The organism is Rhodococcus sp. NPDC079359 (genome assembly GCF_040702585.1).
Taxonomy (GTDB): domain Bacteria; phylum Actinomycetota; class Actinomycetes; order Mycobacteriales; family Mycobacteriaceae; genus Rhodococcoides.
Genome location: NZ_JBFBLH010000001.1, coordinates 230687 through 288357, shown reverse-complemented (window position 1 = coordinate 288357; position 57671 = coordinate 230687). Strand labels below are relative to the sequence as shown.

General features: G+C 65.5%; 56 protein-coding genes and 1 riboswitch (2 of these 57 running past the window's edge). Of the genes, 21 read left to right on the top strand and 35 right to left on the bottom strand.

Annotated elements, in window-relative coordinates:
• Positions 1-233: the 3' portion of a metal-dependent transcriptional regulator gene (locus AB0362_RS01395; RefSeq protein WP_094642412.1), read on the top strand. It extends 502 nt beyond the left edge of the window; the window shows 233 of its 735 coding nt (coding positions 503-735); its start codon lies off the left edge, out of view; its stop codon occupies positions 231-233.
• Between the two features lie 34 nt (positions 234-267).
• Here AB0362_RS01395 and truB read toward each other — a convergent pair whose 3' ends face one another.
• The 3 genes from truB to AB0362_RS01380 are packed head-to-tail and all read right to left on the bottom strand — an operon-like array spanning position 268 to position 2821.
• Entirely contained in the window at positions 268-1200 is a 933-nt protein-coding gene (truB, locus tag AB0362_RS01390) for a tRNA pseudouridine(55) synthase TruB (protein ID WP_366234673.1), read from the bottom strand.
• A gap of 35 nt (positions 1201-1235) precedes the next feature.
• Positions 1236-1901 (bottom strand): 4'-phosphopantetheinyl transferase, encoded by a 666-nt coding sequence (locus AB0362_RS01385; RefSeq protein WP_366234672.1) that lies wholly within the window; start codon positions 1899-1901, stop codon positions 1236-1238.
• On the bottom strand, positions 1898-2821 hold the full coding sequence (locus tag AB0362_RS01380; RefSeq protein ID WP_149405960.1) for a metallophosphoesterase: 924 nt from the start codon (positions 2819-2821) through the stop codon (positions 1898-1900). Before AB0362_RS01380 ends, AB0362_RS01385 begins: the two co-directional genes overlap by 4 nt.
• Before the next feature lie 248 nt (positions 2822-3069).
• On the opposite strand from AB0362_RS01380, the gene AB0362_RS01375 reads away from it, so the two are divergent.
• The 4 genes from AB0362_RS01375 to AB0362_RS01360 all read left to right on the top strand — a co-directional run bounded on the left by AB0362_RS01375 (position 3070) and on the right by AB0362_RS01360 (position 6170).
• Positions 3070-3462 carry a TOBE domain-containing protein gene (locus tag AB0362_RS01375; protein ID WP_188078650.1) on the top strand — a complete coding sequence of 131 codons (393 nt, stop codon included), beginning with the start codon at positions 3070-3072 and terminating at the stop codon, positions 3460-3462.
• 64 nt (positions 3463-3526) lie between these two features.
• Positions 3527-4270 (top strand): molybdate ABC transporter substrate-binding protein, encoded by a 744-nt coding sequence (gene modA, locus AB0362_RS01370; protein WP_366234964.1) that lies wholly within the window; start codon positions 3527-3529, stop codon positions 4268-4270.
• Positions 4271-4272: 2 nt separating this feature from the next.
• Positions 4273-5079, top strand: coding sequence for an ABC transporter permease (locus tag AB0362_RS01365; protein ID WP_366234963.1), 807 nt, complete (start codon positions 4273-4275; stop codon positions 5077-5079).
• Positions 5076-6170, top strand: a complete 1095-nt coding sequence (locus AB0362_RS01360; RefSeq protein WP_149405964.1) for an ATP-binding cassette domain-containing protein — start codon at positions 5076-5078, stop codon at positions 6168-6170. The genes AB0362_RS01365 and AB0362_RS01360 overlap by 4 nt, the downstream gene beginning before the upstream one ends.
• Positions 6171-6173: 3 nt before the next feature.
• Here the strand turns inward: AB0362_RS01360 and AB0362_RS01355 are convergent, their stop codons facing one another.
• The 8 genes from AB0362_RS01355 to rimP all read right to left on the bottom strand — a co-directional run bounded on the left by AB0362_RS01355 (position 6174) and on the right by rimP (position 14581).
• Entirely contained in the window at positions 6174-7502 is a 1329-nt protein-coding gene (locus AB0362_RS01355) for an MATE family efflux transporter (RefSeq protein ID WP_366234671.1), read from the bottom strand.
• Positions 7499-8497 (bottom strand): bifunctional oligoribonuclease/PAP phosphatase NrnA, encoded by a 999-nt coding sequence (locus AB0362_RS01350; protein WP_366234670.1) that lies wholly within the window; start codon positions 8495-8497, stop codon positions 7499-7501. The genes AB0362_RS01355 and AB0362_RS01350 overlap by 4 nt, the downstream gene beginning before the upstream one ends.
• Before the next feature lies 1 nt (position 8498).
• Positions 8499-9032, bottom strand: coding sequence for a 30S ribosome-binding factor RbfA (gene rbfA, locus AB0362_RS01345; RefSeq protein ID WP_366234962.1), 534 nt, complete (start codon positions 9030-9032; stop codon positions 8499-8501).
• Positions 9033-9135: 103 nt separating this feature from the next.
• On the bottom strand, positions 9136-9426 hold the full coding sequence (locus AB0362_RS01340; RefSeq protein WP_068050194.1) for a DUF503 domain-containing protein: 291 nt from the start codon (positions 9424-9426) through the stop codon (positions 9136-9138).
• 154 nt (positions 9427-9580) lie between these two features.
• On the bottom strand, positions 9581-12475 hold the full coding sequence (infB, locus tag AB0362_RS01335) for a translation initiation factor IF-2 (protein WP_317784201.1): 2895 nt from the start codon (positions 12473-12475) through the stop codon (positions 9581-9583).
• A 97-nt stretch (positions 12476-12572) separates the two neighbouring features.
• Positions 12573-12905, bottom strand: coding sequence for a YlxR family protein (locus AB0362_RS01330; RefSeq protein WP_317784200.1), 333 nt, complete (start codon positions 12903-12905; stop codon positions 12573-12575).
• 96 nt (positions 12906-13001) lie between these two features.
• Complete coding sequence (gene nusA, locus AB0362_RS01325; protein ID WP_068050201.1) at positions 13002-14009, bottom strand: transcription termination factor NusA; 1008 nt, start codon at positions 14007-14009, stop codon at positions 13002-13004.
• Complete coding sequence (rimP, locus tag AB0362_RS01320; RefSeq protein ID WP_300521678.1) at positions 14006-14581, bottom strand: ribosome maturation factor RimP; 576 nt, start codon at positions 14579-14581, stop codon at positions 14006-14008. Before rimP ends, nusA begins: the two co-directional genes overlap by 4 nt.
• A 168-nt stretch (positions 14582-14749) precedes the next feature.
• Here rimP and AB0362_RS01315 point away from each other — a divergent pair, with 168 nt between their 5' ends.
• Together AB0362_RS01315 and AB0362_RS01310 are read left to right on the top strand one after the other, a co-directional pair.
• On the top strand, positions 14750-15253 hold the full coding sequence (locus AB0362_RS01315) for a hypothetical protein (RefSeq protein ID WP_149405968.1): 504 nt from the start codon (positions 14750-14752) through the stop codon (positions 15251-15253).
• Positions 15250-15690: a ferritin-like domain-containing protein gene (locus AB0362_RS01310; RefSeq protein ID WP_317784198.1), complete on the top strand. Its 441-nt coding sequence runs from the start codon at positions 15250-15252 to the stop codon at positions 15688-15690. The genes AB0362_RS01315 and AB0362_RS01310 overlap by 4 nt, the downstream gene beginning before the upstream one ends.
• On the opposite strand, the gene AB0362_RS01305 is transcribed toward AB0362_RS01310, so the two are convergent.
• The gene (locus AB0362_RS01305; protein ID WP_317784197.1) at positions 15653-17107 is read right to left on the bottom strand and encodes a DHA2 family efflux MFS transporter permease subunit; all 1455 of its coding nucleotides are present in this window, start codon (positions 17105-17107) and stop codon (positions 15653-15655) included. The two genes, AB0362_RS01310 and AB0362_RS01305, sit on opposite strands and share 38 nt — an antisense overlap.
• An 82-nt stretch (positions 17108-17189) precedes the next feature.
• Between AB0362_RS01305 and AB0362_RS01300 the strand changes: the two genes are divergently transcribed.
• Positions 17190-17798: a TetR/AcrR family transcriptional regulator gene (locus AB0362_RS01300; RefSeq protein WP_262498350.1), complete on the top strand. Its 609-nt coding sequence runs from the start codon at positions 17190-17192 to the stop codon at positions 17796-17798.
• A 9-nt stretch (positions 17799-17807) separates the two neighbouring features.
• Here the strand turns inward: AB0362_RS01300 and AB0362_RS01295 are convergent, their stop codons facing one another.
• On the bottom strand, positions 17808-19532 hold the full coding sequence (locus tag AB0362_RS01295) for an acyl-CoA dehydrogenase family protein (RefSeq protein ID WP_317784196.1): 1725 nt from the start codon (positions 19530-19532) through the stop codon (positions 17808-17810).
• A 75-nt stretch (positions 19533-19607) separates the two neighbouring features.
• Positions 19608-21359 carry a proline--tRNA ligase gene (locus tag AB0362_RS01290; RefSeq protein WP_317532396.1) on the bottom strand — a complete coding sequence of 584 codons (1752 nt, stop codon included), beginning with the start codon at positions 21357-21359 and terminating at the stop codon, positions 19608-19610.
• A gap of 69 nt (positions 21360-21428) precedes the next feature.
• Between AB0362_RS01290 and yaaA the strand changes: the two genes are divergently transcribed.
• Genes yaaA through mgtE form a run of 3 tightly spaced genes read left to right on the top strand, consistent with a single transcriptional unit; the run spans position 21429 to position 24769 of the window.
• Positions 21429-22172 carry a peroxide stress protein YaaA gene (gene yaaA / locus AB0362_RS01285; protein WP_317784195.1) on the top strand — a complete coding sequence of 248 codons (744 nt, stop codon included), beginning with the start codon at positions 21429-21431 and terminating at the stop codon, positions 22170-22172.
• Complete coding sequence (locus tag AB0362_RS01280; RefSeq protein ID WP_269593645.1) at positions 22169-23380, top strand: DUF2786 domain-containing protein; 1212 nt, start codon at positions 22169-22171, stop codon at positions 23378-23380. The genes yaaA and AB0362_RS01280 overlap by 4 nt, the downstream gene beginning before the upstream one ends.
• Before the next feature lie 42 nt (positions 23381-23422).
• Positions 23423-24769: a magnesium transporter gene (gene mgtE, locus AB0362_RS01275; RefSeq protein ID WP_269593644.1), complete on the top strand. Its 1347-nt coding sequence runs from the start codon at positions 23423-23425 to the stop codon at positions 24767-24769.
• On the opposite strand, the gene AB0362_RS01270 is transcribed toward mgtE, so the two are convergent.
• The 11 genes from AB0362_RS01270 to mqo all read right to left on the bottom strand — a co-directional run bounded on the left by AB0362_RS01270 (position 24770) and on the right by mqo (position 38618).
• Entirely contained in the window at positions 24770-26257 is a 1488-nt protein-coding gene (locus AB0362_RS01270; protein ID WP_283347160.1) for an MFS transporter, read from the bottom strand.
• 7 nt (positions 26258-26264) lie between these two features.
• Complete coding sequence (gene cobA / locus AB0362_RS01265) at positions 26265-27545, bottom strand: uroporphyrinogen-III C-methyltransferase (protein WP_317784194.1); 1281 nt, start codon at positions 27543-27545, stop codon at positions 26265-26267.
• Positions 27512-29194, bottom strand: a complete 1683-nt coding sequence (locus tag AB0362_RS01260) for an ATP-binding cassette domain-containing protein (protein ID WP_317784193.1) — start codon at positions 29192-29194, stop codon at positions 27512-27514. Before AB0362_RS01260 ends, cobA begins: the two co-directional genes overlap by 34 nt.
• Positions 29195-29246: 52 nt before the next feature.
• Complete coding sequence (locus tag AB0362_RS01255; protein ID WP_283346989.1) at positions 29247-30914, bottom strand: alkaline phosphatase D family protein; 1668 nt, start codon at positions 30912-30914, stop codon at positions 29247-29249.
• A 57-nt stretch (positions 30915-30971) separates the two neighbouring features.
• The gene (locus AB0362_RS01250; RefSeq protein ID WP_149405978.1) at positions 30972-31988 is read right to left on the bottom strand and encodes a zinc-binding alcohol dehydrogenase family protein; all 1017 of its coding nucleotides are present in this window, start codon (positions 31986-31988) and stop codon (positions 30972-30974) included.
• Positions 31989-31990: 2 nt separating this feature from the next.
• Positions 31991-32377 (bottom strand): cobalamin biosynthesis protein, encoded by a 387-nt coding sequence (locus AB0362_RS01245; protein WP_317809395.1) that lies wholly within the window; start codon positions 32375-32377, stop codon positions 31991-31993.
• A 13-nt stretch (positions 32378-32390) separates the two neighbouring features.
• Complete coding sequence (locus AB0362_RS01240; RefSeq protein WP_317809393.1) at positions 32391-33785, bottom strand: cobyrinate a,c-diamide synthase; 1395 nt, start codon at positions 33783-33785, stop codon at positions 32391-32393.
• Positions 33779-34399, bottom strand: coding sequence for a cob(I)yrinic acid a,c-diamide adenosyltransferase (cobO, locus tag AB0362_RS01235; protein ID WP_149405980.1), 621 nt, complete (start codon positions 34397-34399; stop codon positions 33779-33781). The genes AB0362_RS01240 and cobO overlap by 7 nt, the downstream gene beginning before the upstream one ends.
• A gap of 11 nt (positions 34400-34410) precedes the next feature.
• The gene (locus AB0362_RS01230) at positions 34411-36366 is read right to left on the bottom strand and encodes a magnesium chelatase subunit D family protein (protein ID WP_317809391.1); all 1956 of its coding nucleotides are present in this window, start codon (positions 36364-36366) and stop codon (positions 34411-34413) included.
• 40 nt (positions 36367-36406) lie between these two features.
• Positions 36407-36558, bottom strand: a riboswitch (cobalamin riboswitch).
• A 51-nt stretch (positions 36559-36609) separates the two neighbouring features.
• Complete coding sequence (locus AB0362_RS01225; RefSeq protein ID WP_068050238.1) at positions 36610-37086, bottom strand: GNAT family N-acetyltransferase; 477 nt, start codon at positions 37084-37086, stop codon at positions 36610-36612.
• Positions 37087-37097: 11 nt separating this feature from the next.
• On the bottom strand, positions 37098-38618 hold the full coding sequence (mqo, locus tag AB0362_RS01220) for a malate dehydrogenase (quinone) (protein WP_283346993.1): 1521 nt from the start codon (positions 38616-38618) through the stop codon (positions 37098-37100).
• Between the two features lie 192 nt (positions 38619-38810).
• Between mqo and AB0362_RS01215 the strand changes: the two genes are divergently transcribed.
• Both AB0362_RS01215 and mtr read left to right on the top strand, forming a co-directional pair.
• Positions 38811-39851 (top strand): alpha/beta hydrolase, encoded by a 1041-nt coding sequence (locus AB0362_RS01215; protein ID WP_317809388.1) that lies wholly within the window; start codon positions 38811-38813, stop codon positions 39849-39851.
• The gene (gene mtr / locus AB0362_RS01210) at positions 39848-41233 is read left to right on the top strand and encodes a mycothione reductase (RefSeq protein WP_317809387.1); all 1386 of its coding nucleotides are present in this window, start codon (positions 39848-39850) and stop codon (positions 41231-41233) included. Before AB0362_RS01215 ends, mtr begins: the two co-directional genes overlap by 4 nt.
• Before the next feature lie 6 nt (positions 41234-41239).
• Here the strand turns inward: mtr and AB0362_RS01205 are convergent, their stop codons facing one another.
• Positions 41240-41806, bottom strand: coding sequence for an alpha/beta hydrolase (locus tag AB0362_RS01205; protein ID WP_317809386.1), 567 nt, complete (start codon positions 41804-41806; stop codon positions 41240-41242).
• A gap of 106 nt (positions 41807-41912) precedes the next feature.
• Between AB0362_RS01205 and AB0362_RS01200 the strand changes: the two genes are divergently transcribed.
• The 3 genes from AB0362_RS01200 to AB0362_RS01190 are packed head-to-tail and all read left to right on the top strand — an operon-like array spanning position 41913 to position 43881.
• Entirely contained in the window at positions 41913-42275 is a 363-nt protein-coding gene (locus AB0362_RS01200; RefSeq protein ID WP_317809476.1) for a GntR family transcriptional regulator, read from the top strand.
• Positions 42272-43189, top strand: coding sequence for an ABC transporter ATP-binding protein (locus tag AB0362_RS01195; RefSeq protein ID WP_317784189.1), 918 nt, complete (start codon positions 42272-42274; stop codon positions 43187-43189). Before AB0362_RS01200 ends, AB0362_RS01195 begins: the two co-directional genes overlap by 4 nt.
• Positions 43186-43881, top strand: coding sequence for an ABC transporter permease (locus AB0362_RS01190; protein WP_317809384.1), 696 nt, complete (start codon positions 43186-43188; stop codon positions 43879-43881). The genes AB0362_RS01195 and AB0362_RS01190 overlap by 4 nt, the downstream gene beginning before the upstream one ends.
• On the opposite strand, the gene AB0362_RS01185 is transcribed toward AB0362_RS01190, so the two are convergent.
• Positions 43865-45394 carry a cobyric acid synthase gene (locus AB0362_RS01185; protein ID WP_317809475.1) on the bottom strand — a complete coding sequence of 510 codons (1530 nt, stop codon included), beginning with the start codon at positions 45392-45394 and terminating at the stop codon, positions 43865-43867. The two genes, AB0362_RS01190 and AB0362_RS01185, sit on opposite strands and share 17 nt — an antisense overlap.
• A gap of 20 nt (positions 45395-45414) precedes the next feature.
• Positions 45415-46290, bottom strand: a complete 876-nt coding sequence (map, locus tag AB0362_RS01180; RefSeq protein WP_149405988.1) for a type I methionyl aminopeptidase — start codon at positions 46288-46290, stop codon at positions 45415-45417.
• A gap of 139 nt (positions 46291-46429) precedes the next feature.
• Here map and AB0362_RS01175 point away from each other — a divergent pair, with 139 nt between their 5' ends.
• A complete protein-coding gene (locus AB0362_RS01175; protein WP_317784185.1) occupies positions 46430-47302 on the top strand; it encodes a helix-turn-helix transcriptional regulator in 873 nt (290 codons plus the stop codon).
• A 21-nt stretch (positions 47303-47323) separates the two neighbouring features.
• Here AB0362_RS01175 and AB0362_RS01170 read toward each other — a convergent pair whose 3' ends face one another.
• The 5 genes from AB0362_RS01170 to dxr form a co-directional block, all read right to left on the bottom strand.
• Entirely contained in the window at positions 47324-49138 is a 1815-nt protein-coding gene (locus AB0362_RS01170; RefSeq protein WP_188078638.1) for a penicillin-binding transpeptidase domain-containing protein, read from the bottom strand.
• A gap of 82 nt (positions 49139-49220) precedes the next feature.
• Complete coding sequence (locus AB0362_RS01165; protein WP_068050264.1) at positions 49221-50057, bottom strand: GNAT family N-acetyltransferase; 837 nt, start codon at positions 50055-50057, stop codon at positions 49221-49223.
• 121 nt (positions 50058-50178) lie between these two features.
• Positions 50179-51318 (bottom strand): flavodoxin-dependent (E)-4-hydroxy-3-methylbut-2-enyl-diphosphate synthase, encoded by a 1140-nt coding sequence (gene ispG / locus AB0362_RS01160; protein WP_269593732.1) that lies wholly within the window; start codon positions 51316-51318, stop codon positions 50179-50181.
• A 61-nt stretch (positions 51319-51379) separates the two neighbouring features.
• Positions 51380-52591, bottom strand: a complete 1212-nt coding sequence (locus AB0362_RS01155; RefSeq protein WP_317547188.1) for a M50 family metallopeptidase — start codon at positions 52589-52591, stop codon at positions 51380-51382.
• Positions 52592-52597: 6 nt separating this feature from the next.
• Positions 52598-53791, bottom strand: coding sequence for a 1-deoxy-D-xylulose-5-phosphate reductoisomerase (gene dxr / locus AB0362_RS01150; protein ID WP_317809383.1), 1194 nt, complete (start codon positions 53789-53791; stop codon positions 52598-52600).
• A 69-nt stretch (positions 53792-53860) separates the two neighbouring features.
• Between dxr and AB0362_RS01145 the strand changes: the two genes are divergently transcribed.
• A complete protein-coding gene (locus tag AB0362_RS01145) occupies positions 53861-54382 on the top strand; it encodes a DUF1990 domain-containing protein (protein WP_317809381.1) in 522 nt (173 codons plus the stop codon).
• A gap of 1 nt (position 54383) precedes the next feature.
• On the opposite strand, the gene puuE is transcribed toward AB0362_RS01145, so the two are convergent.
• A complete protein-coding gene (puuE, locus tag AB0362_RS01140) occupies positions 54384-55283 on the bottom strand; it encodes an allantoinase PuuE (protein WP_317809474.1) in 900 nt (299 codons plus the stop codon).
• A gap of 217 nt (positions 55284-55500) precedes the next feature.
• Between puuE and AB0362_RS01135 the strand changes: the two genes are divergently transcribed.
• Positions 55501-55770, top strand: a complete 270-nt coding sequence (locus tag AB0362_RS01135) for a DUF2631 domain-containing protein (protein ID WP_149405992.1) — start codon at positions 55501-55503, stop codon at positions 55768-55770.
• An 8-nt stretch (positions 55771-55778) separates the two neighbouring features.
• Here the strand turns inward: AB0362_RS01135 and rlmN are convergent, their stop codons facing one another.
• The gene (rlmN, locus tag AB0362_RS01130) at positions 55779-56930 is read right to left on the bottom strand and encodes a 23S rRNA (adenine(2503)-C(2))-methyltransferase RlmN (RefSeq protein ID WP_094642194.1); all 1152 of its coding nucleotides are present in this window, start codon (positions 56928-56930) and stop codon (positions 55779-55781) included.
• A 159-nt stretch (positions 56931-57089) separates the two neighbouring features.
• Here rlmN and AB0362_RS01125 point away from each other — a divergent pair, with 159 nt between their 5' ends.
• Together AB0362_RS01125 and AB0362_RS01120 are read left to right on the top strand one after the other, a co-directional pair.
• Complete coding sequence (locus AB0362_RS01125; protein ID WP_149405994.1) at positions 57090-57509, top strand: lipopolysaccharide assembly protein LapA domain-containing protein; 420 nt, start codon at positions 57090-57092, stop codon at positions 57507-57509.
• A 90-nt stretch (positions 57510-57599) separates the two neighbouring features.
• On the top strand, positions 57600-57671 hold the 5' portion of the coding sequence (locus AB0362_RS01120) for a CoA ester lyase (RefSeq protein WP_176460479.1). It continues 783 nt past the right edge of the window; the window shows 72 of its 855 coding nt (coding positions 1-72); it begins with the start codon at positions 57600-57602; the stop codon falls past the right edge of the window.

Sequence of the window (57671 nt, the reverse complement as noted above, 5' to 3'; positions counted from 1 at the left end):
GCGACTACCTCGACGGACAGTCCGGCCGAGTCGCCAGAATTTCCGACTCCGACCCGGCGATGCTCCGCTACTTCGACTCCGTCGGCATCACGCTGGACCTGCCGATCACGGTGGTCGAACGACGCGACTACGCCGGCACCGTCGCCATCGAGCTGGCCCGCACCGACGCCACTGATTCCATCGATCTCGGCCACCGCGCCGCAGAGGCGATCTGGATGGTTCCGGCGACCTGATCGCCGGGTCGGTGCCGCATCCGTGCCGAGTGTTTCAGTGCCCGCGCAAGGTCGCAGGCCGCACGACCATGACCGAACTGGCGCGCTTGCCCTTCTCCTGGAGCAGAGCGATGGTGTGACCGGTGGGATCGACCGCCGCGTACACCCCGTCGATTCCGATCGGATCCAGCCACCGTCCCTGGCTCAACGATTCCGCCTCACTCGCGTCGATCTGCCGGTGCGGGAACGCCGTTCGGGCCGCCTGATCGATGTCCAGGCTCACGGCCGGGTCCTCTGCCAGATCTTCGAGTGTCCGCGCATGATCGAGGGTGAAGGGTCCGACGCGGGTGCGGCGCAGCACGGTCAGATGGCCGCCGACGCCGAGCGCCGCGCCGAGGTCCCGCGCCAGGGCCCGAACGTACGTCCCCGAGGTGCAGTCCACCTCCACATCGAGGTCGACGAACGCGGATTCGTTCTCCACCACATCGCGCCTGGCCGTCACGTCGAATCGGGTGACGCTGACCTTGCGGGCGGCGAGTGTGAACTCCTCACCTGCGCGAGACAATTTGTGGGCACGTTGCCCGTCGACCTTGATGGCGCTGACACTGGCAGGAACCTGCTCGATGTCCCCGGTCAGGGCGGCAATCGCGGTCGAGATCTCGGTGTCGGAGACATGCGCGGCCGAAACATCGGCCAGGACGTCGCCCTCGGCGTCGTCGGTCGTCGTGCTCCGGCCCAGCCGGATGGTGGCGGTGTACGACTTCGTGGTCAGCGAGAGCAGTCCCAGCATCTTGGTCGCACGCTCCACGCCGAGCACGAGCACGCCGGTCGCCATGGGATCCAAGGTCCCCGCATGGCCGACTTTTCTGGTGCGCAACAGTTTTCGGCACGACGCCACCACATCGTGGCTCGTCACTCCCGGCCCCTTGTCGACCACCAGCAGGCCGGCACCGACGAGACCGGACGAAATCTTTTCGCGAGCACTCACGAGTGAGCATTGTGCCAGGCCCGCGGAGCAGGTCGTCACATCACCGAGATCGCGGTCATCACCAGACCGCCCGCAACCATCCATCGACCGTCGAAGGCCCGCAGCGGCGGCCCGGACATCGTGTCTCCTGGCACCAGCAGCTCGGAACGGAACGTTCCCGAAATGTCGTCACCGGAGCCGGTGCGCTCGAAGGTGATGTGTGCGTCCTCGAAGCCGAGCCAGCGTCCGGTCAACGGCTCCCAGGCCTTGTACGTCGCTTCCTTGGCGCAGAACAACACTCGATCCCAGTGCACGTCCTCGCGGCCCGCGGTCGCGAGCCACTCCCGTTCGGCCTCGAGACTCACCGCCTCGAGCACTCCATCGGGCAGGGGTCCGTGCGGCTCGGCGTCGATTCCCACCGAACGCACCTGCATCGAGTGGGCCAACACCGCACCGCGATACCCGTCGCAGTGCGTCAACGATCCGACCACACCCTTCGGCCATTGCGGAGCACCGGACTTGCCGCGCATGATCGGCGCAGGCTCGACACCCAGCTTCTCCATCGCCACCCGCGCACAGTGTCGAGCCGAGGTGAACTCACGCTTGCGCTTGTCCACCGCCTTGGCCACCAGCGGGGCCTCGAGCGGATGCGGCGTCAAACCCGGTGGGTCCGCGAACAATTCGGCCGAGACGACGCCGTTGGGAAGTATCGATTCGATCACTTGCCTGCCCTCATCTTCTCTACCTCTGCCTCCATCTCGGGCGTCACCGTGAAGTGCCCGCCCCACTTGTTCAACGCGCCCGGCGGATACTCGGGGACCGGAAGAATCTGTCGCAGAACGTTCTTCGGTAGGCCGCGCCGCTGCCATTCGCGCGGATAGCCCACCGACACCTCCTCGAAGCGAACGCCGTCGTAATAGGTGGTCCGCGGAATGTGCAGGTGCCCGTACACCGAGCAGATCGCGTTGTACCGCGTGTGCCAATCCGCCGTCAGTGTGGACCCACACCACAGCGCGAACTCCGGGTAGAACAGCACCTCGGTCGGCTGCCGAACCATCGGGAAATGATTGATCAACACCGTCGGAACGGAGGTGTCGAGCGCATCGAGACGCTCCCGGGTGGCGTCGATCCGCGCATGGCACCAGGCATCGCGCGTCGCGTACGGCTGCGAGGACAGCAGGAATTCGTCGGTGGCGACGACGTTCTTCTCACGTGCGATCGCCAGTCCGTGTTCCTTGTCTCTCGCTCCCTGCGGCAGGAACGTGTAGTCGTAGAGCAGGAACATCGGCACGATCGTCGCCGGGCCACCCTCACCCTCCCACCGCAGATAAGGGTCCTCCGGGGTGACGACGTCGATCTCGCGGCACAGGTTGACCAGGTACTCGTATCGAGCCGCCCCGTGGATCTGGACGGGATCTTTCACCGTCGTCCACAGCTCGTGGTTTCCGGGAACCCAGATGACTTTCGCGAAACGGCTACGGAGCAGTTCGAGCGCCCACTTGATGTCGTCGGTCTTCTCCGACACGTCACCGGCGACGATCAGCCAGTCCTCGGGCGATTCGGGAAAGATGTCCTCGGTCACGGGCCGGTTGCCCCGATGTCCGACGTGAATGTCGCTCACTGCCCACAGCTTCGCTGCCACTGAAAATTCCTTCCGATGCGCTCGGCCGCCGGCGTCGAATCGCCAGAACCGTCCGAGAACGTACCAACGCCCAATACTCCCCGCAGATTCCGCGGCGTTTCCGGGCGGGGTGAGGCGGCAACTCGGTCGACGGTGGGGCGGGAGTACGCGCGGAAAACGAAATCGAGGCCATTCAACCGCAGATTCGGGTATATGGTGCCTTTCATGACTTGTTTGCGGATGTCTGCTGTGGTGGCATCACGATGACGGTGCCCCCGATCCGCGTCCGAGACGCCGCGGCGCTACTCGGTGTCAGTGACGACACCGTCCGCAGATGGATCGACAGCGGAGCGCTCCCCTCGCTCGAGGACGAGAACGGACGCAAGGTCATCGCCGGCCGGGACCTGGCCGACTACGCGCGCGAACATGCTGTCCCTCCGCCGGAGATCGCGTCGGGCGGAAGCTCTGCACGCAACCGACTCGTGGGGTTGGTCACCGAGGTCGTCTCGGATGCGGTGATGAGCGAGGTGAGCATGCAGTGCGGGCCGTTCACGATCGTGTCCCTGATGAGCACCCGCTCGGTTCGCGAACTGGGGCTGGAGCCCGGCAAGGTCACCGTCGCTGTGGTCAAGGCCACGACCGTCATCGTCGAGACACCGTAGGACACAGGAGATGTTCGTGAAGACACTGCGACCGGTATCCGCGCTCGTCATCGCAGCCACCCTCGTGCTCGTCGGGTGCAGCTCGAAGTCCGATTCGACCGCGCCCGATGGACCCTCGGACGGTAGCGCGGTCCGAGGCGAGATCACGGTCTTCGCCGCAGCATCGCTTCGTGCGACGTTCACCGAGCTCGGTGATCGATTCGAGGCCGAACACCCCGGCACCTCGGTGGAGTTCAGCTTCGCGGGCTCATCCGATCTGGCCGCGCAGCTGATCTCCGGCGCCCCTGCCGACGTCTTCGCCTCCGCGGATACGAAGAACATGACCGAGACGGTCGACGAGGGCCTGGTTGCGGATGACCCCGTCGACTTCGCGTCCAACACGCTGACCATCGTGACCGCCCCCGGAAACCCGGACGGCATCGCATCGTTCGCCGATCTGGCAAACCCCGACGTTCTCACGGTGATCTGCGCGCCCCAGGTGCCGTGCGGCGCGGCGACGGCCTCGGTCGAGGCCGCTACCGGCACGCAGATCCCGGCCGTGAGCGAGGAATCCTCGGTCACCGACGTGTTGGGCAAGGTGACCTCGGGGCAGGCCGATGCCGGACTGGTCTACGTGACCGACGCTGCCGGGGCAGGAGAGGCCGTGACCGCGGTGCCCTTCGAGGAGTCGAGCGAGGCCGTCAACACCTACCCGATCGCGACACTGAGCGGGTCCGACAACCAGGGCACCGCCCGCGCTTTCACCGAGTTCGTCACCGGACCCGTCGGGCAGGACGTACTCGGTCGAGCCGGCTTCGCAGCTCCGTGACCGTGCGAGTCGCACACGACGGGCGGTCGACCGTCGGTGTGCCGGTGTGGATTTTCGTTCCGGCAGCCATCGGTGCACTCCTCGTGGTGGCACCGCTGGCCGCGATATTCACCCGAATCGACTGGTCCAATTTTCTCGGACTCATCACCTCCGAATCCGCTGTCGCGGCGTTGATCCTGAGCCTGAAGACGGCGACGGCCAGCACCGCAGTGTGCGTGGTTCTGGGCGTGCCGATGGCAATCGTGCTCTCGCGCAGCTCGATTCGCGGGCTCTCGATCCTTCGCTCTCTCGTCGTACTGCCCTTGGTTCTGCCCCCGGTGGTCGGGGGCATCGCGCTGCTCTACACCTTCGGGCGACAAGGCCTGTTGGGCGAGCACCTGGACGCCTTGGGGATTCGAATAGCGTTCACCACCTCGGCCGTGGTGCTGGCACAAGTGTTCGTGTCGCTGCCTTTCCTGGTCGTCAGCGTCGAGGGCGCACTGCGCACGGCCGGCGACCGGTACGACGTGGTGGCCGCGACTCTGGGGGCCACCCCCACGACCGTTCTACGGCGCGTCACCGTTCCGCTGATACTTCCCGGACTGATATCGGGAACCGTCCTCGCCTTCGCGCGCGCGCTCGGAGAATTCGGAGCGACCTTGACCTTCGCCGGATCCCTCGAAGGCGTGACCAGGACACTGCCGCTGGAAATCTATCTGCAACGCGAGAGCGACCCCGATGCCGCGGTGGCGCTGTCGCTGGTGCTGATTCTCGTGGCGGCACTCGTCGTCGTGACCGCACGCGGCACTCGGTCGTCGGGAACGCTGTGAACTCACTGCACCTGCGGGCCACACTCGGCGTCCGCGGCATCGATCTCGAACTGGACGTCCCCGAGGGTGAGACGGTAGCCATCCTCGGACCGAACGGGGCAGGCAAATCGACACTGCTGCAGCTCGTCTCCGGTGTGGTGGCACCCGACGAAGGAATCGTCCGACTCGGCGAGGACGTGCTGACCGATACCGTCTCGAACACCGTCGTGCCGATTCACGCCCGAGGCGTCGCGACCCTCTCTCAGGAAGCTCTGCTGTTTCCTCACATGGACGCTCGCACGAACGTGGCCTTCGCACCGCGTAGCGCCGGCGCGAACCGCGTCGCCGCGCGTGCCGTCGCCGATACCTGGCTCGACGCGGTCGGAGCCTCCCACCTGGCCGATCGCCGCCCCGGCCAGCTGTCCGGCGGTCAGGCTCAACGAATAGCCATCGCACGCGCTCTTGCGGCCGACCCACGCCTGCTGCTGCTCGACGAACCCCTCGCGGCGCTGGATGTGGACACGGCACCGAGCATTCGACGAGTACTGCGCACGGTGCTGCGCGCGAGCGGTCGCACGGCCTTGATCGTCACCCACGATCTGCTCGACGTTGTCGCGCTCGCCGATTCCGTCGCGGTCGTCGACGGCGGACGCGTCGTCGAGCGCGGCTCGGTCACCGAGGTCCTGACCGCACCTCGCAGCGAATTCGGTGCCCGCATCGCGGGGGTGAACCTGCTCTCGGGACGGGCAGTCGACGCCGACGACTCGACGTCCCTGACCACGAACTGGGGACTGACGGTCCACGGCTCCGGGCGGTACACCACCGGAACCGCACTGGTGGCGGTGTTCTCCCCCGCCGCCGTCTCGGTACACCCGACGGCCCCGCACGCAAGCCCGAGAAACGTGTTCGAGGTGGTGATCGAGGAGATGGAGGTGCAGGGCTCCGGCATTCGTGTTCGATCACGTCCGCAACCCGACGGGTCTCCCGGCATGGCTGCAGACATCACCCCTGCCGCGGTGTCGGATCTCGGGCTCGAGCCCGGCGGCACCGTCTTCTTCGTCGTCAAGAGCCGTGAGGTGGCATTGCACCCCGCGTTGCCGTCGCAACCCTGACGGCTATCGGCGGAGTTGGCGATCGCTGCCGATCACCAGCCACTTTCCGGACAGTACTCGGCCCGCGACTGCAAGCATCCGCAGTGCGACGAAGACGCCGAGCCCTGTCCAGATCCCTACCAGTCCCCAGTCGAACACCAGAGCCGACCAGATGAACGGCAGAAAGCCCACGACGGCGCAGGCCATGGTCGCGTTTCTCAGAAATGCAGCGTCGCCGCTGCCGAGCAGCACACCGTCCAACGCGAACACCACGCCGGCAATGGGGATGATCGCGACGAAGATCCACCAGATCGCATGCATCTCGTCGATGACCGATGCGTCGGTGGTGAACAGATCCGGGACGAACGACCGCCCGACGGCGAACACGCCGGCGAGAACGACCGCGAACACCGTCGACCACGCTGTCAATCGCCACGCCAGGGCGCGCGCATCGTCGATCCTGCTCGCGCCCAGGGCGGCTCCGACCAGGGTCTGAGCGGCGATTGCCAGTGAATCGAGCATCAACGACACCAGGTTCCACATGTGCAGAACAACCTGGTTGGCGGCGACCGAGGCGGCACCGAACCTCGACGCGACCGCAGCGGCGGACAGAAAACAGGCCTGGAACGCCAGACTGCGCACGATCAGGTCGCGGCCCAGCACCAGTTGTGCGCGCATCACCGACCAATGCGGGCGCAATTCGGTGCTCGCCCGCACGACTGCGCCGACGAACAGCGCACCGGCGACGCCCTGGCCGATCACGTTCGCCACGGCCGATCCCACCAGCCCGAGCCGTGGGAATCCCAGCAACCCGTGGACCAGAAGGGGGCACAACACCGCTGACACACCGAAGCCGAACACGACGAAACGCAGTGGCGTCACCGTGTTCTGAACCCCACGCATCCATCCGTTTCCGGCCAGCGACACCAGGATGAACGGCACACCGAGCAGAGCCACGCGCAGCCACGCGATGGCCTCGGCAGCGATGTCACCGCCGCCGGTCAGCACCGAGACCACGGGCTCGGCGGCGAGTTGCATCACCGCGACGATGGCGATACCGATCGCGAAGGCCAACCAGGTTGCCTGCACACCCTCACCGACGGCATCGCGTTCGCGGCCTGCACCGTGCATGCGAGCCGCTCGCGCGGTCGTGCCGTAGGAGAGGAACGTCAGCTGTGTGCTGACCTGGGCCAACACGAGCCCACCGATGGCCAGGCCGGCGAGGGCGAGCGCGCCGAGCCGGCCGACCACGGCGGCGTCGAACAACAGGTACAGGGGCTCGGCAGCGAGGACGCCGAGAGAGAGCAACGAGAGACCGAGGATCTTTCGAGCCGTGACCGGGGTGGAACTCACGACGCCGACAGGGCCTCACGCAGCGCATCGATCACGTCGGGCAGGTCGCCGGTCGCGGTGTAGCCGGCTGCATTGCGGTGCCCGCCACCGCCGAGCGCGCACGCCACCGCCGACACGTCGACCTCGGTCTTCGAGCGCAGAGAGACCACCCAGACCGACCCGAAGTCCTGTTGCTTGAGCACCGCGGCGACCTCGGCCTCGGAGGTGGTGCGCACGATGTCGATCACGCTCTCGATCTCCTCGGACCGCAGTCCGGCCGAATCCTCGCTCCTGATGACGGCGTACACCAGCCCTCGCCCGTCGGCCGCGTCGGGAAGCAACGATGCCGAACCGAGCACCGACCCGAGCATCGGCAACCAGTCGAACGGGTGAGTGTCGAGCAGCTTGCGGGCGATGTGAGCCCCGTCGATCCCCGTGGCCAACAGTCTCTCCGCCAACAGATGAGAACCCGGGCGAACCCAGCGGAACGAACCGGTGTCGGTGACCAGACCCGCGAACAGCAGGTGGGCCAGATCGGCATCGATCTCGACGCCCCACCGATCGAACAGCCGCGCGATGACGGCGGTGGTGGACTCAGCAGACGCGTGCACCACGTTCAGCGTTCCGAATCGTGTGTTGCTGCGGTGATGATCGATGACGAGGCTGGCCGAGGCCGTATCGAGTCGGTCGCCCAGCGAACCCAGCCGACCTCTGCTTCCGGCGTCGACCGTGACCACCAGGTCGACGGACTCGGTGACCTCGTCTACGTCGACAAGGAGGTGTCTACCGGGTAATTCGTCCATCGACTCGGGCAGCGACGCCGGTGCTGCGAACGCCACCTGGACGGTCGCGCCGCGACGTTCGAGCACCGAACCGAGCGCAAGCCCACTACCGATCGTGTCGGCATCGGGTTGAACATGACACAGCACGGTCACCGAGGATGCACGTTCGAGCATCTCGATCGCCCGCGCCAGATCCTGGTCGGCCTCCGACACTGCCCCCGAATCGTCGGACATGTCAGTCGGCTTCGGCGGGCTCGACGTCTGCAGGAGTGGAGCCTGCGGAATGACCATCCAGTGCAGGAGTGGAGCCTGCGGAATGACCATCTATGTCTGCGACTTCGCGTGGAGCTTTGTACGGGTCCGGGTCCCCGGCCGGCTTGGCGTTCGCACGCGCGCGGGCCAGTTCTTCGTCGGCCACGCGGGCGCGTTCGAGCAGGTCTTCCATGTGGCGTGCGGTGTCGGGCACCGTGTCGGTCACGAACGTCAACGTCGGCGTGTACCGCACACCCGTTCCGGCTCCGACCTTCGAGCGGAGCACGCCCTTGGCCTTCTCCAGTCCTGCCGCAGCGGCCTGAAGATCGGGCGGAGTATCGAGGTCTTCACCCATCACGGTGTAATACACCGTGGCGTCGTGCAGGTCAGCAGTCACCTTGGTATCGGTGATGGTCACGAATGCCAGCCGTGGATCCTTGATCTCGTGATCGATCGCCGTTGCAACGATGGCGGCGATTCGCTTGGACAACTTTCGAGCCCTGGCCTGGTCCACCACGACAATCACACTCCTCTTTCATGGCCGAACGTCGATTCTGTTCCGACGTGGCGGCGGTTGTGCACTTCTCGTCCGCCGAGCAGCGCTCGGCGGACTTCCCGGATCAATCCTCGGGTCCGAAGATTCTCCGGCGTACTGCCAACAGTTCCAGATCGTGGCGTTCGGCGACATGCCGTTCGCACTCGTCCAGTTTGTCGTGCAGTAGGTCGACGTCGGTACCGGCCGCGGCAACCCCCAGCAGGGATCGCCGAATACGTTCTCGCTCACCGGTTTCGGCAGCCGAGACTCCCAGCCGTTGCAGATCACCGAGCACCGGTTCCACCATCGACCGTTTCTCGGCGAGCGAACGCACATCCCCCAACAACACGTCCAACTCCAGAGCACCCAGATACACGCTGACGTCCTTCGATCAGCTTCGACGACAAAGCCGGTGGCGGTACATCTGTCGTACCGCCACCGGCTCGAAAGTCGGAGCGCAGTGTCACTCCCCTGGCTTCACCACCGAGCCGACGCGACCGGGTGCGGAGCCGAAAGGCTCCGCATCCGTTCTAGTCGCGCGGCTTTTCACGGAGCTCGTACGCCTCGATGACATCGCCCACCTTGATGTCGGAGTACGTCACCGTCAAACCACATTCGTAGCCCTCGCGGACCTCCGTCGCGTCGTCCTTCTCGCGACGGAGCGAGGAGATCGTGACGGTTTCCGCGACAACGGCGCTGTCTCGGATGAGTCGCGCCTTGGCGTTGCGACGGATCGTACCGGAGGTGACGAGGCAACCGGCGATGTTTCCGACCTTGGAGGAACGGAACAGCGCGCGGATCTCGGCCTGCCCGAGGGCAACCTCTTCGTACACCGGCTTGAGCATGCCCTTGAGGGCCTTCTCGATCTCGTCGATGGCCTGGTAGATCACCGAGTAGTACCGGATGTCGACGCCTTCACGGTTGGCCAGCTCGGTGGCTTTGCCCTCCGCTCGAACGTTGAAGCCGATGATGATCGCGTTGGATGCCGACGCCAGGTTGACGTTGGTCTCCGTGACGCCACCGACACCGCGGTCGATGACGCGCAGTTCGACCTCGTCGTCGATCTCGATCCCGAGCAGCGCCTCTTCGAGCGCTTCCACGGTTCCCGAGTTGTCTCCCTTGAGGATCAAGTTCAGCTGCGAAGTCTCCTTCAGAGCTGCATCGAGATCGTCGAGGCTGATGCGCTTGCGGCTCTTGGCTGCCAGAGCGTTGCGCTTGCGCGCGTTTCGACGGTCGGCGATCTGTCGAGCGATTCGGTCCTCGTCGACCACCAGAAGGTTGTCGCCTGCACCGGGCACCGACGTGAAGCCGATGACCTGCACGGGACGGGACGGCATCGCTTCGGTGACGTCCTCACCGTGCTCGTCGACCATGCGACGAACGCGTCCGTATGCGTCACCGGCGACGATCGAGTCACCGACACGCAACGTTCCGCGAGCGATGAGCACGGTCGCGACCGGGCCGCGACCACGGTCGAGGTGCGCCTCGATGGCGACACCCTGAGCGTCCATGTCCGGGTTGGCGCGCAGATCGAGCGACGCGTCGGCCGTCAGCAGCACCGCTTCGAGGAGGGCATCGATGTTGGTGCCCTGCTTGGCGGAGATGTCGACGAACATCGTCTCGCCGCCGTATTCCTCGGCGACCAGACCGTATTCGGTGAGCTGCTGCCGGATCTTGTCCGGGTTCGCACCCTCCTTGTCGATCTTGTTCACCGCGACCACGATCGGCACGTCGGCTGCCTGTGCGTGGTTGATGGCCTCCACCGTCTGCGGCATGACGCCGTCGTCGGCTGCGACCACCAAGATCGCGAGGTCGGTGGCCTTGGCACCACGGGCACGCATGGCCGTGAAGGCCTCGTGACCGGGGGTGTCGATGAACGTCACGAGACGTTCGTTACCTTCGAGCTCGGTCAGCACCTGGTACGCACCGATGTGCTGCGTGATTCCGCCGGCCTCGCCTTCGCGCACCGTGGTGTTGCGAATCGAGTCCAACAGTCGCGTCTTACCGTGATCGACGTGGCCCATGACGGTGACCACCGGGGGACGCTGCTCCAGATCGTCCTCGCCGCCGGCATCCTCGCCGTAGGTGAGATCGAACGAGTCCAGCAGCTCACGATCTTCGTCCTCGGGACTGACGACCTGAACGACGTAGTTCATCTCGCCGCCGAGAAGCTCCAGCGTCTCGTCGTTGACGGACTGCGTCGCGGTGACCATCTCACCGAGGTTGAACAGGGCTTGGACAAGTGCAGCCGGGTTCGCGTCGATCTTGTCCGCGAAGTCCGACAGCGATGCGCCGCGGGCGAGACGAATGGTCTCACCGTTGCCGCGGGGCAGCCTGACGCCGCCGACTGCGGGAGCCTGCATGCTCTCGTACTCGGCGCGCTTCGCCCGCTTCGACTTGCGGCCACGACGAACTGCTCCGCCGGGACGACCGAATGCACCTGCTGCTGCGCCGCGCTGACCGGGGCGTCCACCGCCACCGGGACGACCGCGGAAACCACCTGCGGGAGCGCCGCCTGCGGGGGCACCACCGGGAGCGCCGGGAGCGCCGCCGCCGCGGTAGCCACCGCCACCGCCGCCGCCCGGGCGTCCGCCCGGAGCGCCACCGGGACGACCGGGACGACCTGCTGCGGGGCCGGGACGTGCCGAACGGGTCGGCATGGCACCGGGGTTGGGGCGAGGAGGCATCGAGCCGGGGCTCGGACGAGGTCCGGCCTGGCCCGGTGCGGGACGGGGCCCACCCTGCCCTGGAGCCGGACGACTGCCACCGGACGGTGTTGCGGGACGAGGCCCACCTTGTCCGGGAGCGGGGCGTCCGCCACCGGGGCGCGGAGCACCGGGAGCGGGCCGAGGAGCAGGGCGCTCCACGGGAGCCGAGGAGTACGGGTTGTTACCGACACGCGGAGCCTTGGGGCCGGGCTTGGGGCCGGGACCTGCGGGCTTCGGAGCGGCCGGGGCCGGTGCAGCGTCGCTGGTGGCAGCCGACGCGGCGGGAGCCTGCTCGACCGGAGCGGCAGGCTCGGGGGTAGGCGCTGCGGGGGCCGGAGCCGGCGCAGCAGCCGGAGTCGCGGGTGCAGCGGGTGCTGCCTCCACGGGAGCTTGCGCTGCGGGTGCTTCCGGCTCTGCCGGACGCGGTGCCGGCTTGGGGCCGGGACGGGGTCCGCCCGGTTTCGCGGCACCCGGCTTCGCGGTGCTGCTCGCTGCCCGATCGGCCGCTGCGCGACCGTTCGGTGCAGCTGCGGCCGGTGCCGACGCGTCCGTGTTCTCGGACGGGAAGGATTCACGCAGTCGACGCGCCACGGGGGCTTCGACTGTGGATGATGCGGACTTGACGAACTCGCCTTGCTCTTTGAGCCGTGCGAGTAGTTCCTTACTGGTGACACCGAGTTCTTTTGCCAACTCGTGCACGCGGGCCTTGCCTGCCACTGCTCTCCTCACTGAGAGGCCGAGCGAGGCTTGGTGCCCGCACGACCTCGGGTTATCTCCGATGGACGTTCATCGTTGGTGCTTCACGGTGTGCTCATCAGTGCTGTTGCCTGTTCTTGTCGACGGGTGTTGCTCTTGTCGTGTCCTCGGCCTGCAGTTGTTCGTGCTCGTCGAGCACGACTGTCACTGCGGACGATTCCACATTTCCCGATATCCGAAACGCACGACCGAAGACTCGGCGTCGTTCCGCATTGTGCAGGCACTCTCGGCTGTAGTGCAACCACGCACCACGGCCGGACATCGAATGCCGGACATCGGGGACGAGAGCGAATTCGTGCGAACCAGCTTCTCGAACCACGATCCTCAACAGATCGGCGGCCGGCACTCGCTCCCTGCACCCGATGCATGTACGAATCGGCCGGCTTGTCACTACCGGATACTCGCGTTCATGCCCCTGGGCGGAGAGGTCGTTACCGAACCATCGACCACTCTACCGCTGTATTGCCCCGAACTCCGCATTCCGGCCCTACGCGCTGGTCGTCTCGGGTGCCGCCGCATCGCTGCGGATGTCGATGCGCCAACCGGTCAATCGAGCAGCCAGTCGAGCGTTCTGCCCTTCCTTGCCGATGGCCAGAGAGAGCTGGTACTCGGGAACCACGACACGGGCCGCACGGGCAACCGCGTCGACGACGGTCACCGAGACGACCTTCGACGGGGACAGTGCATTCCCGACGAACGTGGCCGGGTCCTCGTCGAAGTCGATGATGTCGATCTTCTCGCCTGCCAGTTCGCTCATCACGTTGCGCACGCGCTGACCCATCGGTCCGATGCAGGCACCCTTGGCGTTGAGCCCGGACACGGTGGACGCGACGGCGATCTTCGAGCGGTGCCCCGACTCGCGAGCCACTGCCACGATGTCGACCGAGCCGTCGGCGATCTCGGGAACCTCGAGGGCGAACAGCTTGCGCACCAGATTCGGGTGCGTGCGCGAGAGCGTGATCTGCGGACCCCGATTGCCCCGGGCAACTCCGACGACGTAGCACTTGATGCGCTCGCCGTGCTCGTAGCTCTCGCCCGGCACCTGCTCTGCGGGCGGCAGCAGGCCGTCGGCTCCGTTGGCGTCACTTCCGATACGGACGATCACGGTGCCCTTCGCATTGGCACGCGTGTCGCGCTGGATCACACCGTTGACGATCTCACCCTCGTGCGTGGAGTACTCACCGAACGACCGCTCGTGCTCGGCGTCGCGCAGGCGCTGCAGGATGACCTGACGCGCCGTGGTTGCCGCGATGCGTCCGAAGCCTTCCGGGGTGTCGTCCCATTCGGAGATCAGATTGCCGTCGGCGTCGAGTTCCTTGGCCATCACCCGAACGGAGCCGGTCTTGCGATCGACGTCGATCCACGCGTTGGACTGGTGCCCCTCGGTGTGCCGGTAGGCCGTCAGCAACGCGGTCTGGATCGTCGAGATCACCATCTCGATCGGAATTCCTTTGTCCGCCTCGATGGCACGCAATGCGGCTATGTCGATATTCACTTGTCCGACCCTTCTTCCGGTGCTTCCACGTCCACGATCTCATCGGTGTTCGCGGGTGACGGCCTACTGCCGACCACACCACCCGCCAGGTCCATCTCTTCGGCACTCGGCCGCGAGAACTCCACCTGTACAACAGCTTTCACAACATCGGACAAGGCAACGGGGCGAGTCGACAGCACACCCTTGTCCTTGATCACCACGGTGACCGAATCGCCGTCGAGCACCCCGACGCGACCGTCGAACTTGCCGTCGGCCAGTTCGATACGCACTTTGCGTCCGCGAGCCCGACGCCAATGCCGTGCCTCGGTCAGTGGGCGGTCGATTCCGGGGGTGGTGACTTCCAACGTGTACGGAGCTTCCCCGAAATCCGTCACGGCATCGAAGGCATCCGAGATCTCGCGGCTCAGTTCCGGGAGAGCGTCGAGGTCGATTCCCTCTTCGCGATCGACCATGATCCGCACTGCACTGTGCTTTCCTGCGGCGACGACGTTCACGTCTTCGAGGTCGTAACCCCGTTCTCGAACGAGGTCGGCGAGCAGTTCGACAACCCTTTCCTTGGACGGAACAGGCATGTCGCGAACTCCTCGTGTGTAGTTGTGGGCGATCCGGCGTACGGCAGCCGGACTGCGTTTGGTGAACCAACAGCCTACCGCCCCGCAGGCAGTGCTCGTGACCACGATCGGCCGACGCGACACACGGGCACGGCACGTGCGAGCGCCGCGGTCTGGCACGATATCGGAGTGCCAACGCCGACCGTCCCCTTCGCGCTCAGTCGCCGCGGGTTGTTCCGACTCGCCGGCGTCGCTGCTCTGTCCGCGGCCACCGTGTCGAGTGTTGCGGCCTGCGGTCAGGAGACGATCTCGGGTCCTGCCCTCGACACCTTGACTGCGCAGTTGCGCGCTGCCCGCGCCGATGCCGCGGATGCCACCGCGGCCGCGACGGTGATCGCCGACTACGCCGCCGCCCTGGGGATCGTCGCGGCGCAGCGGACCGAGCACGCCGATGCGCTCGACACCGAGATCGCCCGCGCCACCGGTGCCTCGACCGAGACGTCGTCGGTCACGGCCACCACGACACCCGTTCCCACGACGCCGCCGCCCGATCTCGCCGCCGTGCGAGAGATGTTGACGGCCTCCGCTCGCAGCGCGGCAGATGCGGCTCGCAACGAAAGCGGTTACCGAGCAGGCCTTCTCGGTTCCATCAGCGCCTCGTGCACGGTCTCGGCCCTGGTGGTGCTGGCATGAGCGATCTCGGCCCGGAACAGCAAGGCCTCGTCGATGCACTGGCCGCCGAGTATGCGGCGGTGTTCGCCTACGGCGTCGTCGCGGCATTCTCCAATCCCACGCGCGCAGATCTGGTGGCGTCGAACACTGCCGCCCACCGCGCGCGTCGAGACGCGACCGTCGATGCACTCCGGGCGGCGAGTGTCACTGTGCCGCTGCCCGATCCGGCGTATGCGTCCCCGTTCCCGGTGACCGACGCGATCTCGGCCGCGCAGTTGGCCGCGCAAGCCGAGATCGACACCAGCATCGCGTGGCGTTCGCTGATCGAACGCAGCAGGTCGGGAGCGACCCGCGACATGGGTGTTCAAGCGCTGACCGACGCGGCGATTCGCCTCGCGACGTGGCAGCAAATTCTGGGAGTCAGTCCGTCGTCGACGGCATTTCCCGGCCAACCGTGAGCACCTGTGCCGATCCGACGGAACGCCCCGGCATGAACAACGCCGCCACCAGTCCGATCGCCACTGCCCCAGCGCCGACGAGCAGAGCGGGTGCCAAGGCGTCGGTGTAACCGGTGGGCGTCAGTGATCCACCGGCTCCGATGAACACCGCTGTCAATACCGCGATGCCGAGTGCGATACCCACCTCCCGCACAGTGGAGTTCGCACTGCTGGCGGTGGCATGATCGTCGTCCTTCATGTCCCGCAGCACCGCGGTGGCGGACGGAGCGAACGTCAGCCCCATGCCCACTCCCGCCATCAGCAGGGCCGGGACCATCGACGAATACTCGGTGTCGGGTCCCAGAATCAGCGCCATCCACACGAGCGAGACCGACTGCAGCGACAGGCCGCCGACCAACAGCCCACGCAGTCCGACGCGCTCGGCAAGCAGACCTGCGATCGGTGCGACCACCATCGGTGCGGCGGTCCACGGCAGCGTGCGTAGGCCCGCCTGGAACGGCGTGTAGTTCATCACGATCTGCAGGTATTGTGCGAGGAGGAACACCGCCCCGAACATGCCGAGCGAGAACGTGATTCCGATGATGTTGGCGATGGTGAAGCTGCGCGAACGAAAGAGTGCGAGCGGCAGTACCGAGTGTCGGGTGCGCGAGGCGCGCAGAACGAACGCCACGAGCAGCACCGCCGAGCCGATGAAACCGGCGAGCACCGTGGCCGACGCCCACCCGTCGTCGTTGCCGTGGACCACCGCCCACACCAGGAGGAAGACACCGCCGCCTGCGAGGACCACGCCGGGCAGATCGAGCGGTTGGATGCGCCCTGCTGTTTCCTTCAGCGCGATGTACGCAAGCGGAACTGCGACGAGGGCCACCGGAACGTTGATCCAGAAGATCGCCTGCCAGGAAATCCCGTCGACGACGGCTCCGCCGACCACCGGTCCCAGCGCGACGCCGAGTCCGGAGACTCCACCCCAGATCCCGATTGCCATCGCGCGCTTGCCCACCGGTACCACCGCGGCGAGCAACGCCAGGGACAACGGCATGATCGCGGCGGCACCGATTCCCTGCACGGCGCGCGCGGCGATGAGCATCGCTGGACTCGCAGCGAGCGCGCTGGCCACCGAGGCAAGAGTGAAGACCGCGATGCCGCCGAGGAATACCGCCCGCCTGCCCCACCTGTCGCCGAGCGTCGCCGCCGTCAGCATGAAGGTGGCGAAGCTGAGGGTGTATGCGTTGAGGAACCACTGCAGTTGTCCGACAGAGGCGTTCAGGTCCTGCTGGATGACCGGTAGTGCGCTGGTCATCACCAGATTGTCGAGGGTTGCCATGAACATCGGCAGGGATGCTGCGAGGATGCCGAGCCACACGGGAACGTTCCGAGTGGCGGGCTGCACTGCAGGTGGAGAGTCTGTGGCGGTCATTGCGGTCGTCCCGTCTCGCGCTTGTAAGCATCGAATGATTACTTATTCGAGACGGTAAGTTATCAACTGATAACCTGTCAACATGTCCGACCCGTCAGCGCCCAAGCCCAGAGCCACCCGCATGGATGCGGCCGACCGCCGAGAGCTCGTGCTCGACGCAGCGATGCGCGCGTTCGCGCGCGGGGGTTACGCCGGCACCAGTACCGATGCGGTCGCGAAGGAAGCGGGCGTCTCTCAGCCGTATGTGGTCCGCATGTTCGGCACCAAGGTCGAGTTGTTTCGTCTGGTGTTCCAACGCTCCGTCGACGGCATCATGGCCGCGTTCGATGCCGTGCTGGCAGCGGGCCCGCTCGACCCCGACGACGACAGCACCTGGGCGAATCTCGGTTCCGCCTATGCCGATCTGGTGGCCGATCGCGACCTGTTGATGGTCATGATGCACGGATTCGGCGCAGGCTCGGTACCCGAGATCGGCCGGGCAGCCCGGGAGGGAATGGGCGCCATCTACAGCCAGATACGTGCCGGCACAGGTTGTTCCGAGGATCAGGCACGGCAGTTCATCGCGCACGGGATGCTGCTCAACGTCCTCATGTCGATGCAGGCGCTCGAGCATCCGAACGACAGCGCCGGACTGCACGAGATGACGGTGTGCGCGTTCGGAACCAATCTGGTCCCGGCCGATCCCGGCTGAGCGTCGGCGCTAGGGACGCATCTCGTACCGACCGTCGTACGAGACGACCTCGTTCCACACCGTCTCGAAACGCCCCGCGTCGACCGCCGGCTTGCGAATCGAATCGAGCGCCCACTGCTGTTGCGCTCCAGTCGATGACGGCTTCCCGTACAGCGCGACGGCATAGCCGGAGAAGTCTCTGATCTGGAAGTCGAAGATCTGGTCCATCATCTCGGACGAGATCTCGTCGGCCTGCTCGAGCAGAAGGTGACCGTAGACCACGAGCGAGAACAGGTGACCCACCACCAGCAGGAAATCGAGGTCCTTCTGTTGGGACTCGTCGGGCGCACACTCGGCGAGGAACGAGGTGAATGCCTGTGCCTGCTCGTAGAAGCGTCCCACGTTGGGGATTCCGGAGTGCTTCTCGTACAACGGCTTCCAGTCGTGGAACCGCACCGAACTCGCACCGCGGGCCGGCCCCTGGGCGAAGAAGAAGCTGTCGTCGACCGGCTCGGTTCGGGTACCGACGTCCGGATAGTCGGTGGGCGAGAACATGTAGGCCGGCATGAATTTGAGCATCAGCGCCACGTTGACGTGCACCGTGCCCTCGAGCTTGGGCAGTGTTCCGATCAGCTGGGCGGCTTCGCGGAAGTAGGTATTCTTCTCGTAGCCCTTGGCCGCGATGACGTCGTGCAGCAGCCGCACGACCGTTTCACCCTCCGAGGTCACCTTCGCCTTCGTCATCGGGTTGAACAGCAGGTAGCGCCGGTCCTCGGGCCCTGCGGCACGGAAGTAGTCCAGTGCCCGCGCGCTGAAGAGCTTCATCGCGATCAAGCGGGAATAGGCATCGACGAACGCACTGCGCACGTGCGGAAAGTCGGTGACCCGATTGCCGTACAGAATTCTGTTGTTCGCATGCGTGATCGCCTCGTGGAAGGCGTGCTCACAGATGCCGATGGATCCAGTGCACAGGTTGAACTTTCCGACGTTGACCGTGTTGAGAGCTGCCGAGAACGCGTCGGCACCGGTGTGCAGGATGTCCTGTCGCCGGACGGGGTAGTTCTCGAGCGCGAACGTGCTGACGTACATCTGACCGTGAACGACGCTCTCGCGGAGCCGATAGGCCGGGTGCGCACTGTCGGCCACGAAGAACACGTACGAATCGGGTCCTTCGACGTCGGTACGTCGGCCGAACACCGAGACCATGTTCGCCACGTTGCCGTTTCCGATGTAGTACTTCTCCCCCGACGCGGTGAACTCGAGCTCGGAGTCCTCGGTCGCGGGCGTCAACAGCATGTCGGTGGAGTAGACGTCGGCTCCGTGCGCGCGCTCGGACAGACCGAACGCCATCACCCCGCCGCGGTCCAGCTCGCGTGCGGCGCGGCGTTTGGCGTCGTCGTTGGCGCTCATCCAGATGGGACCGAGACCCAACACGGTGACCTGCCAGGTGTACCAGTAGGCCAGACCGTAGAACCCGAGAACCTCGCTCAGCGCGGCATTGCGGGCGGCGTCCCAGCGCGTGTTCGGCGACCCGTCCGTATAGGCGGCAGGCGTGGAGAACGTCGCGAACAACTTCTGCTCGGCGACGAATTCCAGAAAATCCGCCGGCCATACGCTGTCGAGATCGTCCGCCAACAGCCTGCCTTTGCCGCGACTCTCGAACCAGTCGATCAGTGCACGCAATTGTCGGCGAGAATCCTCGTCGAGCTCGGCCGGATCGAAGGTTGTGGGATCGAACAGCGCAAAGCGAGACACGTGATGACCTCTCATAGTCGTTGACCCGAAGCTACCAGCGGGTAAACAACCGCGCAGAGAGATCGCGAGACTCCTCTACGGAGTGCGGCGCACGGCCTTCACGATCTCCCCGACCGCCGAGTCGATGTCCAGCTCGCGACTCTCACCGGAGAAGCGATCGCGAATCTCGACCTTGCCGTCGGCCCAGCCACGGCCGAGAACGACCACCAGCGGGACGCCGATCAGTTCCGAGTCCTTGAACTTCACTCCTGGTGAGGCCTTGCGATCATCGAAGAGCACCTCGATTCCCTGCGTATCGAGTTGTGTCGCAATCGATTCCGCACCGGCGCGAGCCGCGTCGTCCTTGTTGGCGATCACCAGATGGACATCGGCTGGCGCAACCTCCGACGGCCATCGCAGACCCTTGTCGTCGTGCATCTGCTCGGCGATCACGGCGACCAGACGGGAGACGCCCACACCGTACGAACCCTGAGTCAGGCGAACCGGCTTGCCGGTCTCACCGAGGACGTCGACCGAGAACGCATCGGTGTACTTGTAGCCGAGCTGGAAGATGTGCCCGATCTCGATTCCGCGAGCACTGACGAGCGGGCCGCGACCGTCGGGAGACATGTCGCCGTCGCGCACCTCGGCTGCTTCGATGGTGCCGTCGGGAACGAAATCGCGACCGGCGACCAGGTTCACCACGTGCTTGCCCTTGACGTCCGCGCCGGTGATCCACGACGTTCCGTCGACGACCCTCGGGTCGACGAGATAGCGAACACCGTTGGCCTGCAACGCGCGGGGCCCGATGTACCCCTTGACGAGGAACGGATTGGCAGCGAAGTCCGCGTCGGTCAACAGGGCGAACTCGGCAGGCTCCAGGGACGCTTCGAGGCGCTTCTCGTCGACCTCTCGGTCACCGGGCAGACCGACGGCGAGCAGTTCCCATTCCCCTTCTGCGTTGCGCACCTTGAGCAGAATGTTCTTGAGCGTGTCCGCGCCGGTGACGGTGCGTCCGAGATCCGCGGAGTTGGCCCACTCCACCAGGGTCGCGATGGTCGGGGTGTCGCCGGTCTCGTGGTCGACGGCGGCCGGCTGCCCCTCGATGGGCAGCGGCGCCGGTGCCGGAGTGGTGACGGCCTCGACGTTGGCCGCGTATCCCGATTCGATGCAGCGCACGTAGGTGTCCTCGCCGATGTCACTCTCGGCCAGGAATTCCTCGGAGGCACTGCCTCCCATGGCACCGGACGTCGCGGCGACGATGACGTAGCTGACACCGAGGCGGGCGAAGATGCGCTGGTACGCCTCGCGGTGGGCGGCGTAGGACTTCTTCAGTCCGTCCTCGTCCATGTCGAAGGAGTACGAGTCCTTCATCACGAACTCGCGGCCACGCAGAATGCCGGCGCGGGGACGTTCCTCGTCGCGGTACTTGGTCTGAATCTGATACAGCGTGACCGGCAGGTCCTTGTACGAGTTGTATTCGGCCTTGACCGTCAACGCGAACAATTCCTCGTGGGTGGGACCGAGCAGCATGTCGTTGCCCTTGCGGTCCTGCAGCCGGAACAGCGCGTCGCCGTATTCGGTCCACCGATTGGTGGTCTCGTACGGCTCGCGCGGCAGCAGTGCGGGCAGAGAAATCTCCTGCGCACCGATGGCGTTCATCTCCTCGCGCACGACACGCTCGACCTGCCGCAGCACCCGCAGACCCAGCGGCAACCAGGAGTAGACGCCAGGCGCGATACGACGGACATAGCCGGCGCGGACCAACAGCTTGTGGCTGTCGACCTCGGCGTCGGCGGGGTCGTCGCGAAGGGTACGAAGGAACAACTGCGAAAGACGGGTGATCACGGGTTGTCAGACTAGTCGCTCACGCAGTGCCTGTGAGCAGGCGGCCGTACAGTGAGTAGCCTCGTGCCCGTGCTGATTCTGCTGCCTCCCTCCGAGACGAAGTCCGACGGCGGTTCCGGAGCACCTCTCGATCTGGACCGACTGTCGTTGCCCACGTTGACACCGCTCCGCCGAAAGCTCGCCGACGCGCTGGTGGAACTCGCCGGCGACGTCGATGCATCGATCGCGGCGCTCGGCCTGGGCCCCACCCAGAAGGACGAGATCGAACGCAACGCCCGAGTGTGGACCTCACCGACCGCACCTGCGCTGCATCGGTACACCGGCGTGCTCTACGACGCCCTCGATGCGGCGTCGTTCACTCGGGCCGGTCGCGCCCGAGCGGACGCGCGGCTGTGGATCGGCTCGGCCCTGTTCGGAGCCGTCCGTGCCTGCGACCCGATTCCGTACTACCGACTCTCCGGTGGATCGACCGTTCCGAATTTCGGCACCCTGCGCTCACACTGGAAGCCCGAACTCTCCGACGCCATCGACGCCGAGGACGAGGGGATCGTCGTCGACCTCCGATCCGGCACCTACCAGCAGCTCGGTCCCGTCCCCGGTGCGATCACCGCCACGGTGCTCACCGAGAAGCCCGACGGCACCCGTTCGGTGGTGAGCCACTTCAACAAGCACCACAAGGGCCTGCTGGCACGCGCGTTGACTCTGACCACCGCCGAGCCGAAGGACGTGAAAGCCGTTGCGCGCGTGGCGTCCAAGGCCGGACTGCGAGTCGAAGTGGCATCGAGTACCGAATTGATCGTGCTCACCGAATGAGCGAGATTCCTGGACTGCTCCGCCGCGGCGCCGACGCCTCGGTCGGCAAGACCAAGAGCCAACGCGTCGCCGACGACGTCGCAGATCGACTGGTCTCGATGGACGCGACCGAACTCGGCTCTCGCGCGCTGACGAACATGATCGAGACGTTGTACGAAAACGGCTGGCAGCCCATGGATCTGGTGCACGTCGTGCGGCGTCAGCACACGGTGGCAGTGGCCGATCTCGCTGCCGCGGTACTGCTGCATCAGGCCGATCTCGCCGACGCGGACTCGCGGGCTCCACAGGACTGGGTGGATCAGATGTCCACGATCTGCGAGCAGTTCCCGAAGGTTGCGGCCCGGGTCGAGGCCACGCCCGATTTCCTGACCGCGTACCTGACCTCTTCCGGTAAGACCGATTACATCGCGGCCAGTGATCAGTGGCTCGACGTACTCACCCTGCTCGGTCGATGGCAGACACTCCCCCGTTGGCCTCAGCTCGGCCCGAAGCCGTCCCAGTGGCCGCGCACTCGTCCTACGGTGACCGGTGTCGCCGGCTCCGACTCCCCGAACACCAAGATGCTGAGCAAGATTCGCGGCCTACTGGCCAAGGCCGACGCCACGGACTTCGAGGAGGAGGCCGAGACGCTGACGGCCAAAGCCCAGGAGTTGATGACGCGCTACTCCATCGACACCATGTTGCTCTCGCAGGGCCACATCGATATTCACGGCCGACGCGTTCATGTCGACGGCCCGCATGCCCCGGCCAAGGCGCAGCTGTTGCACGTCGTCGGAACCGCCAACCGAGTCAAAGCGATCTGGGACCAGGAGTTCGCCGTCGCAACCCTGGTCGGAGCGCCGGTAGACGTGGAACAGACCGAGTTGCTGTTCACCTCTCTGCTCGTTCAGGCCACACGCGCCCTCGGGCATTCACCGCAGGCGAAGAAGCGCAAGAAGGCCGGATCGGCGGCGTTCGGCAAGGCATTCCTGTACGCGTACGCCGTCCGAATCGGAGACCGCCTCACCGACGCCGATGCGAACGCCCTCGAGGAGGCGAGTCACGAATCCGGTGATCTACTACCGATACTCGCCGCTCAGACCGTCGCCGTCGAAGCCGAATTCGATCGACTGTTCCCGACGGCGAAGCCGATGCGCGGCCCACGCCTGGACGCCGAGGGATGGGATTCGGGCCAGGCTGCGGCGGATCGGGCCGATCTCTCGCGCTGAGGTGTGGGAGTCGACTGTCGATCCGCAAGGCAAAATGGTTCCGTGCCGGAAACTCTCGACGACATCATGACGCGAACGTCCGAACTCCTCACCGCCCGTGACATGGCCGCCCTGTCCACTCTGATGGGTGAGCTGTCGACGACCGATGCGGTGCGCATGCTCGAGCGGGTCGACTCGTCTCGACGCGCGGTGTTGTTTCGTCTGCTGCCCAAGGACGAGGCCGTGACGGCCTTCGAGAGATTCGACGCCACCGTTCGCGGCGAGTTGTTCGAGAGTCTGCGCAGCGACGACGTGATCGCGCTGTTCGAGGATCTCGACCCGGACGACCGCGTCGAGCTGCTCGACGAACTCCCCTCCAATGTCGCGCATCGGCTGCTGGTGGGCCTGTCTCCCGACGAGCGCGCACTCACCGCGCCCATGCTGGGGTACGACCGCGGGTCGGTCGGCCGCCGGATGAGCCCGGAGTTCGTTCGACTGCGGACTGCAGCGACAGCCGCCGACGCACTCGTCGCCGTGCGGCGCACCGGCTCGGACGCCGAGTCGGTGTACCTGTTGCCGATCACCGACGATGACCGAACTCTGCTGGGGGTGGTGACCCTCGCCGATCTGGCGACCGCGGCACCGAGCACCCCGGTCGGCGACCTGTATTCGGATCATCCTGTGGTCGAGGCCGATTCGTCGGCGGAGGAGGCCGCACGACTGTGCTTCGAGCACCGCAGTCCTGCGGTGGTGGTGGTCGATTCCGAGAAACGACTGATCGGCATTCTCACACTGGAGCAGTCCTCACGAATCCTGGAGGAAGCCGAGGACGAGGACGCCGCCCGCGCCGGTGGCTCGGAGCCGCTGCGCCGGCCGTATCTGTCGACGCCGGTGCTGTCCATCGTTCGCTCGCGCGTGGTGTGGTTGCTGGTGTTGGCGCTGTCGGCCATCCTCACGGTGCAGGTTCTCGAGATCTTCGAGCACGCACTCGCCGCAGTCGTCACTCTCGCGCTGTTCATTCCGCTGCTGACCGGAACCGGCGGCAACACCGGCTCGCAGGCCGCGACCACTGTCACGCGGGCACTCGCACTGGGCGACGTGCGACCGCGCGACATCGCCGCCGTGTTGTTTCGCGAGGTTCGCGTCGGCGCGACGATGGGTGCGATGCTCGGCACCCTGGGCTTCGTCATCGCCGGACTCGTCTACGACTGGCACCTCGGGGTCGTCATCGGTACGACGCTGTTGTCGATCTGCACTCTCGCAGCCACGGTCGGCGGTGCGATGCCGCTGATCGCGAAGAAGATCGGGGTGGACCCGGCGGTCTTCTCGACGCCCTTCATCTCCACTTTCTGCGACGCGACGGGGTTGATCGTCTACTTCCTCATCGCCAAGGCCGTACTGGGCGTGTGATCAGCCCTTTTGGGCATCTTCCTGAGCTGCCTGCGCCTGCGCGACCTGCTCCGGGGTGAACCGAATGAACACAGCAGCGATTCCCGCCACCACGGCGCAGACTGCGCAGCAGAAGAGCGCGAACATGTAGCCCGAGCTCAACGCGTCGAGCTGATTGTCGTTCATCAACGTCGCCGGTCCGGAGATGCCACCGAGAGACAAGGTTCGCGAGGTGACCAACGCACCGATCACGGCGAGAGCCAGCGGCCCCCCGAGGGTCTGAGCAACCAGGGCGATGGCGGTCAACGGGCCGATCTCGGTGGGGCTGACTCCGGCGATGGCGCACAGCGGAAGCGGCACGACCGTCAGGCCGACGCCGAATCCGATACCGATGACGGGGAAGAACAGTCCGGGGAAGTACGACGAGTCGGCGTTCATCGTCGCCACCGACACCATCAGCCACCCGACCATGATGACGGCACCGCTCAGAATCAACCACCGTGGGGCGATACGCGTCACCAGCTGCGAGGCCAGGAATGCGGCGGCACCGAGTCCGAAGGCGAACGGCACGAACGCCAGGCCCGCGTGCAACGGGCTGTATCCCAGGATGTCCTGGACGAACAGAGCCACGTAAGCGGCGAGGCAGAACATCACGCCACCGGCGAAGAAGATGGCCACGAACGTCGCCACCCGGTCTCGGCTGCCGAACAGCGAGAACGGCAGCAATGGATTGTCGGCGCGGCGCTCGACCAGCAGGAACAGCCCGAGGAAGAGCAGTCCGGCGATCAACGAGACGATGACGATCGGATTGGTCCAGCCGAGTTCGGTGCCCTCGCTCAGAGCGAGCACCACTCCGGTGCAGCCGAGCGTCGCCAGAATCGCTCCCGGCACGTCGAGCGGTAGCTTTGCCCCCACCGTCTCCTGCAGAGACACGACTGCGAGCACCACGATGACGACACCGATCGGCACGTTGATCAGGAAGATCCACCGCCACGACACCTCGGTCAGCGCACCGCCGATGATCAGGCCTGCGATGGAGCCGACACCGGTCATGGCCGCGTAGATCGCGATGGCCTGGTTTCGTACCGGGCCCGGCGCGAAGGTGGTCGCCACCAACGCGAACGCCGTGGGCGACGCCACCGCGGCTCCGACGCCCTGGAGCGCGCGCGCCGCTACCAGCGTCGCCTCGTTGACCGCGAGCCCGCACAGCAGGGATGCGATGGTGAACAGCACGACGCCGGCCAGGAACATCTTCTTGCGACCGAATGCGTCACCGAGTCTGCCGCCGAGGAGCATGAGCCCGCCGAAGGCGAGGGCATACGACGTGAGCACCCAGTTGCGTCCGGCATCGGAAAGGCCCAGATCCGCCTGCAACGGAGCAAGTGCCAGATTGGCCACGGTGCCGTCGAGCACCACCATCAACTGCAGACCACTCAGGACGATGATCGCCAACCCGAATGCTCTGGTCGTCACCGGGTATTTGATCTCGGTGGTGGACGTATCGGACATCGAGGACTCAGGCACGAGTCTTCACGTTACCGGCGTGCACAGAGAAACCGGCAACGGTCCCGATAACGACGATCGCGGGAGGCCTGATCCCCGCTTCGCGAACGGCGTCGGCGACGGTGCTCAACGTCGCTCGAACCTCGCGCTGAGTACGCATGGTGCCCTCCTGTACGACGATGACCGGGGTAGCGGACGCCCGGCCGCCCGCGATGAGTACGTCGGCGAACTGCCCGATCCGTTCGACGGCCATGAGCAGGACGATGGTGCCCTTGAGTTTGGCCAACGCGTCCCAGTCGACGAGCGAATCGGGATGGTCGGGTGCCACGTGGCCGCTGACAACGACGAACTCGTGGGTGACGGCGCGATGCGTCACCGGGATCCCGGCGGACGAGGGCACCGAAATGGCGCTGGTGATGCCGGGCACCACGGTGACCGGAATTCCCTCGGCAGCGAGCGCTTCGAGTTCTTCGTATCCCCTACCGAACACGTAGGGGTCGCCGCCCTTGAGTCGGACGACGAACTTGCCTGCCTTCGCCCCGTCGATCAGCGCCTGGTTGATCGCCTCCTGCGCCATCGCGCGGCCGTACGGAATCTTCGAGGCATCGATGACCTCCACGTGCGGGCCCAGTTCGGCCAGCAGCTCGGGCGGCGCGAGCCGATCGGCCACCACGACATCGGCATAGGCGAGCAGCCTGCGCCCGCGGACGGTGATGAGGTCCGGATCGCCGGGTCCGCCACCGACCAGCGCGACGCCCGTCAACGGCGCACGGTCCGAGTCGGCGACCACACCGGACTGCAGGGCTTCTATGACGGCATTGCGTACCGCGGCCGATCGACGGTGCTCACCGCCGGCGAGCACTCCGAGGGTCAGCCCGTCCCATTCGGCGGACGCCGGGGTGACCGCGGTGCCGTCCTTGGCGATGTCGGCTCGCACACAGAAGATCTTGGACGCGGTGGCCTCGGCGACGATGGCGATGTTGGTCGCGGCCTCGTCGGTGCACGCGACGGCGTACCAGGCGTCGGCGAGGTCGCCCACGCGATAGTCACGCAACTCCATGGTCACCTGACCGGCAGTTGCCATCGCCTCCACAGCGGGCGTGGCCTCCCGAGTGATGACGTGAACCACGGCACCGCAGGAGATGAGCAGCGGCAATCGGCGCTGCGCGACGGTGCCGCCACCGACCACGACGACGCGTCGACCTTCCAGATTGAGGCCGACCAGATAGGGAGAGTCAGTCGCGTTCACGAGAGGAAACGCTACCGCGCGCGCTGCACCCGCTTCTCGTCCCATACGGGCTCGTTCGATTCGTAGGCCTGACCGGTGCTGCCGAACACGAGGAATCGGTCGAAGCTGCGCGCGAACCAGCGGTCGTGGGTCACGGCGATGACGGTGCCGTCGAACGCGGCGATGGCGTCTTCGAGTGCGTCGGCGGACATCAGGTCGAGGTTGTCGGTCGGCTCGTCCAGCAGCAACAGGGTGGCCCCGGAGAGTTCGAGCAGCAGAATCTGTACGCGCGCCTGCTGGCCACCGGAAAGATTGTCGTAGGACTGTTCGGCGGCTCGGGCCAGACCGTAACGGTCCAGTGCCCGGCCTGCGGCCTCCCGGCCCATGCCGTCGCGGTGTTCGTTGCCCATGTGCAGGATGTCGAGGAGTGTGTTGCCCGCGAGATCGGGCCGAGTGTGGGTCTGCGCGAACAGGCCGGGCCGAACGCGGGCGCCGAGCACCGCGGTGCCGGCGTGCGGAACGGGATCGAGTGCCAGTTCCTGAACCGGCTCGTGCTCCTTCTCCGGATCGGTTCCACCGTTGGCGAGCAAACGCAGGAAGTGCGATTTGCCGGAACCGTTGGAGCCCAGCACGGCGACGCGGTCGCCGTACCAGATCTCGGTGTCGAAGGGCTTCATCAGTCCGGTCAGTTCCAGTGCCGTACACACCAACGCGCGCTTGGCTGTGCGGCCGCCGCGCAGACGAACGGTGACGTGCTGCTTCAACGGCACCGCTTCCGGCGGTCCGGCCTCCTCGAACTTCGCCAATCGAGTCTGGGACGCGTGATAGCGCGCAGCGACCCCGTCGTTGAACTTGGCCTTCTCTCGCAGACGCAGCACCAGTGCCCGGAGTTTGACCAGTTCCTCGTCCCACCGCCGTCGTAGTTCGTCGAGCCGAGCATTCCGGTCCTCACGCGCAGCGTGATACGTCGCGAACCCGCCGCCGTGCACCCAGGAAGTGGCACCGCTGACGCCCGGTTCCAGCGTCACGATCCGATTCGCGGCGTTGGCGATGAGCTCCCGGTCGTGACTGATGAACAGAACGGACTTGTCGGAATCACGAATGGTCGCTTCGAGCCAGCGTTTGCCCGGCACATCGAGGTAGTTGTCCGGTTCGTCGAGAAGCAACAGATTGTCGGTGCCGGCGAACAACGCTTCGAGCACCAAGCGCTTCTGCTCACCGCCACTGAGGGTCGATGCAGCGCGCCACTTCGCGCGGTCGAACGGCATTCCGAGGGCCGCCGTGGTGACCTTGTCCCAGAACGGTTCGAGGTCGTAACCGCCGACATCGCCCCAATCCGACAGGGCCTGTGCGTATTTCATCTGGGTCTTCTCGTCGTCGACCTCGATCATCGTGTTCTCGGCGGTGTCGAGGGCAGCGGCGGCCGTCCGCACGGCCGGGGACGCAACCGACAGCAGCAGATCGCGCACGGTCGAGTCGTCGCGTAGCTGGCCGACGAACTGCCGCATCACTCCGAGCGAGCCCGAACTCGACACCGATCCCTCGTCGGGGGTCTCGTCACCCGCGATGATGCGCGTCAGCGTGGTCTTACCGGTTCCGTTGGGCCCGATGAGGGCGGTCTTGGCACCGTCGCCGACACGAAACCCGACACCGTTGAGCAACTGCCGCCCGTCGGGCAGGAAGTAGACGATGTCGTTGAGTTCGAGGTGGGCCACAACGAACCAGCCAACCTCATCGGCCCGGCTATGGCCAATCGTTTACCGTTCGCTAGGCGAGGGCCAGGGTCGACGTCTCGGTGAGCACCTGCTTGCCCGCATCGTCGACGTGAGCATGGTGCACCCGCAACCGGGCGGAGTCGCCGTGCAGAGTCAGCAGCATGACGCCGTTGGCGAACCATGGCCCGGCCTCGGCCTCCCATTCGACACCGGATGGGCCCACGTGGGCAGCGCGCGCCAGCTTCGACAGAATTCGGGCGGCGGGACGCTTGATGGCCAGCTTGTTGACCGCGCGAATCGGCAGATCGAGCGGATTGCGGAACGGAGACATGGTGAGCTGATACGTGGCCGGTACCTCGCGCCCGCCGACACCGAAGTCCGCGTTCGCCACGTAGGAACAGTGCACGTCTCCGGACAGCCACATGATCGAGGCGGGTTTGTTCTCGCCGCGAGAGAGCTCACGCGTCAGAGCGGCCATGTCGTTGAACGAGTTGGTGAAAGCGGCCCAGTGTTCGAGATCGAGACCGATCCGCATCTTCTCGGCCACCTTGGCCGACATCGACCCCCAACTGCCCTGCGCCACAGCCTCGTTCCACTGTTCCAGGTAGTGCAGGGCGGGCAGCATGAGGTAGGGCAACGACGAACCGAACAGCAGATGCCGCGGAGTGGTCTCGAGCGCGCGTTCACGTACCCAAGCCCACTCCTTCTCGTCGACCATTTCTCTGTTGTCCGGATCCAGGTTTCGAGAGCAGCGCGAATCGATCATGATCAGCCGTGTGTCACCGAAGTCGCGGTAGAAGCTCCAGCGTCCGGTCTCGGGCCGCCGGTCGACTCGTAAAGCGAAGTCGGACAACAACTTCTCGCGCTCTGCGTCACTGGCGGCCGATCGTACCGCGGCATACATCTCGTCCTGCGCAAGCTCCTTGGGTGAGAGGTTGCCCAAGTGCTGATACACCCAGTACGACGAATACGCGCCGACCACTCGGTCGTTCCACCAGGGCCGCGTCACGATGTCTCGACGCCAGGAAGCGGAGGAATTCCAGTCGTCGCGCAGGTCGTGGTCGTCGAGGATCATGCACGACGGGATGCTCGCCAACAGTGTCCGCACCGGCTCGAGTCCCCAGGACTCTCGGTACAGCCACGAGTACTCCTCGAAATCGCAGATCTCGTTCTCCGCGTCGGTACCGACGGCACTTCGTGGACCCTCGCCGGACCGACGCCGCGCCTGCAGCCGTTCGACGATTTCCGGCGACGGATCGTCGGCGTAGACCTGATCGCCGAGGAGCAGCAAGGCCTGTGGCCACCGGCTCGGGTCCTCCTCGATCAGCGCGTTCCCGAGCCCGGCCAACGCGTCGGCTCCGATCTCCTTCAAGGATTCGTCGCTGTAGTTGTCACCTCGCCGACACGATCCGAATGCCAGCGTCACCGGTCCCTGCGCGTCGACCGTGTGAATGGCGGCCCTGCGGCCCTCCGGCGGCCACACTCGACGCTCGTCGACGAACACCTCGTAGTGCACCGGAGAGTTGGCGGGCAGACCTTCGAGTGGCACCAGCGCATAGTGGTGTCCGTGCACGCCCCACGTTCGTTCTTCTGCGCGGACGCCGACGTCGGTCACGACCGATACGGTCGACGATTCGGCCATCTCGAACCACAGGGTCGCAGTCTCGGTGCCGACGTACCGGACGATCGGGCCGAGTAGGACAAGGCTGTCGGAAGTCATTGGATCCACATTGCCTGCGTCGGCCCGCTTTCGCCAGTCAGTGGCGCGGATCGGCCCTCACGAGCGGGCTGCGATCACAACCTTTCCCCGTACGTGGCCGGTCTCGACCAACCGATGCGCTTCGCGCAGCTGCTCGGCATCGATCGGAGACAGAACCGTCGTGACGGTGGTACGCACCGAACCCGCATCGACGAGCTCGGCCACTCTGGTCAGTAACTCGTGCTGGCGAATCAGATCCGGCGTGTCGTGCATCGGACGCGCGAACATGAACTCCCAGTGCCACGAGATCGCCTTCGTCTTGAGCGGCAGAACGTCGAGGGTCTCCGGATCGTCGATCGCCACGATCTGACCGAACGGCGTCAACAGGTCCGCGTAGATCTCGACCTGCCCGGAGGAATGAGCAGTGAACACGTAATCGACGCCGTCGGGCGCTACTCGGCCTACTTCCTCCCGAAGATCGCGCCGGTGATTCACCACCTCGGCTGCACCGAGAGAACGGACCCACTCCACGGCGTCCTCGTCCGCTGCCGTCGCGATCACGCGGACGCCAGGAACGAGGGCCCGAACCAGCTGCATCACAACGGATCCCACACCACCGGTGGCACCGACCATCAGCAACGTTCCGGTGGTCTCGGCAGTGATGCGGAGCTTGTCGAACAGACCTTCCCAGGCAGTGATCGCGGTCAGCGGCAATGCCGCAGCCTGTGCGAAATCGAGGGTGGTCGGCTTCTTCGCCACGATGCGTTCGTCCACTGCATGGAACTGCGAGTTCGTTCCGGGTCTGCCGATGTCGCCCGCGTAGTAGACCTCGTCGCCGGGCGCGAACATGGTGACGTCGGCACCGACGGCGCGCACCACACCGGCGGCGTCGAACCCGAGGACCTTCGGGGTGCCCTGCGGATCGTTGCCGGCGCGGACCTTGACGTCCACCGGATTCACCGACACGGCGCGCACTTCGATCAGCAGGTCTCGCGGGCGCACAGTGGGCACGTCGAGGACCACATCCGTCAGGCTGGCAGGATCGTCGATCGGAAGCGAGCGGGTGTAGGCAACAGCTTTCATCGTCTCGGTCATACCTACAGGATGGCCCGAACCCCCTGTCCACCGTCAAGGCAGAGCTCGACCACGGCAACGGTGACACCGTCCAGACCGAACCTGGGTACCGTCAACTTCGTCGAACGACCGGCCAGCAGTGCCGCTGCTTCGGCGACGCTGGCGCATCCGACGGCATCGAGCACACGAACCGACACGGTCGGTGTCACGACGGTCGACAGTTCTCTCGCCGAGTACGTCACGCCCCGAACCCCCATGCTCGACGCCACCGCAGCAACCAGGTCGGCTTTCCGGTCGATGGAGGCGATCGCCTCGACGCTCCAATACGGTTGCAGCACCGTCGAGATCGCCGCTTCGACGTCGGCGGAATCGACGCCGGCTCGGGCACCTATTCCGACGACGACCCGCATTCTTGCGATCCCTCTACACTCGCGCGTAGTCGACTGCGGCGGCAACGAACCGGGTGATGGATCCGGGATTGCCCGCAGCATGGGTGTGCAGGTACGACGCGTGGACCCCGCCCTGCACGAAACCCTCGCGCGCCGCAGTTCTGCCGTCGGGGCTCTGCTTGTGCCAGCCCCACGCGGCCGAGGCGCTCTCGCGCACGTCCACGAGCTTCGTTCGGTGGAACTCGTGGCCGGTGACTCGGGTGCCCGCATCGAACAGTGTGGACGATTCGAGGGCAACCGCATCGCGGTATCCCAGCGTGAGGGTGTTTCCGAATTCCGCGTCCACGTCGACGACCCCGGCCATGGCATGACCGTCCAATCGGCTTGCCAGATACAGCAATCCGGCGCATTCGGCATGAATGGGCAAACCCTTGGCCGCGGCCGTCCTGATATCGGCCAACAGCAGTTCGTTCGCCGCCAACGCGGCCGCATGCTCCTCGGGGAATCCGCCGGGGAGAACGACTGCCGCTGTGCCGGTGGGTAATCCGTCACGCAGTGGATCGAACACGGCGACGTCGGCCCCCGCTGCGCGGAGCAGTTCGACGTGCTCGGTGTATCCGAAGGTGAATGCCGGGCCACCGGCCACCGCGACGACGGGCGATCCCTCGCAGGTGCCTACCTCGTCCTCCGGGGACCACTGCGGCGCTGTCATCGACGATCGAGCCAGCGCGCTCACTGCCTCGATGTCGACGAACCTCGAGACGAGAGCGCTCATCGCGTCGACGGCATCGGTTGCGGCACCGCCGTGTTCGACTGCGGTGATCAACCCCAGATGCCGCGACGGGACCACCAGTTCGCTCATGCGCGGCAACGCGCCCAGTACCGGAACACCCACCCGTTCGCACGCTTGACGCAACACGTCCTCGTGCCGCTGACTACCGACGCGATTGAGAATCACACCGCCGATGCGGACGCTGGCGTCGAACGTCGAGAACCCGTGCAGCACAGCGGCAAGCGATTGACTGTGTCCACGGGAGTCGACCACGAGGATCACCGGGGCACCGAGCATCGCGGCCACCCGAGCGGTCGATCCCTCGGCGGAGGCCTCCCCCGGTCCGGTCATGTCGATCTTGCCGTCGAACAGTCCCATGACGCCCTCGACGACCGCGATGTCGCAGCCCCGACTGCCGTGTCGGAACAGGGGCCCGATGCGGTCAGCACCGACCATCACGGCGTCGAGATTGCGGCCCGGAAGACCGGCCGCGAGTGAGTGATATCCGGGGTCGATGTAGTCCGGACCCACCTTGAACGGTGCGACGGTGCGGCCGGCGTTGCGCAGCGCGCCCATAAGTCCGGTGGCCACCGTCGTCTTTCCGCTGCCCGACGCGGGGGCCGCGATCACCACTGCGGGACAGGACTGGTTCACCATTCGATGCCTCGCTGACCCTTGCGTCCGGCGTCCATCGGATGCTTGACCTTGGCCATCTCGGTGACCAGGTCCGCTGCCTCGATCAGTTCACGGGGCGCGTCGCGTCCGGTGATGACGACGTGCTGATTGCCCGGTCGGCGGGTCAGGACATCGACCACCTCGGCGACGTCGACCCACCCCCACTTGAGCGGGTAGGTGAACTCGTCCAACACGTAGAAGCGGTGCGACTCCTGCTCGATTCGCCGGGCGATCTCCTGCCAGCCCTCGGCCGCGGCCTCGGCGTGATCGACGTCGCTGCCCTTCTTTCGAGTCCACGACCAGCCCTCGCCCATCTTGTGCCATTCGACGGCTCCGCCGACCCCGGTGCTCTCGTGCAGTTCGCCGAGTGTGCGAAACGCCGCTTCCTCGCCGACCTTCCACTTGGCACTCTTGACGAACTGGAACACTCCGACGTCGAAACCTTGATTCCAGGCCCGCAACGCCATTCCGAAAGCGGCCGTCGATTTTCCCTTGCCCGGTCCGGTATGCACGGCAAGCACGGGCAGATTGCGGCGCTGACGCGTCGTGAGGCCGTCCTGCGGAACGGTTCCGGGAGCCGGTACACCCTGAGGCATCGCGAACCCCCCTACGCCGCTGCGCGAACGACGGCGGCGACCTGCTCCGCCGACAGATCCGCCAGCGCCACGTAACCGCCGCCGAGGCACGTCGCGAAATCGGCAGCGAGCCCGAGGCGCACCATTCCCGATTCGCAGTCGACGACGACGGAGGCGATCTTGTCCGACGCGATACGTCCCGCGGCGATTCGGGCCCGGCCGACGGGATCGGTGCCTCCGGTGGCACGGCCGTCGGTCAGCGCGACCACCAGTGCGCGGCGCAGTGGATCTCGAACACGCTCTCGCAGAACGAGTTCCCGTGCCTTCAGAAAGCCCTGCGCCAGTGGCGATCTGCCACCGGTCTTCATCTTCCGCAACCGGGTCACGGCCACGTCCACCGACGACGTCGGCGGCAACACCGTTTCGGCTTCCGTGCCGCGCACGGTGATCACCGCCACCTTGTCGCGGCGCTGATACGCATCGCGCAGCAGCGAGAGCACCGCACCGGTCACCGCGGACAGTCGATCTCGCGCAGCCATCGAACCCGAGGCATCGACGACGAAGACGATGAGGTTGCCCTCGCGTCCCTCCTTGATCGCGCCCCGCAGATCCGCAGGCTCGAGCTTCAACCGGCCGGAGGTGCGGCCGCGGACGACCTGCTGCTCGGCCGCGGCGAACAGGGTGCCCACCAGGTGCAGGCCCTTGCCCGCCTCGACGGTGGGACGTACCGATCGTCCGTGCGCGGACCGTGACCGCGAGCGTCGACCAGGCGCACCCTCGCCCACTCCGGGAACCTCGAGCAACCGTGCTCTGAACTGTGCTCCCGGAGTACCTGCCTGTTTCTCACTGCCGGTACCCGAGGGCGGCGGTGGTTGCGCCGAATCCTCGTGCGAATCGGAGGACTGTGTGTCGGAGGGCTGCGTATCGGAGGGTTGGGACTGGGAGGCATCGTCGGGAGCCTCGGGATCGGGAGCTCCCCCACCGCCGTCGGGGTCGGGATCCGGATCCGGCTGCTGCTCGGCCTGTTCGGCCGCGTCCCGCATGGCGTCGTCCAGTTGCTTGTCGTCGATGCCCGGCTCGTCGAAGGGATCGCGCCGACGCCGGTGCGGCAGCGCCAGTTCGGCGGCAATCCGCACGTCTTCCTCGGCCACGTCGCTTGCGCCTCGCCAGGCGGCGTGGGCGGATGCGGTGCGAGCGAGCACAAGATCGGCGCGCATACCGTCGACGTCGAAGGATGCGCAGAGCGCGGCGATACGCCGAAGTTCCTTGTCGCTCAACACCACATCGTCGAGAATCTTTCGGGCGGCCAGAATCTGCTCGGCCACTGCGATGTCCTCGTTGCGGTACTCGGCGGCGAATGCGTGCGGGTCACGCTCGTAGTTCATCCGGCGGCGGACGACGTTCATGCGAACGTCCACGTCCCGCGACGCCGTCACCTCCACTGCCAGACCGAACCGGTCGAGCAGCTGCGGGCGAAGCTCGCCCTCTTCGGGATTCATCGTGCCCACGAGAACGAATTGCGCTGGGTGGGAATGAGAGACACCGTCACGTTCGACATGCACCCGCCCCATCGCGGCCGCGTCGAGCAATACGTCGACCAGGTGATCGTGCAGCAGATTCACTTCGTCGACGTAGAGCACTCCACGGTGCGCAGCCGCGAGCAGACCGGGTTGAAACGCACGTTCGCCGTCGCGCAGAACCTTCTCGAGGTCGATGGACCCCACCACTCGATCCTCGGTTGCCCCCACCGGAAGTTCGACGAGCTTCGCCGGACGCGAGCCGTCCTCGTCCTCCACGGCGGGCAGCAGTGCCGCGAGTGCGCGCACCACCGTCGATTTCGCGGTGCCCTTCTCTCCTCGCACCAGTACACCGCCGATACCGGGGTGCACGGCACACAGAATCAGCGACAACCTCAGCTGATCCTGACCGACGATCGCACTGAACGGATATCCCGGTTCGGGAACACTCCCACTTCGCTGCACAGCCAATTCCCTTCGTGCCCGGAGTTCCGCGCCGGACGTTCGGTCGAGATACGCGAAGCCGAGCGGCGATCTGGCTGACAGGGGAATCTCCTCGAGCGAAGATTCTCCTGAACACAGTGGCGGGACCGCGCCTGATTGACACAGGACTTCTCCGCGACCGACTTCGAACGGAACACTACCGCCGAACGAACGAATGCCACACACGGTAGGGCCGTGTGTGGCATTCGTTCTTCTCGTACTACAGCGAGGTCAGCTCTCGCTCCAGGCGGTGCCGCCACCCCGACGCATCGGCGTGTGCGGGATGCCGTCCTCGAGAACTTCCTCGCCGTCCGGCAGGAAGCCGTGCTTGGCGTACATGTCCACGAGGTAGCTCTGAGCGTTGATACGGCAGGGGGCCGAACCGACCTCGGCAAGCGCGGCTCGCAGAATTCGCGTGGTGTGGCCCTGTCCCCTGGCCGAGCGCTGCGTGCAGAGCCGGCCGATACGGAACGCCTTCTCGCCGTCGTCGTGCTCCTCGAGCAGGCGGAGTGTGCACACCACTTCGCCGTCCCGTTCGAGCCAGAAGTGCCGTGTCTCGGTCAGCAGGTCACGCCCGTCCAACTCCGGGTACGCACACGCCTGCTCGACCACGAACACCTCGACACGCAGCTTCAACAGGTCGTACAACGTGCTGTTGGACAGGTCTAGTGCCCATGATCGTTTGAGAGCTGCTGCTTGCGTATTCATACCTTTTGCTATCACACACCCGTGGGCTGTGCGAGCTCACGAGCATTTTCCAGTTGCAGTGTCTTGGACGTCCAGCCCCAGACCTCGTCGAACAACGAGCTGTTCTGCGCCAGCTTGACCCCCAGCGACGGGACCATTTCCTTGAGCTTGGGCTGCCACGCGTCGTACTTGTCCCCGAAGCACCGCTGCAGCACGTCCAGCATGGCCGGAACGGCGGTGGATGCGCCGGGAGAGGCACCGAGCAGTCCGGCGATGGTGCCGTCCGCTGCGTTGACCACAGCGGTGCCGAACTCGAGCACACCGCCGCGACCCTTCTTGCGGATCACCTGGACGCGCTGACCCGCGGTGACCAGCTCCCAGTTCTCGCCGAGCACCGAGGGCGCGAACTCGCGCAGCGTCTCGACACGATCTGCTTGCGACTGAGCCAGTTCACTGACCAGGTACTTGACGAGTCCGAGTTCGGTCACGCCGACCCCGAGCATCGACATCAGGTTTCCGGGCTTCACCGAGCTGGGCAGGTCGGTGATCTTGCCCTGCTTGAGGAACTTGGGCGACCAGCCGGCGTACGGGCCGAACAGCAGACCCTGCTGGCCGTTGATCACGCGGGTGTCGAGGTGCGGGACCGACATCGGCGGAGCACCGACCGAAGCCTTGCCGTACACCTTGGCCGAGTGCTGCTCGATCAGAGCTGGATCGGTGCACCGCAACCACTCGCCGCTGACCGGGAAGCCGCCGAATCCCTTGATCTCCGCGATTCCGGACTTCTGCAGCAGGTGCAGTGCGCCGCCGCCTGCGCCGACGAACACGAACTTGGCGTTGACGGTCTTCTTGACGCCGGTGCGCTGGTTGGCGACCTTGACGTCCCAGCTGCCGTCGGACTGCTTGGTGATGTTGCGCACATCGTGTCCGAAGTGCACGGTGCCGCCCGCGGACGACAGGTAGTTCAGCAGCTGCTTGGTGAGCGCACCGAAGTCGACGTCGGTGCCTTCCTGACTCCAGTTCAGGGCCACGGGATCGGAGAAGTCACGGCCCTTGGCCATCAACGGCAGTCGCGCCGAGAACTCGTCCTTGGAGTCGATGTACTCCATGCCTGCGAACAACGGGTTGCCCACGAGCGCCTCGTACCGGGCACGCAGGTACTTCACGTTCTCGGCCCCGTGCACGAAGCTCACGTGCGGAATGGGATTGATGAAGTTCTTGGCGTCGGAGAGCACACCGGTCTCGATGCCGTGTGCCCAGAACTGACGCGACACCTGGAACTGCTCGTTGACGTTGAGCGCCTTGGCGATATCGACGCTGCCGTCCTTGTTCTGCGGCGTGTAGTTCAGTTCGCACAGTGCCGAGTGGCCGGTGCCAGCGTTGTTCCACGCGTCGCTGCTCTCGGCCGCGGCCGCGTCGAGCCGCTCGTAGACGTCGATCGACCAGTTCGGCTCGAGCTGACGGAGCAGCGCACCGAGGGTGGCGCTCATGATTCCGGCACCGACCAGAACGACGTCGGTCTTGATCCGCTTACCCTGCTCATCTTTGGACACTGGAGAATCGACTTCCTTGTCTGTGGAGGTCTCGGCCGGTGGCGGTATCGACCGGAGAACTCTGCTGTAGAGGGCTGCTTCACCCGATGCGGTCAGGTTACTAGCTGGGCCTACCCCGTCGGACACCACGTCAACCCGGTTCCGATTGTGCTCCTCGGACGCCGCCCGCGGTGCCCACTACAGTTGTGATCTGTGACTACCTGGGTGCCCGACGTCCTCGGCGACGGCTACGAACAGACGACCATTCCACTCGGCAACGATCCGGACGGCGAAGGGCAGGTCGAGGCCACTCTCGTGCGGTACCAACCGCCCGGTGCCGCCAACTTCGAGCGTTCGGTGATCTACGTCCACGGTTTCACCGACTACTTCTTCCAGCGCCACATCGCCGAGCACTTCGCAGCGCAGGGATACGCCTTCTACGCCCTGGACCTGCGTAAATGCGGACGCTCGCGCCGCGAGGGCCAGACCGCACACTTCGTGACCGATCTGGCGATGTACGACGCCGAGCTGAACGAGGCTCTCGCCCTGGTCCGCGCGGAACGCCCGGGTGCCCCGGTCCTGCTCATGGCGCACTCGACCGGCGGGCTCGTGCTGCCGCTGTGGCTGAACCGTCTCAACCGTCAGGAGGGCGGATCGGCCGGGCTGGGCCTGTCGGGTGTGGTCCTCAACAGCCCGTGGCTCGACCTGCAGGGGCCACCTGCCATCCGCAGCGTCGGTACCGCCGCGATCGACGTCATCGGCAGGTTCCGGTCCAAGGCACAGGTTCCCGGCGGCGGGCTCGATACGTACGGGTTGTCGCTCGCGGCATCGGAGAACGGCGAGTGGGACTACGACCTCGACTGGAAGCCCTTGGCAGGCTTCCCCATCACCTTCGGGTGGATTCGCGCCGTCCGCCACGGACACGCCGAACTTCATCGCGGCCTCGACATCGGTATCCCCGCACTGATTCTGCGCTCCAAGGTGACGCACTTCTCGCGCCGATACAGCTCCGCGGTCGACGCCGCAGACGCCGTACTCGACGTTCGCCAGATCGCGCGCTGGGCGGGCTGCCTGGGCGACCGCACCACGATCGTGCCCATCGAGGGAGCCCGCCACGACGTCTTTCTGTCCACCGAGACTCCACGCGCTCGGGCCTTCGAGGAAATGGACGAGTGGATCGAGTGGTTGCACCGAAGCGAGAGCACCGACCACGCGTCGGGCAAGGACCACACCGAGAGCGGGCACATTTCATGACCGAGCATTTCGACGTCGCGATCATCGGCTCCGGATCCGGCAACTCGATCGCCGATTCGCGCTTCGAAGACAAGAAGATCGCTCTGATCGAGGAGAACTCTACCTTCGGCGGCACCTGCCTCAACGTCGGCTGCATCCCCACCAAGATGTTCGTCTACGCCGCCGAGGTTGCGCGGACGGTACGCGATTCCTCGAAATACGGTGTCGACGCCCACGTGGACGCTGTGCGCTGGCCGGACATCGTCGATCGCGTCTTCGGCCGCATCGACCCGATCTCGGAGGGCGGCAAGCGTTACCGCGCCGAAGGCAGCCCGAATCTCACCCTGTTCGAGGGTCACGCACGCTTCGTCGGCCCGCGCACCATCGACACCGGCACCGGCACCGTGATCACCGCCGACCAGATCGTCGTCGCCGCCGGATCGCGTCCGACGGTGCCGCAGTCCATCGCCGATTCGGGTGTCACGTACCACACCAACAGTGATGTGATGCGTCTCCGCGAGCTACCCGAGCACCTGGTGATTCTCGGATCCGGTTACATCGCAGCAGAATTCGCGCACGTCTTCTCTGCTCTCGGCTCCAAGGTGTCGATAGTGGCCCGCAAGGACACCTTGCTCCGCGCACTGGACGCCGACATCTCGAAGCGATTCACCGAGCTCGCCCGCGCCAAGTGGGACGTCCACCTCGACTCCGGCGAGACCACTCCCCTGTCCGAGGGCGGGTTGCACGGGGTCCAACTCGCCGACGGCACCAAGGTCCTCGGCGATGCGTTCCTCGTCGCCGTGGGCCGCGAGCCCAACGGAGACCGTCTCGATCCGGCTGCGGCAGGCATCGAGCTCGATGACGAAGGCCGCATCGTGGTGGACGAATTCGGCCGCACCACGGCCGAGGGAGTGTTCGCCCTCGGCGACGTATCGTCTCCGTACCAACTCAAGCATGTGGCCAACCAGGAAGCTCGCGTCGTTCAGTACAACCTGCTGCAGGATGCGTGGCACGGCGACACCTCGACGCTACGGAAGAACGACCATCGGTTCGTTCCCGCGGCGGTGTTCACCGATCCTCAGATCGCCGAGGTGGGCATGACCGAAGAGCACGCCCGCGACGCCGGCCTGGACATCACCGTCAAGGTCCAGAACTACGGAGATGTCGCCTACGGCTGGGCCATGGAGGACAGCGAAGGTCTGTGCAAGATCATCGCCGAGAAGGGCACCGGGAAGATCCTCGGCGCGCACATCATCGGCGCACAGGCCCCCACGTTGATCCAGCCACTCATCCAGGCCATGAGCTTCGGTTTGTCCGCTCAGGACATGGCCCGCGGTCAGTACTGGATCCACCCAGGTCTTCCCGAGGTGGTCGAGAACGCTCTCCTGGGACTCGAACTGTAGTTCCGGTTACCAGGGGCTGGTGCGGAGCACGATCTCGGTGGCCAGCGCAGCCGGCTCGTCGGCGACGACATTCGCGCTGCCGTCGAGTTGGACCACGCGGAAGTCCGCGTAGACGAACCGTCCGCTCGCGTCGGCGGATGCGCGGCCCAGCGAGGACCCGACGACCAATGTCGTCGGCAGCTCGACCGGGGGGCAATCCGCGCCGCGTACGGTTCCCTGCTCGTCCGCGATCGCGGGGTGGCACCGGTTCACCGCGATCAGACTGGCGAAGCGTCCGAAGGTCTTGGCAGCCAACGTCCATGCCGACTCCGCACCCGCTCCGCTGCCGACGAGGTGCACCCACGACAGCTTCAGCTCGTCGAGAACCGTCAGGATTGCCTCGTCGCTGACCCCCTCGATGCTCTCCAGCGCAACAGTTTTCAGATCCGAATTGTGCAACCGTTCACTGACGGCGTCGTAGACATCCACCGGATCGCCTGCATCGGGAAGCAAGAGAACGGCGTGCCTGCTGTCCGGGCCTGCGACTCGCACCGAACATTGCCCACCCGCAGCACTCACATGCGTGAACTCCATGGGGACGACGGTACTGCCTCTTGCGCCGACCACGCGTCGGTTCTATGGTTAGTTACATGAGTAATGAACCACTGAGGCAAGCAACCTCGACGCACCGGCGGCGGTTCTGATGGACGAGGGCAGGCCTATCTTCCTGCAGATTGCCGAGATGATCGAGAACTCGATCATCGACGGCTCCCTGGCAGAGGAAGAGCAGGTCCCCTCGACCAACGAACTGGCCGCATTCCATCGAATCAACCCGGCCACCGCAGGAAAGGGACTCGCCAAGCTCGTCGCCGACGGTGTCGTCTACAAGAAACGAGGAATCGGAATGTTCGTGACCACAGGCGCTCGGGACGCTCTTCGATTCCGTCGCCGAGACCTCTTCGCTCGCCAGTACATCGATCCGCTCGTCACCGAGGCTCGCAAGCTCGGCATGGCCGTCGACGAACTCAAGACCATGCTCGACAACTGGGAGGCAGCACGATGAGCGTCCACACCCTCGACTCGTTCGACGAACCCAGCAGCATCGTTGCGTCGGCCACGCACCTGACCAAGAACTTCGGCTCGTTCACCGCGGTCGACGATGTGAGTTTCGAGATCGAACGCAACAAGATCTACGGCTTCCTCGGCCGAAACGGCGCGGGTAAGACCACCGTCATGCAGATGATGACGGCTCAAATGCGCCAGAACGCCGGGGACATCTCGGTGTTCGGACAACGTCCTTGGGAGAACCCTCACGCGCTCGGTCACGTGTGCTTCGTCAAGGAAAGCCAGAAGTATCCCGACGATCTCAAGGTCAAGCACGCCGTCTCGCACGCGTCACATGTCCTTCCACACTGGGACGGCGACTTCGCCGCCGAATTGCTGCGCGACTTCGACCTGCCCCTCGGCCGCAAGATCAAGAAGCTCTCGCGAGGAATGACGTCGGCTCTCGGAATCGTCATCGGACTCGCGTCGCGTGCGCCACTGACCTTTTTCGACGAGCCCTACTTGGGACTGGACGCGGTCTCGCGACACCTGTTCTACGACAGATTGCTGGCCGACTACGCCGAGCACCCCAGGACCGTCGTTCTGTCCACTCACCTCATCGATGAGGTCAGCGATCTCATCGAACACGTGATCCTCATCGACAAGGGCAGGATCGTGCTCGACGACGAGTCGGATGCTCTGCGCGAGAGTGCATTCGAGATCACCGGTCCTGCGCCGGCTGTCGACGAGTTCGCCGCTGCTCACCGGACCCTGCGCCGCTCCGCTCTTGGACCGAGCGTACGAACGACGATCGACGCCCGACTGACTGCACAGCAGAGATCCGACGGCCGAGCCGCAGGGCTCACCATCGAAGCTGTTCCACTGCAACAGTTGATCATCGAACGCACCACCGCCGAGGAGGCGTTGTCATGAAACGGATACTGAACGTAGCTCGCATCCACAACACTTCGTGGGCAACGACATTCGTGTGGCCGATGGCGGTTCTCGCGATCGCCTTCGTGATCAGCTTCGGCATATTTCTGGTCATCCCGACCACAGACTCCGAATACAACTTCACCGGTAGTGTCTTCTCGATCTATGGATTCGCCATGGCGTTCTACATCACCGCGATCACTCAGTGCTTTCCCTATGCCCTGGGTCTGAGCGTCACTCGCCGCGAATTCCTCACCGCCACAGCGTTGGTAGGTGTGTGCCAGTCGATTGCATTCGGCACGATCATCTACGTGCTGTCCTTGATCGAAGCAGCCACGGATGGATTCGGCCTGAAACTGAGAATGTTCGGCATCGCTCGGTACGCGACCGACAATCCGTTGGTGCAGTGGGCCGCACTCGTTACCGTCATGCTGCTCCTCGGCGGCTTCGGTGCATTCATCGGCGTCGTGTATCGACGGTTCCGCACCAACGGATTGTTCACCCTCGGACTCGGAGCGCTCGTAGTCTTCGGCGGCGGATCTGTACTCGTGACCTGGCAGAACTGGTGGCCCGACGTCGGCGACTTCTTCACCGACACACCGCGAATTCTGCTACTGGTCGTCATTCCGTTGACCATCACGGCGATACTGTCTGCGGCCAGCTGGTTCGGTCTGCTCAAAGCAACTGCGTGACAATGGTGTCGAGGCCCGGATCGACGCCGTGCTCGATGAGGTCGAGTACGGCGTCGACGTCGAGGTTGTCTTCCACCAGATCGGCCAACAGATCCAACTGCTGCTCCCGCAGTGCCGCGACCGACGTGTCGGGTGCCACCTCGAAACCCGTGCGACCCGATTTCTCCGCCACCCATGTGAGCAACGAACGACGGAAATCGTCGGACTCGAGCAATCCGTGCCAGTGGGTACCCAGAACGCTGCCGCGTAGGCTGCCTTCGGAGACACCCGACGCGGTGGTCGACAAGGCGTCGTCGCCGTTTCGTGCGACCCGGCCGTGGTGAATCTCGTAGCCCGACACGGAATTCGGGCCGAACTGCATCGACCGTCCCGCCACCTGCGCGAGTACCTTGTCGGCGGCGAACTCGATGTCGAGATCGAGCAGACCGAGACCCCGGACTGCCCCCGCTCCGGATTCGACGGTGTCGTCGATCGTTCGGCCCAACATCTGATAGCCACCGCAGATCCCCAGAACCGGAAGGCCCGCAGCACCGCGTGCCGCGATCGCATCGGCAAGACCGGTGCGTCGCAACCACTCCAGGTCCGACACGGTGGACTTACTGCCCGGAACGACCACCAGATCCACATCCTCGAGCCGGGACGGCTCGGTGACCCAGTGGACCGACACCCCGGGCTCGCAGGCCAACGCCTCGACATCGGTGGTGTTGGAGATTCTCGGCAAACGCACGGCCGCGACGCGCAACCACTGCGAGCCGTGCGGTGCACGCGGCCGCCCCACCGGAGCATCGGGAACGGTTCCGAGTGAATCCTCGGCGTCCATCCACAATCCGTCGGCGAACGGAACGACACCGTACGTCGGACGTCCCGTCAACGCGCGCAACTGATCGAGACCAGGTGCCAGCAGAGCAGGATCACCGCGGAACTTGTTGATCACGAACCCGGCGACGAGCGCCTGATCCTCCGGAGACAGCACCGCAACGGTGCCGAACAGATGAGCCAGCACTCCCCCTCGATCGATATCCCCCACCACGATCACCGGAAGAGACGCCGCCGTCGCCAACCCCATGTTGGCCAAGTCCGTGGCGCGCAGATTGATCTCGGCGGGCGAGCCGGCCCCCTCGCAGATCACCACATCGAATTCCTCACGCAGGGAGGCCAATTCGTCTGCCACCACGGCGCGCAACGACTGCCGATGCTCGATGTAGTTGCTCGCACTCACCTGCGCAACGGCCCGCCCGCGCACCACCAACTGCGAGGTCCGGTCACTCCCCGGTTTCAGCAACACCGGATTGAAGCGGACACTCGGCTCGAGACCACAGGCCGACGCCTGCATCGCCTGCGCTCGACCGATCTCACCGCCGTCGAGCGTGACCACCGAATTGTTGGACATGTTCTGCGCCTTGAACGGAGCAACCCGCACGCCCCGTCTCGCCAACATCCGACACAGCCCGGCAACCAACACACTCTTGCCTGCATCCGAAGTGGTCCCGGCGACGAGCAGCGCACCTCTCAGGACGGGACGGTTCACACCGCTCACGGCAGGGTCAGGATCTCGCTACCCGTCTCGGTCACCACGAGGGTGTGCTCGAACTGCGCGGTCCACTTCTTGTCGTGCGTGACGACCGTCCAGCCGTCGTCCCACATCTCGGCGTTGATCGTGCCCAGGTTGATCATCGGTTCGATCGTGAACGTCATACCCGGCTCGATGACGGTGTCCACCGACGGCTGGTCGTAATGCAGAACGACGAGACCGTTGTGGAAGGTGGTACCGATGCCGTGGCCGGTGAAGTCCTCCACCACGCCGTAGCCGAACCGGTGCGCGTACGACTCGATGACGCGGCCGATCACGTTGAGCGCGCGCCCCGGCTTGACCGCCTTGATGGCACGCATGGTGGCCTCGTGCGTACGTTCGACCAGCAGGCGCGCTTCCTCGGAGACGTTGCCGGCCAGGAAGGTCGCGTTGGTGTCGCCGTGGACGCCGTCGATATATGCGGTGACGTCGATGTTGACGATGTCACCGTCCTGAATCACGGTGGAATCCGGGATGCCGTGGCAGATGACCTCGTTCAGGGAGGTACAGCAGGACTTCGGAAATCCCCTGTAGCCCAGCGTGGACGGGTACGCACCGTGATCGATCATGTACTCGTGGGCAATCCGGTCCAGCTCGTCGGTGGTGATTCCCGGTGCCACCGCCCGGCCCGCTTCCTGCAGTGCCCTGGCCGCGATCTTCGACGCCACTCGCATCTTCTCGATGACCTCGGGGGTCTGGACCCAGGGCTCACTGCCTTCGGCCACGGTCGACTTCCATGCGTATTCGGGGCGCTCGATGGACTTGGGCACAGCGAGGACGGGCGATACGACGCCTGGTACGAGTGGCTGACGGGGCTTGCTCTCGGCGGTCACAGACATGACGTCCAGAGTAGTCGGCTCGTATTCGGCCCCGAACCGCAGCGCAGTGGCCTGTGCCAGTAGAAACATCGCTTGCCGTTGTGGATATGATCTGGATCACGTTCGTCGCTCGTGCATCCGACACGGGAAAGGAAGCTCCGTGGTCCATTCGAATCTGTTGCGGCCCCGTGACGGCGATGCCCTGCGCGCCGAACTGCGCCTGGTGGCAGCGGCGTCCGACGTGCCCGTCGTGTTCGGCGGCGAGGTCTCCTCGGAGACCCTGTACTTGAGTGAGTTCCACGGAACCAGAACCCGCGGCCTGGACGGACTCGCCATCCCACCCAGATCCGGCCTCGGCGGGCGAGTCATGGAACAGCGCAGGCCCGCGGCCGTGAGCGATTACGGCGCGTCGATGTCGATCACCCATCACTTCGACCGACCGGTACTCGGCGAGGGCCTCAAATCGATACTGGCGGTGCCGGTGGTCGTTGCCGGTGTGGCGCGAATAGTGATGTACGCGGCCCTACGCGAACGCGGCCCCCTCGGAGATCGCGTCGGCGACATCATGACGACCGCCGCCAGGCGTCTCGGCCAGGAGATCTCCGTGCGTGACGAGGTCGACCGCCGGATCCGTCTGCTGGCGACCACCCGCTCGATGCTCGACTCGGATCTCTCCCGCACGGCCGAACTGCGCAGCGTCCACGAGGAACTGTCCGATCTCGCCCGATCTGTCGGTGACGTGGCCATCCGGCGCAGACTCGACGCGGTCGCAGCCCGCGTGGCCGCGTCGTTCGGCCAGGAGATGCCCCACGACCCACGGACCCAGGACGTGTCGCAGTCACTGACACCACGAGAGATCGACGTGATCTCGCAAGTTGCTCTGGGCTGCACCAACATCGAGGTCGCCGCGCGTTTGTCGATCGGTGCCGAGACCGTCAAGTCATACCTGCGCAGCGTGATGCGCAAAACCGAATCGCACACTCGATACGAAGCCGTGGTGGCCTGCCGTCGACTCGGCGTTCTGCCCTCCTGAACCGGGCACACCGCCGATCGGTCAGTACCCGGGCGGCAGTTGCTCGAACATCTCTCGGGTCACCGCGACCGCATTGTCCGAGCTGCCGCCCCGCACCACGAGGGTGGCGAAGGCGATGTCTCCGCGGTAGCCGACGAACCACGAGTGCGAGCCGCCGTCGACCTCTGCTTCGCCGGTCTTGCCGTACACCTCGCCCTGGTCTGCGATGCGCTCGGCCGTACCGCTGGTCACCACCGAACGCATCATCCCGCGCAGCCCGTCGACCATCGCAGGCTCGATCTGCGGATGCTCTCCCGTGATGACGGTGTCGCGTCCGACCAGGAGGTTCGGCACCGGCGTCGAGCCATGGGCAACCGTCGCGGCGGCCAGGGCCATACCGAACGTCGACACGACCACTCTGCCCTGACCGAAGCCGTCCTCGGTGCGCTGGACGAGCTCCTCGGCCGGGGGTACCGAGCCGGAGTCGGTCGGCAGCCCGACGACGTCGTAGTCCGGCCCGACGCCGAACTGGGATGCCGCCACGGTCAATGCATCCGGTGCCATCTCGCTGGCCAGCTTGGCGAACGAGGTGTTGCACGAGCGAGTGAACGCAGTACTCATCGTCACGTCACCCAGTGCGAACTCGTTGTAGTTGGGCACACTGCGCTCACCGATCACGATTCGACCCGGACACGGGACGGTGCTGCCCGGAGACGCGAGTCCGCTCGAGATGGCGGCACCGGCGGTGATGATCTTGAAGGTCGATCCGGGTGGGTAGAGGCCGGCCGACGCGACCGGTCCGTCCCGATCGGCAGCCGGGTTCTGTGCCACCGCCAGAATCGCCCCGGTCGACGGCTGGATGACGACCGTCATCGCCTGCTCGGTGCGTGCGTTCACCGCACGCTGCGCGGCGACCTGAATGTTGCGATCGAGACTGATGGAGAACGACGGAGAGGGCTCCGGCGGAGTGTCGGTGAGGACATCGATGTCGACGCCGTTGCGATTCGTGGTGACCACACTCCACCCCGCCTTGCCGTCGACCTCGTCGATGACGGCCTTCTTGACCTGGCCGACCAGGTCCGGCGCGAACGTGGGGTCGGTGGACACCAGATCCGATTCGTCGGATGCGGTCACTCCCGGGATCTCGGTCAGCGCGGCCGAGATGGGCTGGTAGTCACTGTCTCGAAGCAACGCCACCGGATAGTCGCCGTCGACAGAGGTGGCGGATTCGACGATGGACTGCGCGGTGATGGACGCATCGAACGGCGTCAGCAACGTCGACAGCGCCGTCGCCGAGGCCACCACATTGTTCGCATCGGCCGCGTCGAACTTGATTCGGTGCACCACCCCGGGCACCAACACATCGGTCCCGGAGCGCTCGTTGACTCGTGCGCGAGGAGCCGCCGTGGATCGCAAGGACATCGTCTGAGTGTCACCGAGCTTGGGATGGATGTCCGACGCCGTCCAGCGCACCACCCACTCGCCCTCGCTGCGACCCATGTTCAGCTGACCGTCGTACGTCCACACCCGATCCTTCGGCAGCTGCCACGTGTATTTGTAGCCGACTGTGGCGGTGTCACCGTCGACCTGCACCGACGTCGTCTCCGCTTCCAGAGCCTCGGCCTGAAGATTGGTCCACGCCTCGGTCAGTGCCGTGGCCGCCGCGTCGGGCTTGTCGGTGTCCGCGGCCGCGGCGGCGATGTCATTGGACTCGAACGCGGCCAGAAAAGCCTGGGCAGCCGGCTCCGGGCCGTCGGGCTTGGGGGTACATCCGGCGAGGGCGGCAGCAACGACGGCTGCGACCACCGATACCGCGCCGATCCGATACCGCACTTCGGTTGCACCACGTGATCTCATTGCGCCCCATAGTAATAGGGCGCTGCCTCCGGCTGCGGCAACGAATCGCGGTTCGGCACAACCCGTTCGAGCGACGGCCGATCTAGTCGAGGAGCACGGTCGTGAAGGTCGCCACCTGGGTCAGACCGATCTTCGCGTACGCCCGTCTGGCGACGTAGTTGAAACTGTTGACGTAGAGGCTTGCGGTGCGGCCCTGGCGGACCACCGAGTTCACCACCGCTGCGGTACCGGACGCACCGAGACCGTGCCCGCGCCGATCGGGGTGAACCCATACCCCCTGGATCTGCCCCACCGTCGCCGACTGCGACCCGATCTCGGCCTTGAACACCACCCGACCGTCCTCGAATCGAGCCCACGCACGCTGCGCGGCAATCAGACTCGAGATCCGTCGCCGGTATCCGCGGCCGCCGTCGTTCTGCCTCGGGTCGACTCCGACTTCCTCGATGAACATGGCCACGGCCGCAGTCAGATACACGTCCAGTTCCTCTGGGCGAACGAGACGTACGTGTGGATCGGGGGTGACGGACGATCGAACCGACGTGGCCAGCAGTGGCTGCTCACCGCGAACCTCACGAGCCGGGCCCCAGTCGGTTTCGAGCATCTCCCACAGCGGCAGTGTCAGTTCGGCTCGACCGACCAGCGAGGAACACAGCCGTGGACCGCGACATGCGCGGTCGGCGAACGACCGCAGATCGTCACTCGATCCGAGCAGAGGGACAAGGTTGGCTCCGTAGAAACACAACGATTCGTCCGGTCCGCCCCGGCTCCACATCTCACCGTGAAACGACCTCGGATCCAGTCCGGATTCCTGCACCCTGGCGGCGACCATGCAGGTGGCAACCGGGTCGGCATCGAGCACCCGTAAGACATGCGCCACGTCTCGATTACCGAGAGGCTTCGCACCGAGGAGCTTGAGCACCTGCCGACCTCCTGACCCACCTACCGCATACACACCGACCGAGCGTGTAGCGAATCATTCCAGAGAACCTGTTCCCTCGGTGGCAGAGCGGCAAACCGGACACCGACCGGATCGATCATCCTCAGCTGACCGTGACCACCGGAGCGCCGCCGTCTGCGGTCTCATCCTTCTCGAATTCCTCGGCGATGCGCATTGCTTCCTCGATCAAGGTCTCCACGATCTGAGCCTCGGGCACGGTCTTGATGACCTTGCCCTTGACGAAGATCTGGCCCTTGCCGTTGCCCGACGCCACGCCGAGGTCGGCGTCGCGCGCCTCGCCCGGGCCGTTGACGACGCATCCCATGACGGCGACGCGCAGCGGAATTTCCATGCCCTCCAGGCCTGCGGTGACCTCGTCGGCGAGGGTGTACACGTCGACCTGCGCGCGTCCGCACGACGGGCAGGAGACGATTTCGAGCTTGCGGGGACGCAGGTTGAGCGACTGCAGAATCTGGTTACCGACCTTGATCTCCTCGGCCGGCGGAGCCGACAGGGAGACGCGGATGGTGTCGCCGATTCCACGGGACAGCAGTGCGCCGAAGGCCACCGAGGATTTGATGGTGCCCTGAAAGGCGGGGCCGGCCTCGGTGACGCCGAGGTGCAGCGGGTAGTCGCACTGCGCGGCCAGCTGCTCGTACGCGGCGACCATGATGACGGGGTCGTTGTGCTTGACGGAGATCTTGATGTCACCGAATCCGTGTTCCTCGAACAGGCCCGCCTCCCACAGCGCGGACTCCACGAGGGCCTCCGGTGTCGCCTTGCCGTACTTCTTCATCAGGCGAGGGTCGAGCGAACCGGCATTGACGCCGATGCGGATCGGAATGTTCGCGTCACCGGCGGCCTTGGCGACTTCCTTGACCCGGCCGTCGAATTCCTTGATGTTCCCCGGGTTGACGCGCACAGCGGCGCACCCTGCGTCGATCGCGGCGAAGATGTACTTGGGCTGGAAGTGGATGTCGGCGATCACCGGAATCTGACTCTTCTTGGCGATGATCGACAGCGCATCCGCGTCGTCCTGTGTGGGGCATGCCACACGCACGATGTCGCAGCCCGACGCCGTCAGTTCGGCGATCTGCTGCAGAGTGGCGTTGATGTCGTGGGTCTTGGTGGTTGTCATCGACTGCACCGAGATGGGGCTGTCGCTGCCCACTCCCACCGACCCGACCTGGAGCTGCCTGGTCTTTCGACGCGGCGCGAGTACCGGTACCGGCGGTGCCGGCATTCCCAATCCGACTGACACGGACACAGTGGCCTTCTTTCCTAGCTACGACTGACGAGTCTACTTAGAACAATTGAATCGGGTTGACGATGTCCGCCGTGAGTGTCAACAAGGAGAACCCGATGAAAACGACGATGACCACGTAAGTGACCGGCATCAGCTTCATGTAGTCCACCGGCGCGCCGTCCGGTAGGCCACGGCGGTTTCGGAAGATGTTGCGAATGCGCTCGTAGATGGTCACGGCGATGTGGCCACCGTCGAGCGGCAACAGCGGCACGAGGTTGAACGCCCCGAGGAAGAAATTCAACGACGCGAGCAACCCGATGAACGTCGCCCAGTTCTCCGTCTCCGCTGCCTGACCACCGATGACACTGGCACCGACGACGCTCATCGGGGTGTCGAGGCCACGCTCACCGCCGAAGATCGACTCCCACAGCGCCTGCACCTTGGTCGGCAGTTGCACGAGTGCCTTGCCGGTCTGCACGAAGATGTCGCCGGTGAAAGCGAAGGTCTCGGGTACCGCCTCGATCGGGTTGTACGTGATGTTCGGTGGCGGACCCCCGGTGACACCCACCGCCCCGACCGTCGTCGATTCCTTCGCTCCGGTGTCGGGATCGACGACGTATCGCTGAACCTGTGTGACCGGGACGGTGATGGTCTGCGAAGCACCGTTGCGATCCACTGTCAGCTCGACCGAGCCGGTGGAGGCCTGAATGGCCAGAACCGCATCGGACCAGACCTCCGTGGGGGTGCCGTCCACCGCTGTGATGATGTCGCCCTCACGCAGCCCTGCCGCTGCGGCCGGACCGTCACCCGAGCAATCGGCGATCTCACCGTCCGGTGTCTGCGTCGTTCCGACGCAGCCGACACCCTGGACAGTCGTGGTCGGAGTGACCCGATCGGGCGTGCCCCACCCGAGAACGAGCGCGTAGATCAGCACGATTCCCAGTACGAAGTTCATCGCGATGCCGCCGACCATGACGACGATCCGCTTCCACGTCTTCTGGCGATACATCGCGCGCTCGACCTCGTCGGGTGCGAGCTCGTCGATCGCCGTCATTCCGGCGATGTCGCAGAATCCGCCGGCCGGAATTGCCTTGAGGCCGTACTCGGTCTCGCCGCGTCGGAAGGAGAAGATCTTGGGGCCGAACCCGATGTAGTAACGGCGAACTTTCATGCCGAGCGCTTTCGCGGTCCACATGTGTCCTGCCTCGTGCAGCGCGATCGACACACCGATGCCGACAGCGAACAGCACCACACCCAGAGCGAACAGCATGTGTGTCTACAGGCCCTTCTGTTTCAGGAGCTCACGCGCATGTGCGCGAGCCCAGGAATCCGCCGCGAGGACGTCGTCCACGTCGGTCGGCACAGTCGACCATTGTCCACTGCCGTCATCGACCACGGCGCGCACCGTCTGCACTATCTGCGGGAACTCGATGCGCCCGGCGAGGAACGCCTCGGCAGCGATCTCGTTGGACGCGTTGTACACCGCCGTCATGCACCCGCCCATGATTCCGGCCTCGCGGGCCAGCTGAACGGCGGGGAACACTCGATCGTCGAGTGGTTCGAAGTCCCAGGAGAACGCTGCAGTGAAATCGAGTGCACGCGCGACGTCGGGCACTCGCTCCGGCCACCCGAGCGCCAACCCGATCGGCAGCTTCATGTCCGGCGGGCTGGCCTGCGCAATGGTGGATCCGTCCACGAACGTGACCATCGAATGAACGATGGATTGCCGGTGCACGGTGACGTCGATCTTCTCGTACGGCACCCCGAACAGCAGATGCGCTTCGATGAGCTCGAGGCCCTTGTTGACCAGCGTCGCCGAGTTCAACGTGTTCATCGGACCCATCGACCAGGTGGGATGAGCCGCGGCCTGGGCAGGCGTCACCGACTTCAGTTCCGTTTCGCTCCAGCCTCGGAACGGTCCACCCGATGCGGTGAGGATCAGTCGATCCACCTCGCTTCGGTGGCCACTGCGCAGGCATTGCGCCAGCGCCGAATGCTCCGAGTCCACCGGAACGATCTGTCCTGGCGCGGCGGCAGCGAGTACGAGTTCGCCGCCTGCCACCAGCGATTCCTTGTTGGCCAACGCCAGCCGGGCTCCGGTCTTCAGCGCCGCCAACGTCGGTTCGAGACCGAGCGAGCCCACCAGCGCGTTGAGCACCACGTCGGCCTGCGTCGATTCGACGAGCTCGGTCACCGCACGGGGCCCGCTCAGAATCCCGGGAAGGTCGAGCTCGGCGGCAGCGGCGGGGTCGGCCACAGCCACACGCCGAACGCCGGTCTCGGCGATCTGACGACGAAGTAGGTCGATGTTTCCACCGCCCGCAGCAAGACCCACGACGACGAAGCGATCCGGGTTTGCTGCGATGACGTCGAGCGCTTGGGTTCCGATCGAGCCGGTGCTCCCCAGCAGCAGCACGCGAATCGGCTCGGGGCGATCCGAGGTGGTCGTTCGCTCACGATGGTCTGACACCGGTCCATTGTTGCCTACCGAGCCTGAGAAACCCCTATGCGCTCCGCCGATGCTGGCAGGGTGGAAGGCATGAACGTCTCGAAGTACACCGCAGCATCGTTCAACTACGCCGACGTAGGGGCAACGAGCGGCAGGCTCCCGACCGGTTACCACCACGTCGAGAAGTCGCGGGTCATCGGATCCGGAGTCGAGGACTTCGTAGCCGCAGCCGACGCACTGATGCGCTGGGACATGCATCGCGGCACCGGGCTGAAGGTTCATTCCAGCAACGACAACGCCGTCCCCGACGCCGTGGTCGTGCTCACCCTCGGGCCCGTCCGCATCCCGTGCCGGGTCGTCTACGTCATCGACGAAGCCAACCGACAGGGCTTCGCCTACGGCACGCTCGACGGCCATCCCGAGTCCGGCGAGGAACTGTTCTACGTCGACTACTCCCCCGAGGACGGGACGGTCTCCGCGCACATCACCGCGTTCTCGAACCCCGGCCGCTGGTACACCAGGCTCGGTGGTCCGGTGGGCAAGCGGGTCCAGGCCCTGTTCACCGACCGCTATCTGGCCGCGCTGGCGTCGGCGTGCCGGTCGCCGCGCTGAGTCAGGAGGAGGGCGGGTGTACGGCGCGCCAGTGCTCGGCGATGTCGATTCGCTTCGCCACCCACACCTTCTCGTGAGACTGAACGTGATCGAGAAAACGTTCGAGGGCGGCGATGCGAGCCGGTCTGCCCACAAGCCTGCAGTGCAGTCCGACCGAGAGCATCTTGGGGCTGCCGTTCTCCCCCTCGGCGTACAGCACGTCGAACGCGTCCCGCAGATGCGCATAGAACTCGTCCCCGGTCGAGAAGCCGCCCGGCGAGGCGAATCTCATGTCGTTCGTGTCGAGGGTGTACGGCACCACCAGATGATCGACCACCTCGGAGCCGCGAGAGACCTTCTCCCAGTAGGGAAGATCGTCGGCGTAGGAATCCGAGTCGTACACGAAGCCGCCGTGCTCGACGACGAGCGACCGGGTGTTCGGAGAGTCACGCCCGGTGTACCACCCGAGCGGGGCCGAGCCGGTGAGGCCCTGAAGGATGGCCACGGCCTCGGCCATGTGCTCACGCTCGACGTTCTCGTCGATCTGCTGATAGGACAGCCAGCGCAGACCGTGGCAGGCGATCTCGTGGCCCAATTCCGCAAGCGCGGCAACCACTTCCGGGTTTCGTTCCATGGCCTTGGCGACAGCGAACACCGTCAGGGGTAGGTCGCGCTTCTCGAACGCCCGCAGCACCCGCCACACGCCTGCCCTGGAGCCGTACTCGTACAGCGACTCCATGCTCATGTGCCGGTTCGGAAAGGCTTGTGCCCCGATCATTTCCGAGAGGAACGTCTCGGATTTGGTGTCACCGTCGAGGACGTTGTTCTCCGCACCCTCCTCGTAGTTGAGGACGAACTGGACGGCGATGTTGGCCTGACCCGGCCACTGGGCGTGCGGCGGCGTGCGGCCGTACCCCACCATGTCTCGGGGGTAGCTCAGAGGAAACTGGGTCAGTGGATGCGGAAGGCGCTCGGACGTCACCGCCGCAGTCTCTCACCGAAGTCGGCAGTCGCGCCGGGTGAGCACACAACCCTGATGGCTACGACGGGCGGTCGTATGCCAATATTGTCCGAACGCGGCAGGCTCGACGCCTCGTGAAGGACGACTTCGAGAATTCATCACCCGAGAGGACCGACCGGTGGCAAATACCGAACTGGAATCCGCTTCGTACGACCCGGTCGTCGATACCCGCAACGAGGTGCCGGACGTACCGTCCGCCGAGTGGGGGTGGAGTGGTGAATCGAATCGCGCGATGCGGGTGGCCGCCATCGTCGTCGCCGTGTTCCTGCTGTTCATGATGATCGGCAACCACACCGGCAAGGTCGAGGATCTGTGGCTGGTCGGATTTGCCGCGATGTTGGTCGGGCTCGTGGTGCGAGACGTCATCGTCCGCCGCAAGCCCCGCTAGCAACCGAGTCAGTTCTCGGCTGCCAGCTGACCGCACGCGGCGGCGATCTCCTGACCGCGGGTGTCTCGGACGGTGCACGAGACGCCCTGCGCAATGACCCGTCGGACGAACTCTCGCTCCACCGGCTTCGGGCTGGCGTCCCATTCGCTACCCGGAGTCGGATTGAGTGGGATCAGGTTCACGTGAACTCGTGAGCCGAGTGCCTTGTGCAGCTTCTTGCCCAGCATGTCTGCTCGCCACGGCTGGTCGTTGACGTCTCGGATCATCGCGTACTCGATCGAGACACGACGACCGGTCTGGTCTGCGTAGTACCTTGCCGCCGACAACACCTCTGCCACCGACCAACGGTTGTTCACAGGAACCAGCGTGTCGCGGAGTTCGTCGTCGGGCGTGTGCAGCGACACCGCCAACGTCACCGACAGTCCCTCGTCGGCCAGCTTGCGGATTGCCGGTGCCAGACCGACCGTCGACACCGTCACCGAGCGCTGCGAGAGACCGAGTCCGTCGGGTGCGGGCGAGACGATCTTGCGCACCGCGGAGACGACCCTCTTGTAGTTCGCCAGGGGCTCGCCCATCCCCATGAAGACCACGTTCGACAGTCGACCTTCGCCCCCGTGGACCACGCCGTCGCGCAGGTCGGCTGCAGCCGAACGGACCTGGTCGACGATCTCGGCCGTCGACAGGTTCCTCGTCAGACCTGCTTGGCCGGTCGCGCAGAAGGGGCAGGCCATTCCGCAGCCGGCCTGACTGGAGATGCACAGGGTGGCCCGATCCGGGTACCGCATCAGAACGCTCTCGAGCAAGGTCCCGTCGTTGGCCTTCCACAGGGTCTTGCGAGTGTCACCGTCATCACATGCCAGGTGCTTGATCGGCGTCAGCAGCGTGGGAAAGAGATCGGCACCGACCTTTTCGCGGGCCTCGGCCGGCAGATCGGTCATCTTGGTGGTGTCGGCCTCTAGGCGCCCGTAGTAGTGCCGGGCCAGCTGATCGGCGCGAAACGCAGGTAGACCGAGCGCCTTCACCGCATCCCGCAGACCCTCTTTGTCCAGGTCGGCGAGGTGGCGCGACGGCATACCGCGACGCGGCGCAGTGAAGACCAAGGGGAGATTGGGCCTCTTCTGCTCGGTCGACGTGTTCGTTGCCTCGACGGAGTCGCTCATACTCCACCCCACATCTTTCGGTGACACTGCATTCCACCATTGTCCACCCCATCGCCTCGCAGTCCTATTCGCGACTGTTTCCGTCCGTTATCCGATGGGTATCGAGGTCGTGGCCGGATGCACGTGCATTCGGCCTTCACGTGCGGAAGGATCATCGACATGGCCACCAGAGCTGACGACAATCACGAGACATCGCTGGACAAATCGGGCGCAGGGCACCCCGGCGAGCACAGCGCCTCGGGCGACCTCGCTCCGATCACGACTCCGGATTCGGACGGCCATTCCGCTCCCGATCCCGAGTTCGTTCCCGAGCGACAGGCTGCCGCTCCGACCGATATCGCCCACACTCGCACCGCCGCTCTGTGGACCGGCCTGGTGGTCGGAGCTGTGGTCCTGGTGATCCTGCTGGTGTTCATCGTGCAGAATCTCGACTCCGTCACGGTCCAGATCTTCGCGTGGCAGCTCGATCTGCCCCTCGGCATCAGCATGTTGCTGGCCGCGATCGCCGGCGCGCTGGTGATGGCAATGGTGGGCGGCGCTCGAATCCTTCAGGTGCGACGTTCGGCCAAGAAGAAGTAGCGCCACTCGTGAACACTATGTACAGAAGCTGGCGCTGACTCACTGAATCGATCAGGCTTGGGGTGCCCCACTTCACTCGAGGAGCATGACGTGACAACTTTCATGGAGACACCTGTGGCATCCGGCGTTGCCCCGGACCGAGCCCGGTCCTGGCTGCTGGTG

Coding starts and splice junctions, on each gene's coding strand:
- cobA (WP_317784194.1), bottom strand. CDS start 27,545: ATGGGACGAGAAGCGGGTGCAGCGCGCGCGGTAGCGTTTCCTCTCGTG.
- AB0362_RS01300 (WP_262498350.1), top strand. CDS start 17,190: ATGTCCGACCCGTCAGCGCCCAAGCCCAGAGCCACCCGCATGGATGCG.
- AB0362_RS01125 (WP_149405994.1), top strand. CDS start 57,090: ATGGCCACCAGAGCTGACGACAATCACGAGACATCGCTGGACAAATCG.
- AB0362_RS01195 (WP_317784189.1), top strand. CDS start 42,272: ATGAGCGTCCACACCCTCGACTCGTTCGACGAACCCAGCAGCATCGTT.
- rlmN (WP_094642194.1), bottom strand. CDS start 56,930: ATGAGCGACTCCGTCGAGGCAACGAACACGTCGACCGAGCAGAAGAGG.
- AB0362_RS01225 (WP_068050238.1), bottom strand. CDS start 37,086: ATGAATACGCAAGCAGCAGCTCTCAAACGATCATGGGCACTAGACCTG.
- mtr (WP_317809387.1), top strand. CDS start 39,848: ATGACCGAGCATTTCGACGTCGCGATCATCGGCTCCGGATCCGGCAAC.
- AB0362_RS01190 (WP_317809384.1), top strand. CDS start 43,186: ATGAAACGGATACTGAACGTAGCTCGCATCCACAACACTTCGTGGGCA.
- AB0362_RS01280 (WP_269593645.1), top strand. CDS start 22,169: ATGAGCGAGATTCCTGGACTGCTCCGCCGCGGCGCCGACGCCTCGGTC.
- AB0362_RS01270 (WP_283347160.1), bottom strand. CDS start 26,257: ATGTCCGATACGTCCACCACCGAGATCAAATACCCGGTGACGACCAGA.
- AB0362_RS01305 (WP_317784197.1), bottom strand. CDS start 17,107: ATGACCGCCACAGACTCTCCACCTGCAGTGCAGCCCGCCACTCGGAAC.
- AB0362_RS01255 (WP_283346989.1), bottom strand. CDS start 30,914: ATGACTTCCGACAGCCTTGTCCTACTCGGCCCGATCGTCCGGTACGTC.
- AB0362_RS01310 (WP_317784198.1), top strand. CDS start 15,250: ATGAGCGATCTCGGCCCGGAACAGCAAGGCCTCGTCGATGCACTGGCC.
- AB0362_RS01205 (WP_317809386.1), bottom strand. CDS start 41,806: ATGGAGTTCACGCATGTGAGTGCTGCGGGTGGGCAATGTTCGGTGCGA.
- AB0362_RS01145 (WP_317809381.1), top strand. CDS start 53,861: ATGAACGTCTCGAAGTACACCGCAGCATCGTTCAACTACGCCGACGTA.
- puuE (WP_317809474.1), bottom strand. CDS start 55,283: ATGGTGGGGTACGGCCGCACGCCGCCGCACGCCCAGTGGCCGGGTCAG.
- ispG (WP_269593732.1), bottom strand. CDS start 51,318: ATGCCGGCACCGCCGGTACCGGTACTCGCGCCGCGTCGAAAGACCAGG.
- AB0362_RS01350 (WP_366234670.1), bottom strand. CDS start 8,497: ATGTCCGACGATTCGGGGGCAGTGTCGGAGGCCGACCAGGATCTGGCG.
- map (WP_149405988.1), bottom strand. CDS start 46,290: ATGTCTGTGACCGCCGAGAGCAAGCCCCGTCAGCCACTCGTACCAGGC.
- AB0362_RS01170 (WP_188078638.1), bottom strand. CDS start 49,138: ATGAGATCACGTGGTGCAACCGAAGTGCGGTATCGGATCGGCGCGGTA.
- cobO (WP_149405980.1), bottom strand. CDS start 34,399: ATGCCTCAGGGTGTACCGGCTCCCGGAACCGTTCCGCAGGACGGCCTC.
- AB0362_RS01155 (WP_317547188.1), bottom strand. CDS start 52,591: ATGCTGTTCGCTCTGGGTGTGGTGCTGTTCGCTGTCGGCATCGGTGTG.
- AB0362_RS01245 (WP_317809395.1), bottom strand. CDS start 32,377: ATGCGGGTCGTCGTCGGAATAGGTGCCCGAGCCGGCGTCGATTCCGCC.
- AB0362_RS01250 (WP_149405978.1), bottom strand. CDS start 31,988: ATGACCGAGACGATGAAAGCTGTTGCCTACACCCGCTCGCTTCCGATC.
- rimP (WP_300521678.1), bottom strand. CDS start 14,581: ATGCCTGTTCCGTCCAAGGAAAGGGTTGTCGAACTGCTCGCCGACCTC.
- AB0362_RS01240 (WP_317809393.1), bottom strand. CDS start 33,785: ATGGTGAACCAGTCCTGTCCCGCAGTGGTGATCGCGGCCCCCGCGTCG.